This window comes from Microvirga arabica (genome assembly GCF_016811235.1).
Lineage (GTDB): Bacteria > Pseudomonadota > Alphaproteobacteria > Rhizobiales > Beijerinckiaceae > Microvirga > Microvirga arabica.
The window spans coordinates 1-56261 of the sequence record NZ_JAFBID010000003.1; the positions used below are offsets into that span (position 1 = coordinate 1).

56 protein-coding genes (1 of these 56 running past the window's edge) are annotated in these 56261 nt (G+C 64.4%); 34 read left to right on the forward strand and 22 right to left on the reverse strand.

What is annotated here, in order from left to right; translation table 11 throughout:
* Positions 1-12 precede the first annotated feature (12 nt).
* From JQC81_RS02220 to JQC81_RS02240, 5 genes are all read left to right on the forward strand, one after another.
* Positions 13-783: an ABC transporter ATP-binding protein gene (locus tag JQC81_RS02220; protein ID WP_203270089.1), complete on the forward strand. Its 771-nt coding sequence runs from the start codon at positions 13-15 to the stop codon at positions 781-783.
* Between the two features lie 123 nt (positions 784-906).
* Positions 907-1167 (forward strand): PilZ domain-containing protein, encoded by a 261-nt coding sequence (locus JQC81_RS02225; RefSeq protein ID WP_203270090.1) that lies wholly within the window; start codon positions 907-909, stop codon positions 1165-1167.
* Between the two features lie 263 nt (positions 1168-1430).
* Positions 1431-1739, forward strand: a complete 309-nt coding sequence (locus JQC81_RS02230; protein WP_203270091.1) for a LuxR C-terminal-related transcriptional regulator — start codon at positions 1431-1433, stop codon at positions 1737-1739.
* A gap of 477 nt (positions 1740-2216) precedes the next feature.
* Positions 2217-2630: a response regulator gene (locus JQC81_RS02235; protein ID WP_203270092.1), complete on the forward strand. Its 414-nt coding sequence runs from the start codon at positions 2217-2219 to the stop codon at positions 2628-2630.
* A 391-nt stretch (positions 2631-3021) separates the two neighbouring features.
* Entirely contained in the window at positions 3022-3312 is a 291-nt protein-coding gene (locus JQC81_RS02240; protein WP_246520163.1) for a DUF7696 family protein, read from the forward strand.
* Positions 3313-3675: 363 nt separating this feature from the next.
* Here JQC81_RS02240 and JQC81_RS02245 read toward each other — a convergent pair whose 3' ends face one another.
* Together JQC81_RS02245 and JQC81_RS02250 are read right to left on the reverse strand one after the other, a co-directional pair.
* Positions 3676-3966 carry a hypothetical protein gene (locus tag JQC81_RS02245; RefSeq protein ID WP_203270093.1) on the reverse strand — a complete coding sequence of 97 codons (291 nt, stop codon included), beginning with the start codon at positions 3964-3966 and terminating at the stop codon, positions 3676-3678.
* A gap of 117 nt (positions 3967-4083) precedes the next feature.
* Positions 4084-4326, reverse strand: coding sequence for a DUF3297 family protein (locus JQC81_RS02250; protein WP_203270094.1), 243 nt, complete (start codon positions 4324-4326; stop codon positions 4084-4086).
* 242 nt (positions 4327-4568) lie between these two features.
* Between JQC81_RS02250 and kynA the strand changes: the two genes are divergently transcribed.
* Both kynA and JQC81_RS02260 read left to right on the forward strand, forming a co-directional pair.
* Positions 4569-5393, forward strand: coding sequence for a tryptophan 2,3-dioxygenase (gene kynA, locus JQC81_RS02255; RefSeq protein ID WP_203270095.1), 825 nt, complete (start codon positions 4569-4571; stop codon positions 5391-5393).
* Positions 5394-5409: 16 nt separating this feature from the next.
* Positions 5410-6603 carry an aminotransferase class V-fold PLP-dependent enzyme gene (locus JQC81_RS02260; RefSeq protein ID WP_203270096.1) on the forward strand — a complete coding sequence of 398 codons (1194 nt, stop codon included), beginning with the start codon at positions 5410-5412 and terminating at the stop codon, positions 6601-6603.
* Between the two features lie 3 nt (positions 6604-6606).
* Here the strand turns inward: JQC81_RS02260 and JQC81_RS02265 are convergent, their stop codons facing one another.
* From JQC81_RS02265 to JQC81_RS02280, 4 genes are all read right to left on the reverse strand, one after another.
* Positions 6607-7587: an aldo/keto reductase gene (locus JQC81_RS02265; protein WP_203270097.1), complete on the reverse strand. Its 981-nt coding sequence runs from the start codon at positions 7585-7587 to the stop codon at positions 6607-6609.
* Between the two features lie 98 nt (positions 7588-7685).
* The gene (locus JQC81_RS02270) at positions 7686-7931 is read right to left on the reverse strand and encodes a hypothetical protein (protein ID WP_203270098.1); all 246 of its coding nucleotides are present in this window, start codon (positions 7929-7931) and stop codon (positions 7686-7688) included.
* A 206-nt stretch (positions 7932-8137) separates the two neighbouring features.
* Positions 8138-8788, reverse strand: a complete 651-nt coding sequence (locus JQC81_RS02275; protein WP_203270099.1) for an ADYC domain-containing protein — start codon at positions 8786-8788, stop codon at positions 8138-8140.
* 70 nt (positions 8789-8858) lie between these two features.
* Complete coding sequence (locus JQC81_RS02280; RefSeq protein ID WP_203270100.1) at positions 8859-9134, reverse strand: hypothetical protein; 276 nt, start codon at positions 9132-9134, stop codon at positions 8859-8861.
* 202 nt (positions 9135-9336) lie between these two features.
* Here JQC81_RS02280 and JQC81_RS02285 point away from each other — a divergent pair, with 202 nt between their 5' ends.
* Positions 9337-9810 carry an AAC(3)-I family aminoglycoside N-acetyltransferase gene (locus JQC81_RS02285; protein ID WP_203270101.1) on the forward strand — a complete coding sequence of 158 codons (474 nt, stop codon included), beginning with the start codon at positions 9337-9339 and terminating at the stop codon, positions 9808-9810.
* Here the strand turns inward: JQC81_RS02285 and JQC81_RS02290 are convergent, their stop codons facing one another.
* Positions 9811-10989 (reverse strand): BaiN/RdsA family NAD(P)/FAD-dependent oxidoreductase, encoded by a 1179-nt coding sequence (locus JQC81_RS02290; protein ID WP_203270102.1) that lies wholly within the window; start codon positions 10987-10989, stop codon positions 9811-9813.
* A 194-nt stretch (positions 10990-11183) separates the two neighbouring features.
* On the opposite strand from JQC81_RS02290, the gene JQC81_RS02295 reads away from it, so the two are divergent.
* Complete coding sequence (locus JQC81_RS02295; RefSeq protein ID WP_203270103.1) at positions 11184-11621, forward strand: YqaA family protein; 438 nt, start codon at positions 11184-11186, stop codon at positions 11619-11621.
* A gap of 175 nt (positions 11622-11796) precedes the next feature.
* Here JQC81_RS02295 and JQC81_RS02300 read toward each other — a convergent pair whose 3' ends face one another.
* Both JQC81_RS02300 and JQC81_RS02305 read right to left on the reverse strand, forming a co-directional pair.
* Positions 11797-12039 carry a hypothetical protein gene (locus tag JQC81_RS02300; RefSeq protein ID WP_203270104.1) on the reverse strand — a complete coding sequence of 81 codons (243 nt, stop codon included), beginning with the start codon at positions 12037-12039 and terminating at the stop codon, positions 11797-11799.
* Positions 12040-12086: 47 nt separating this feature from the next.
* Positions 12087-12689 (reverse strand): cation efflux transmembrane domain-containing protein, encoded by a 603-nt coding sequence (locus JQC81_RS02305; protein ID WP_203270105.1) that lies wholly within the window; start codon positions 12687-12689, stop codon positions 12087-12089.
* A gap of 170 nt (positions 12690-12859) precedes the next feature.
* On the opposite strand from JQC81_RS02305, the gene ilvD reads away from it, so the two are divergent.
* The 5 genes from ilvD (at position 12860) to JQC81_RS02330 (ending at position 20186) form a co-directional block, all read left to right on the forward strand.
* Positions 12860-14689 (forward strand): dihydroxy-acid dehydratase, encoded by a 1830-nt coding sequence (gene ilvD, locus JQC81_RS02310; RefSeq protein ID WP_203270106.1) that lies wholly within the window; start codon positions 12860-12862, stop codon positions 14687-14689.
* 308 nt (positions 14690-14997) lie between these two features.
* Positions 14998-17793: an autotransporter family protein gene (locus JQC81_RS02315; protein ID WP_203270107.1), complete on the forward strand. Its 2796-nt coding sequence runs from the start codon at positions 14998-15000 to the stop codon at positions 17791-17793.
* 118 nt (positions 17794-17911) lie between these two features.
* Positions 17912-18211: a hypothetical protein gene (locus JQC81_RS02320; protein ID WP_203270108.1), complete on the forward strand. Its 300-nt coding sequence runs from the start codon at positions 17912-17914 to the stop codon at positions 18209-18211.
* A 138-nt stretch (positions 18212-18349) separates the two neighbouring features.
* Positions 18350-18667 (forward strand): quaternary ammonium compound efflux SMR transporter SugE, encoded by a 318-nt coding sequence (gene sugE, locus JQC81_RS02325; protein ID WP_203270244.1) that lies wholly within the window; start codon positions 18350-18352, stop codon positions 18665-18667.
* 25 nt (positions 18668-18692) lie between these two features.
* Positions 18693-20186 carry a sensor domain-containing diguanylate cyclase gene (locus JQC81_RS02330; protein WP_203270109.1) on the forward strand — a complete coding sequence of 498 codons (1494 nt, stop codon included), beginning with the start codon at positions 18693-18695 and terminating at the stop codon, positions 20184-20186.
* Positions 20187-20201: 15 nt separating this feature from the next.
* Here JQC81_RS02330 and JQC81_RS02335 read toward each other — a convergent pair whose 3' ends face one another.
* Positions 20202-21572, reverse strand: coding sequence for a glutamate--cysteine ligase (locus JQC81_RS02335; RefSeq protein WP_203270110.1), 1371 nt, complete (start codon positions 21570-21572; stop codon positions 20202-20204).
* 479 nt (positions 21573-22051) lie between these two features.
* On the opposite strand from JQC81_RS02335, the gene JQC81_RS34105 reads away from it, so the two are divergent.
* Positions 22052-23290: a calcium-binding protein gene (locus tag JQC81_RS34105; protein ID WP_203270111.1), complete on the forward strand. Its 1239-nt coding sequence runs from the start codon at positions 22052-22054 to the stop codon at positions 23288-23290.
* Positions 23291-23662, forward strand: a complete 372-nt coding sequence (locus JQC81_RS02345; protein WP_376772361.1) for a M10 family metallopeptidase C-terminal domain-containing protein — start codon at positions 23291-23293, stop codon at positions 23660-23662. It abuts the gene before it with no gap.
* Positions 23663-23726: 64 nt separating this feature from the next.
* Here the strand turns inward: JQC81_RS02345 and JQC81_RS02350 are convergent, their stop codons facing one another.
* The gene (locus JQC81_RS02350; RefSeq protein ID WP_203270113.1) at positions 23727-24866 is read right to left on the reverse strand and encodes a carboxylate-amine ligase; all 1140 of its coding nucleotides are present in this window, start codon (positions 24864-24866) and stop codon (positions 23727-23729) included.
* Positions 24867-25036: 170 nt separating this feature from the next.
* Positions 25037-25783: a 16S rRNA (uracil(1498)-N(3))-methyltransferase gene (locus JQC81_RS02355; RefSeq protein ID WP_203270114.1), complete on the reverse strand. Its 747-nt coding sequence runs from the start codon at positions 25781-25783 to the stop codon at positions 25037-25039.
* 206 nt (positions 25784-25989) lie between these two features.
* Here JQC81_RS02355 and JQC81_RS02360 point away from each other — a divergent pair, with 206 nt between their 5' ends.
* The 7 genes from JQC81_RS02360 (at position 25990) to lpxK (ending at position 31661) form a co-directional block, all read left to right on the forward strand.
* Positions 25990-26466 carry a hypothetical protein gene (locus JQC81_RS02360; protein ID WP_203270115.1) on the forward strand — a complete coding sequence of 159 codons (477 nt, stop codon included), beginning with the start codon at positions 25990-25992 and terminating at the stop codon, positions 26464-26466.
* Positions 26467-26484: 18 nt separating this feature from the next.
* Positions 26485-27414: a 4-hydroxybenzoate octaprenyltransferase gene (gene ubiA / locus JQC81_RS02365; RefSeq protein ID WP_203270116.1), complete on the forward strand. Its 930-nt coding sequence runs from the start codon at positions 26485-26487 to the stop codon at positions 27412-27414.
* A gap of 106 nt (positions 27415-27520) precedes the next feature.
* Positions 27521-28327, forward strand: a complete 807-nt coding sequence (locus JQC81_RS02370) for an inositol monophosphatase family protein (RefSeq protein ID WP_203270117.1) — start codon at positions 27521-27523, stop codon at positions 28325-28327.
* Between the two features lie 61 nt (positions 28328-28388).
* Positions 28389-28622: a DUF4170 domain-containing protein gene (locus JQC81_RS02375; protein WP_203270118.1), complete on the forward strand. Its 234-nt coding sequence runs from the start codon at positions 28389-28391 to the stop codon at positions 28620-28622.
* A gap of 11 nt (positions 28623-28633) precedes the next feature.
* Positions 28634-29368, forward strand: coding sequence for a lysophospholipid acyltransferase family protein (locus JQC81_RS02380; RefSeq protein ID WP_203270119.1), 735 nt, complete (start codon positions 28634-28636; stop codon positions 29366-29368).
* Positions 29365-30654, forward strand: a complete 1290-nt coding sequence (locus tag JQC81_RS02385) for a 3-deoxy-D-manno-octulosonic acid transferase (protein ID WP_203270120.1) — start codon at positions 29365-29367, stop codon at positions 30652-30654. Before JQC81_RS02380 ends, JQC81_RS02385 begins: the two co-directional genes overlap by 4 nt.
* Positions 30654-31661 carry a tetraacyldisaccharide 4'-kinase gene (gene lpxK / locus JQC81_RS02390; protein WP_203270121.1) on the forward strand — a complete coding sequence of 336 codons (1008 nt, stop codon included), beginning with the start codon at positions 30654-30656 and terminating at the stop codon, positions 31659-31661. Before JQC81_RS02385 ends, lpxK begins: the two co-directional genes overlap by 1 nt.
* A 6-nt stretch (positions 31662-31667) precedes the next feature.
* On the opposite strand, the gene JQC81_RS02395 is transcribed toward lpxK, so the two are convergent.
* Positions 31668-31889, reverse strand: coding sequence for a DUF2093 domain-containing protein (locus JQC81_RS02395; protein ID WP_203270122.1), 222 nt, complete (start codon positions 31887-31889; stop codon positions 31668-31670).
* A gap of 72 nt (positions 31890-31961) precedes the next feature.
* Positions 31962-33536, reverse strand: a complete 1575-nt coding sequence (gene xseA / locus JQC81_RS02400) for an exodeoxyribonuclease VII large subunit (RefSeq protein WP_203270123.1) — start codon at positions 33534-33536, stop codon at positions 31962-31964.
* 163 nt (positions 33537-33699) lie between these two features.
* On the opposite strand from xseA, the gene JQC81_RS02405 reads away from it, so the two are divergent.
* The 5 genes from JQC81_RS02405 to JQC81_RS02425 all read left to right on the forward strand — a co-directional run bounded on the left by JQC81_RS02405 (position 33700) and on the right by JQC81_RS02425 (position 38356).
* The gene (locus JQC81_RS02405) at positions 33700-34131 is read left to right on the forward strand and encodes a hypothetical protein (RefSeq protein ID WP_203270124.1); all 432 of its coding nucleotides are present in this window, start codon (positions 33700-33702) and stop codon (positions 34129-34131) included.
* Between the two features lie 270 nt (positions 34132-34401).
* Positions 34402-35679: a phosphoribosylamine--glycine ligase gene (gene purD / locus JQC81_RS02410; RefSeq protein WP_203270125.1), complete on the forward strand. Its 1278-nt coding sequence runs from the start codon at positions 34402-34404 to the stop codon at positions 35677-35679.
* Between the two features lie 148 nt (positions 35680-35827).
* Entirely contained in the window at positions 35828-36742 is a 915-nt protein-coding gene (locus tag JQC81_RS02415; protein ID WP_203270126.1) for an alpha/beta fold hydrolase, read from the forward strand.
* Between the two features lie 85 nt (positions 36743-36827).
* Positions 36828-37253, forward strand: coding sequence for a YsnF/AvaK domain-containing protein (locus tag JQC81_RS02420; protein ID WP_203270127.1), 426 nt, complete (start codon positions 36828-36830; stop codon positions 37251-37253).
* A 164-nt stretch (positions 37254-37417) separates the two neighbouring features.
* Positions 37418-38356 (forward strand): YsnF/AvaK domain-containing protein, encoded by a 939-nt coding sequence (locus tag JQC81_RS02425; RefSeq protein ID WP_210347051.1) that lies wholly within the window; start codon positions 37418-37420, stop codon positions 38354-38356.
* 62 nt (positions 38357-38418) lie between these two features.
* Here JQC81_RS02425 and JQC81_RS02430 read toward each other — a convergent pair whose 3' ends face one another.
* Positions 38419-38847, reverse strand: a complete 429-nt coding sequence (locus JQC81_RS02430; RefSeq protein ID WP_203270128.1) for a nucleoside deaminase — start codon at positions 38845-38847, stop codon at positions 38419-38421.
* A 106-nt stretch (positions 38848-38953) separates the two neighbouring features.
* Between JQC81_RS02430 and JQC81_RS02435 the strand changes: the two genes are divergently transcribed.
* The 6 genes from JQC81_RS02435 to JQC81_RS02460 all read left to right on the forward strand — a co-directional run bounded on the left by JQC81_RS02435 (position 38954) and on the right by JQC81_RS02460 (position 46964).
* Positions 38954-40981 carry a pseudouridine synthase gene (locus tag JQC81_RS02435; protein ID WP_203270129.1) on the forward strand — a complete coding sequence of 676 codons (2028 nt, stop codon included), beginning with the start codon at positions 38954-38956 and terminating at the stop codon, positions 40979-40981.
* Between the two features lie 13 nt (positions 40982-40994).
* Positions 40995-41552, forward strand: a complete 558-nt coding sequence (gene rsmD, locus JQC81_RS02440; protein ID WP_203270130.1) for a 16S rRNA (guanine(966)-N(2))-methyltransferase RsmD — start codon at positions 40995-40997, stop codon at positions 41550-41552.
* Between the two features lie 116 nt (positions 41553-41668).
* Complete coding sequence (locus JQC81_RS02445; RefSeq protein ID WP_203270131.1) at positions 41669-43996, forward strand: calcium-binding protein; 2328 nt, start codon at positions 41669-41671, stop codon at positions 43994-43996.
* 278 nt (positions 43997-44274) lie between these two features.
* Entirely contained in the window at positions 44275-45321 is a 1047-nt protein-coding gene (locus tag JQC81_RS02450) for a zinc-dependent alcohol dehydrogenase family protein (protein ID WP_203270132.1), read from the forward strand.
* 81 nt (positions 45322-45402) lie between these two features.
* Positions 45403-46446, forward strand: a complete 1044-nt coding sequence (gene mgrA / locus JQC81_RS02455) for an L-glyceraldehyde 3-phosphate reductase (protein WP_203270133.1) — start codon at positions 45403-45405, stop codon at positions 46444-46446.
* A 113-nt stretch (positions 46447-46559) separates the two neighbouring features.
* Positions 46560-46964, forward strand: coding sequence for a PilZ domain-containing protein (locus JQC81_RS02460; protein WP_203270134.1), 405 nt, complete (start codon positions 46560-46562; stop codon positions 46962-46964).
* Between the two features lie 42 nt (positions 46965-47006).
* Here JQC81_RS02460 and mutL read toward each other — a convergent pair whose 3' ends face one another.
* From mutL to ileS, 7 genes are all read right to left on the reverse strand, one after another.
* Positions 47007-48857 (reverse strand): DNA mismatch repair endonuclease MutL, encoded by a 1851-nt coding sequence (gene mutL, locus JQC81_RS02465; protein ID WP_203270135.1) that lies wholly within the window; start codon positions 48855-48857, stop codon positions 47007-47009.
* Between the two features lie 277 nt (positions 48858-49134).
* Entirely contained in the window at positions 49135-50451 is a 1317-nt protein-coding gene (locus tag JQC81_RS02470) for a phosphoglucose isomerase-related protein (protein WP_203270136.1), read from the reverse strand.
* A gap of 152 nt (positions 50452-50603) precedes the next feature.
* Positions 50604-51881 carry a M16 family metallopeptidase gene (locus tag JQC81_RS02475; RefSeq protein ID WP_203270137.1) on the reverse strand — a complete coding sequence of 426 codons (1278 nt, stop codon included), beginning with the start codon at positions 51879-51881 and terminating at the stop codon, positions 50604-50606.
* A 29-nt stretch (positions 51882-51910) separates the two neighbouring features.
* A complete protein-coding gene (locus JQC81_RS02480) occupies positions 51911-53242 on the reverse strand; it encodes a M16 family metallopeptidase (protein ID WP_203270138.1) in 1332 nt (443 codons plus the stop codon).
* A 214-nt stretch (positions 53243-53456) separates the two neighbouring features.
* Complete coding sequence (locus JQC81_RS02485) at positions 53457-54101, reverse strand: hypothetical protein (RefSeq protein ID WP_203270139.1); 645 nt, start codon at positions 54099-54101, stop codon at positions 53457-53459.
* A gap of 85 nt (positions 54102-54186) precedes the next feature.
* Positions 54187-54657 (reverse strand): signal peptidase II, encoded by a 471-nt coding sequence (lspA, locus tag JQC81_RS02490; protein WP_376772362.1) that lies wholly within the window; start codon positions 54655-54657, stop codon positions 54187-54189.
* Positions 54658-54794: 137 nt separating this feature from the next.
* On the reverse strand, positions 54795-56261 hold the 3' portion of the coding sequence (gene ileS / locus JQC81_RS02495) for an isoleucine--tRNA ligase (RefSeq protein WP_203270141.1). The gene runs 1482 nt beyond the window's last position; the window shows 1467 of its 2949 coding nt (coding positions 1483-2949); its start codon lies beyond the right edge, outside the window — the gene reads right to left on this strand; the stop codon is at positions 54795-54797.

Here is a 56261-nt window from a genome sequence, read left to right on the forward strand (position 1 = left end):
CCGGAGGCGCGCATGGTAGCGACCCTGCAACTCACTGATGTCGGCGTCCGCTATGGCAAGCAGGAGGTGCTCTCCGGCGTGACCACGCCGGTGCTGAAGGGCGGCGAGGTCACCGCCGTGATCGGCCCGAACGCCGCCGGCAAGTCGAGCCTGTTCCGGCGCATCGCCGGGCTGCTCGACGGACCCGGCGACATCCGTATCGACGACGTCGCCTTGAGGTCTGGCCCGAGCCCTGTCTGCTACATGCCGCAGGACACCTCAGTGAACACGGTGCTGACCGTCTATGAATCCGTGCTGCTCGCCCGCAAGCAGGGCGCACCGCGCAAAGTCAGCGACGAGGATCTCCAGGAAGTCGACCGCGTGCTCTTCAGCCTGCGGATCGAGACTATTGCCTTCAAGGGTCTCAACGAGCTCAGCGGCGGCCAGCGCCAGCTGGTATCGCTCGCGCAGGTACTCGTGCGCGAGCCCAAGATCCTCCTGCTCGATGAGCCGACAAGCGCCCTCGACCTGCACCGGCAGGTGGAGGTGCTGGCGCTCATCCGCTCGCTCGCCCGGGAACGGGGGATCTGCGTGGTGCTTGCCATCCACGACCTCAACCAGGTCCTGCGCGTGGCCGACCGGGTGATGGTGATCGATGCCGGCACCATGGTGAACTGCGGTCCGGTGGAGACGGTGATCACCCCGACTCTGCTGCAGACCATCTATCGGGTGGATGGACGGATCGAGCGCTGCTCGCGCCTGTGCCCGCACGTGATTATCGATGGGCCGCTCGAGCTTGCCTAAGAAGTGGCGTCATCGTCTCAGCCCTCCGGTCGCCGCGTTCAACACATAAAGGCAGCAACTGGATAGCCTCGCACCATCCCGCCTGCCTATAACGGGACCCTCTCGAATCATGGAAGCCCGTGCATGAGCCTTGGACTGCCTGAACGTCGCTCGGACGAGCGCTTCGCTACCATGCTGGAAGGGTGGATCCGAGATACGGAGAGCAAGGCCCGCATCGGATGCTCCGTGCGGGACCTGTCGCAGTCGGGCGTCCGGCTGGTGATTTCCGGCTCTGCGGACATTCCCGTGGAATTCGTGCTTGAGATTCCTGGTGCCGGTGCAACAGCCATGACACAGCTGGTGTGGACGGACGGAACTCATTACGGGGCGCGCTTTACCAGTTAAGCGGCAGATCCGGTCAACGCTCTACTTATTCCTGCGGTATCAACGCCGCATAGCATCACCATTCACGTCCTGCCCGACATGCCAGCCGGATTAGCGGGTGGCGTTCTCCTGTTTGCGCCCTTTCAGCCATCTGTCACTGGCGCACGGCTTATTCTCACCCGGACCAGACGGAGCTGCTCCCTACCCCCGAAGGGCATTGGCAATTTGCGCGTCCTCAAGAGACAAATGCTAACAGCGGGTTAATCCCGTTGATGGGGGGAGCAGTGATCAAACTCGACATGCGATCTGTGCATATGCGCATGGATGAAATGTTATCAAGGACGGGGCAAACTCAATCTATGAGCCCGCCGCTCTCAGATGAAGAGGCCCAAATTCTTCTCTTGATCGCAGCCGGTCATCAGAATGCGGAAATTGCTGCTGCCGCTGGCACTGATCAGCTTGCGGTGAGGGAGCACATCAAGGCGATCCTGCGCAAGGCCATAGCCGCCGGCAACGCGGCTAGCCGTCCGCGGGCGGTCAATCTTCGACCCGCGGAGTCTCCCTCCGACCTGCCGAGCCCGTTCATCGCCTAGCACGACGCAGGAACCATCTCTTCACAGCTCCCAGTTCTACCGTCTCCGTAACCCGAACACAGAGGCTGACGGCTGGCAGGGGCGCAAGGTATTCACTCTCCTTCAACGCAAAAGGATGTTAGATCTCCACCATGCATGGGGGCGAATGTGAGACAGGTAATCCATAACGACCGAAACTAGAGTTTCTTGGTTTTCATCATCTTTATGGGGATCATTGTCGGCACTGGTATGGGCCTAGCGGCCAAGACCATCACGCCTCTGCTGGCGTGGGCAAAAAGCTCTCCAATCGAAACTGCGAAGACGAAACGCAAAACTCTGCTTCCTGATGGAGCTCTGCAGGGGGCCAATCGGACAGCATGACCTGCTCCCACCACACCACGGCAGCCCTTCGGGAGGATCCCTCAAAAAGGGCTCGTCGATTAAGCCGGCGTTAATCGGATCAGGCGGAGACTCGGGCATCATCTGGAGGAAACCAGAATGGTCTCCACTTCCCGTTCCAAGGCTACGGTCCTTGTTGTCGAAGATGATGCGCTCACCCGCGAGCTTCTGGTCCAGCTTCTTCAGGCCGGTGGCTTCGATGTCATCGCTGTGCCGGCAGGAGATCAGGCCTTGCTGGCCCTTTGCCACCATAGCGAAGAGATCGACTGGCTTGTGAGCAAGGTCGGCCTCCCGGGCCTCATTTGCGGATGGATCCTGGCGGACGAGTACCACGAGCATCACCCCAATCGACCTGCGCTTCTGCTTTCGTCACTCGACCCGGCAGGCAGGGCGTCTGCCCGAGCGGTCTTTATCCCGCCGGCGGCTCCGATGAGGGTCCTTGAGGTGCTGCAGTCTCTCCAGAACCTGGAGCCCTCCCAGGTGCTCCAATTCCCCACTACGAAGGCAGCATGACCTCTTCCTGCCATGCCTCAGTGATCACGATGTGCGCCTTAGCTTGATGCCATTAACATAGGTTACATTATGTGATGGGACTGAGTTGGAACGGCACCCGACGGGAGCCGTTTTCTCGCCAAGCTCTCAAGAGAGCAAATCGGAGGAAGTTAATGCTTGATGAGGCTGTAGGGGACTGGCAAAGCGGCGAGCTTTTCGTGGTTCCGCTCGCCTGGCGGGATGATGGGCTCTGGTCCCAGATCCAGGCGTCCGCTCAAGAGCGTATCACCGCAAATCTTCAGACGATGTACAGCGAGGTTCTTCAGCAGCCTTTATCGCCTCTGCTCCGCGACATAGCCCACGAGGTTGAGCGGCGACTGGATGCCTCCTGACCGGTGGTAACAGGTTTTTCATGCCGGCATGGGATACCCATCCCATGACCTATTCCCGCGACACCCAAGCCATCTCCGAACTCACCGGCCAGCCCGTCAGCACGTGGTCCGAGGAATGGCGCATCGAGACCGAGGCCCGCACCCTCCTGAAAATGTCCAAGGCCGAGCGGGACGCGTTCTTCAACGGCAGGAAGGATGCGGATGGGAAGACGATCGATCGCGGGGTGATCGGGATCCGTGGCCAGAAGGCCGCCGAGGAGATCAAGGCGACGATGGAGCGGCTGCAGGCAATCCGCAGCGAGTCCAAGTAACGGACGCTATTCCTAAGCATAGAAATAAAAAGGGTCGCGCCCAGTCTTGTTGTATGACTGTGTTCGCGACCCTTGTGACCGTATTTTGCCCCTACGGTTAACCTGGGATAAACTATCCCTATTGTCCAAGCAAGACCAAATAGTTCGCAAATAAACGATCATTTGCGTCAGAATAGCGCGCCTATTCTCTTGATACGCTCAATTAACGCCATGAATTGTCACAATTTAGCCAGATTACTCTCCGAATAGAGAGGTTCACGACCCTCATTTTGCCCCTACGGGTCGGACCTTGAAGCGCCCCTCCATGAGCGGGCGCTTCCTTTTTGTGGCTGACCGCTGATTCGCTGCCCCAGGCGCAACCCCTTATGAGGCCCCCTGTGGGGCGAAGAAGCAGATGATGGCCCGGGTCGTCGGCTCCTCGCAGAGGTGGAACTTGGCGTCAGGCGACATCTTGGAATGCTCGCGGCCCACAAGGCGCCCGTCCCAGAGCCGCCAGCCCTCGGCGGTTTCCGTCACCGTCTCGCCCCGGGCCTCGATGAGTTCGCGGCAATCATGCTCGTCACAGCACCAAGCCGGATACCAGTCGTGGGCGTAGGACGTCCCGCTGAGCACGCAAGCCATTGCAACAATAGCCAGAGCCTTCACAGAGGCCATTCAGGACAAGCCTTTCCCGAGGATCTGGCCCCGATTGACGAGCTTGGCCCTCATCTTGGAGCGGGTCCTATGGCACGTCCAGTCCTACCCTAACGGCAGGATCTCTTCGCACTAGGCTTATTCCTGGGTCTTGAGGTAGGGCTCGACCTTGCCCTTGAGCTTGATGGTCATCGGGTTGCCGAAGCGGTCCTTCGCATTCCCGGCTGTGACCCGGACCCAGCCTTCGCTGACGCAATACTCGTCCACGTTGGTCTTCTCGGCACCGTTGAAGCGAATGCCGATCCCCTTCGCCAGCAGTTCCTCGTTGTAGAAGGGGCTGTCCGGGTTCGAAGCCAGGCGGTCGGGAAGCGTATCGGTCATGCGAGGGTCTCTCCAATAGGGTCGTTCAGGGGCGGCAACCTAGCGCATCGTGCGGAAAAGTGGACCCGGTTTTCCGCCTAAACGATGTGCTATTCAATAAATGAGCATCGGCCCCAGAGGCCGAAAGCCAATTCCCACCAGCCCGACGTGACAAGCCCGCCGCAATGTCCTACTTTCGTTGTACGCCCCAACGGCAGGACAATAATCCGCGCGTAAGCGGAAGAGACCAGGGAGAGAAAGACTTGTCGGCAGCGACAGACGGGATCCAAACAGATTTTTCCAACGATATGAGCTATGGAGACTATCTCCGGCTCGACACCCTGCTCTCCGCCCAATCGCCCCTGACATCTGAGCACGACGAGCTTCTCTTCATCACCATTCACCAGGTGATGGAGCTGTGGCTCAAGCTCCTGAACCGGGAGCTCGACACGGCGCTGGCCCATATCCGGGCCGACGAGCTCCAGCCCGCCTTCAAGTGCACCGCCCGCATCAACCGGATTCAGGAGCAGCTGATCCAGGCCTGGACCGTGCTCTCCACCATGACGCCCTCGGACTACCTGAGCTTCCGCCCGGCGCTCGGCAAATCCTCCGGCTTCCAGTCCTGGCAGTATCGCCTCGTCGAGTTCAAGCTCGGGGCCAAGGACGCGGTGAAGATGGCGCCACATCGGCACCGGAGCGATCTCGCCGAGCAGCTCGAGGCGGCCTACCGCGCGCCAGGCCTCTACGACGAGGCTCTGCGCCTCCTGGCCCGGCGTGGCTATGCCGTTCCAGCAGAGGTGCTGGAGCGGGACGTGACGCAAGCTTACACGGCGCATCCCGGTGTCGAGGCGATCTGGGAGGAGATCTACCGCCATTCGGGCGAGCATTTCGATCTCTACGAATTGGCCGAGGAGCTGGTCGATCTGGAGGACGCGTTCCAGCAATGGCGCTTCCGGCACATGAAGACGGTCGAGCGCATCATCGGCATGCGCAGCGGCACCGGCGGCAGCAGCGGTGTCAGCTACCTGCGCAAGGCGCTGGAAAAATACTTCTTTCCTGAACTCTGGTCCGTTCGCGGCAAGCTTTAATCAGGTTGAGTGCATCATGCTTGATCTTCGCTCCCAGTTCTCCCGCTTCCTCAGCTCAGAGCCCGATCGCCTGCATTTCGCAGCCCACAGCCACCACCCGTGGCCGGACGTGACCCGCGAGGCGCAATTGCAGGCTTGGGACGATGCCGCCCATTTGATGGACGACAAATGGGAGCACATTCTGGGGCCCGTGCTCGACGAGTTCCGCGGCCATGTGGCCGGGCATCTCAACCTGCCGGATCCTTCCGCAATCGCCGTGGCGCCAAACACGCATGAATTCCTGAAGCGCATTCTCTCCTGCTTTCCCGCCGACCGCCCGGTGCGCATCCTGACCTCCGACGGGGAGTTCCACTCCTTCACGCGCCAGATCGCCAGGTTGGAAGAGGAGCGGCTCGTGGACGTTACCCGCGTGCCGGCCGAACCCTTCGCAACCTTTGAGGATCGCTTGCACGCGGCCGCGAAGGGGGGCTACGATCTCGTGTTCGTCAGCCAGGTATTCTTCAATTCCGGTTTTGCCCTGGACGGACGCCATCTCGCGGAGTGCGACCGCAACGGCGCCATGATCGTGATCGACGGCTACCACGGCTTCATGGCGCGGCCGACGGATCTCGGCAGCATAGCAGACCGCGTGTTCTACATGGCCGGCGGCTACAAATACGCCATGGCCGGCGAAGGCGCCTGCTTCATGCATTGCCCGCCGGGCTGGGGCCTTCGCCCGCGCGATACCGGCTGGTACGCCGCCTTCGGCAGCCTGATGAGCGCGCAGAGCGGACAGGTGGGCTACAGCGAGGACGGCTGGCGCTTCATGGGCGCCACCTTCGATCCATCCGGCCTCTACCGCTTCAACGCAGTGATGCGCTGGCTTTCAGATGAGGGCATTACGCCAGGCATCATCCACGCGCACGCGAAAGCGCTGCAGCAGCATTTCCTGCGGCGCATCTCCGGTTCCGCCCTGTTCGCGAACGCCACGCCCGTGGTGCCGTCCGACGAGACGCGGCGCGGCAATTTTCTCACCTTCCAGACATCCGCTGCGCAGGCCATCCACAACGACCTCAAGGAGCTGCGCGTGGTGACCGACGTTCGCGGCCAGCGCCTGCGCCTGGGCTTCGGCATCTACCAGACCGAGGAAGAGGTGGACGATCTCGTGCAGCGCATCGACGAAGCGGGCGCGATGGAGTCCCTGCCCGTCGGCACATCGTCGGCTGCGTGAGACTTACAGCCCCACCATCTTCATAGCCGGTTCCGGATAACGCGTGCCGGCAGCGGCGCCCGGCGGGATGATGCGGTCGATGCGTGCGAGATCCTCATCTGTAAGGTTCACGTCAAACGCACCCGCATTCTCCTCGAGATAGCGGCGGCGCTTGGTGCCGGGGATCGGCACGATGTCGTCGCCCTGCGCCAGCACCCAGGCGAGCGCGAGCTGTGACGCCGTGCACCCTTTCTCTCCCGCCATGGCTTCAATCTCGCGCACGAGGTCGAGGTTCTTCTGAAAATTCTCGCCCTGGAAACGCGGCGAGTTGCGGCGGAAATCATCCTCTGCCAGATCGTCCACGCTCTTGATCTGACCGGTGAGAAAGCCGCGCCCGAGCGGCGAGTAGGGCACGAAGCCGATGCCGAGCTCGCGCACGGTGGGTAGGATCTCGTCCTCGGGATCGCGGCTCCAGAGCGAGTATTCCGTCTGCAACGCCGCGATGGGGTGAACCGCATGAGCACGACGGATGGTCTGGGGGCCGGCCTCCGAGAGCCCGAGATAGCGCACCTTGCCCTGGCGCACGAGATCCGCCATCGCGCCGACCGTATCCTCGATGGGTGTCTCGGGATCGACCCGGTGCTGGTAATAAAGATCGATCACATCGACGTTGAGCCGCTTCAGGCTCGCCTCGCAGGCCTGGCGCACGTAATCGGGCTTGCCGCTGATGCCGAGGCGCTCGCCGTTGGGGCCGCGCACATTGCCAAACTTGGTGGCGAGCACCACCTTGTCGCGCCGATCCGCAATGGCGCGGCCGACCAGTTCCTCGTTACGACCAACGCCGTACATGTCGGCCGTGTCGAGGAAAGTCACGCCAAGCTCGATGGCGCGATGGATGGTGGCGACGGACTCCGCCTCGTCGCCGCTGCCGTAGAACTCCGACATGCCCATGCAGCCAAGACCGAGGGCGGACACCTGCAATTGGCCAAGCCGACGCTGCTGCATGGGAGGTCTCCAATTCTGATGTTGAGAATGCCGCCGCGCATGGCTGCGGATGGAGCATCAACTGGACTCGCCCCGGCCGGTTTCAAGTGCGGCGAGCGTCAGACAGCCGCTTCTGCCAGCATCAGGATAATGCCGAGGGCAACGAGCATGATGCTGGGCCAATGGTGCTTGGGATGGAATCCGCGCACCCGCCCCTGCGGCTCGAGGGTCGCGCCCGCGCCCGTGGGACCCGTCCGGTGCGCATCGCTCAAGCGTCCCTTCCAGAGCACCTGGCCTGCCGCCAGCACAATCCCGGCAATGATGAGCAGCGCACCGATCCAGACGAGGACCATGCCCGATTGCATGAAACCCTCCTGATGTAAGCCCCACCGAGCGAAGCATAACACGGCTTCCACCGAAGGCCCAAAATGCGCGGGCTTTCAGCGAGACGCCGAAGCCGAGCGGTTGAAGAGCAATGCGTCTGGATGGTGACGCATCGCGCCTTCCGTGCACGCTTCGGGTCCCAGGGAGGAGCGAAGCTTCGAATAGGTCTTCGCCAGTTCGTCGAGAGTCACATTCTCCGCAATGCGGGGAGGGCGACGCAGACGGCGCCGTCCTTGCTCCACGCGGCCTCGAACGGCAGCGGATTAGCGCTGTCCGGCTTCTGGATGCCGAAGCGGTCGTAGACATCGACAAGGGTTCCGTCGCGCGTTGCAGGACGGTTATCGCCGCCGTAGTCGGCACGCATCATGTGAACGCAGGCGGCATGCAGCTCCTGCATCGGCACATCCGCTCGGTCATCCCAGGGACGATAGCCCATGAGGATGCACTTTCCCTCCGCGCCGCTGGTGCAGGTCAGGTCGACGCCCGTTTCCTTCTGAAGCGGCAGGCCGAGCTGCCGGCCACGCGCGTCGGGCATGCAGGCGTTCTGGAATGTTCGCCCGGCAGGATCTTCGACGAGAAACCGGTAGAGCACGACCGGGCCGCCGGGTACCCCGTCCTGCGTCTCGACAGCGTCAATCAGGACATGGATTGTCTTCTCGCCGCTGTGCATGACGATGCGGGCTCCAATCAGCGCCTCTCGCTCCAGCACCCGTCCCTCATCGAGGTGCAGTCTGAACTCACCCCTGTCCGCCTCCAAGCGGCCGTTCAGGGCCTGGCCCGCGCCGGAAGAGGCCAGGAGCAGAACGGCGCTGACGGCGATTGGCAAAGGCGCATGCATGGCACACCACTCCCCGGCGGATGCCAGGAGAACCCTCGCAGGGAAGCAACGAGGGTTCTCTGGCTCGGGCTTACTTGAGCGTGACGCGAGCACCATCCTTCAGGATGACGCCCGTGGCCTGCACGCCCTGGCCGGCGACGGCGCCCTCACGGGCAGCACCATTGATATTGCGGCCGTTCATGTTGCGGCCGTTGAGCAGGATGCCGTTCAGGTTTCGGCCGTTCTCGGACACGCCGTTGATGTTGCGGCCGTTGAACGACAGGCCAGGCTTCCGTGAATTGGCTTCCGAGGCCACAAGGAGACCTGCCGCCATCGCAGCGGTAAGAACAGTAAGAGACTTGATCATTGTGTTCACCTACAGCCCCTTTGATTGAACATGTCCTTGTCGGCCCGTATTTTGAAACTTTATATCGGAAAGTGACGCGCCGAACTCAATGAACCTTTTGTTGAAAACTTTCCTCACAAAAAGGTTATGTGTCCTAGCGCACATGCTCAGGGGTGAAGCCGCAGGGCCTTACCTGCTATCGCGACCGTGCTATGCTTGAGGGATGCTCTCGCCATCCGTCACCATCCGCCATCTCGGGCCAGGGGACGCTCCGGCTCTTCGCCGGCTGAACGTCTTGTTCGGACAGGCTTTCGCGGACCCGGAGACCTACACAAGGAAACAGCCTGAGGACGCCTACCTGGAGGCGTTGCTTGCCAAGGATCACGTTTTCGCCGTTGTGGCGCTGGCCGGCGAAGAGGTTTTGGGTGGGCTTGTGGCCTATGAGCTCGACAAGTTCGAGCAGGCGCGGCGCGAGGTGTACATCTACGACCTTGCCGTCCACGCGGAGCATCGGCGGCAGGGCATTGCGACGGCTCTCATCGAGCATCTGCGCGGGATCGCTGCGGAGCGTGGCGCCTGGGTGATCTATGTGCAGGCGGATTACGGCGACGACCCGGCCATCGCGCTCTACGAGAAACTTGGGACTCGTGAGGAGGTTCTGCACTTCGACATCGCGACGTCACCCGTGCCGCGCTAGTCAGGCCGCCTGCCCGGCGCACCACCCGGACGACCAGGCCCACTGGAAATTGTAGCCGCCGAGCCAGCCGGTCACGTCCACCACCTCGCCGATGAAGTAGAGGCCCGGAACCGCCTTGGCTTCCATGGTGCGGGAATCGAGTTCGCGGGTATCCACGCCGCCGAGCGTCACCTCGGCGGTGCGGTAGCCCTCCGATCCTGCCGGCTTGAAGCGCCAGCGGTTCACCGCCTCCTCGACGGCCCGAAGCCGCTTGTCGGAATAATCCGCCAGGTTGGCCGGCCCCTTCTCTGTCTCGGCGATGAGCTGCGCCAGACGCTTGGGCAGGAACGCCGAAAGCGCCGTCTGCAGGGCCTGACGCCCGTTCTGCGCCCGCGCCGCGCGCAATTCCTCGAACAGGTTCACGCCCGGCAGCATGGACAGGGTGATCTCGTCGCCCTCGCGCCAATAGGAGGAGATCTGCAGGATGGACGGGCCGCTCAACCCGCGATGGGTGAAGAGCAGCGCCTCGGGGAATTGCGTCTTACCGCAGGCCGCTACCGCATCGACGGCAACGCCCGCGAGAGGCGAGAGGCGCTCCAGTAGGGTCGGCTCCAGGGTCAGCGGCACCAGGGCTGGGCGGGTCTCGACAATTTTCAGCCCGAACTGCTGCGCGAGATCGTAGCCGAAGCCGGTGGCACCCATCTTCGGAATGGACTTGCCCCCGCTCGCCACCACCAGCGACCGGCACTGCACCGCGCCCTGCGAGAGCCTGAGCAAGAACCCCTCAGACGTCTTCTCGGCGGATTGCACGGAGGTGGAGAGCCGAAGCTCCACATGGGCCCGCCGCATCTCTCTGAGCAGCAGATCGACGATCTGCCTCGACGAGCCGTCGCAGAAGAGCTGGCCCAAGGTCTTCTCGTGATAGGCGATGCCGTAGCGCTCCACCAGGGCGATGAAGTCGCGCTGCGTGTAGCGGCGCAGCGCCGAAATGGCGAAGCTCAGGTTCTGCGAGATGAAGTTGGCAGGCCCGGCGTTGAGATTGGTGAAGTTGCAGCGCCCGCCACCGGAGATGCGGATCTTCTCGCCAGGCTTGGCGGCGTGGTCGATGACCAGCACGGAGCGCCCGCGCTTGCCGGCCTCCGCCGCGCACATCATTCCGGCGGCGCCTGCGCCGATCACCACAACGTCGAACTGATCCAAGAGAGGTCTTCCTGAGAGCCATGCAGGCCACAATGAGACGGTTCGGCCGATGGCTTTCGGCCTCACGATGGGCCGTAGGTATTCAGGTCAGGCGGCTGATGCAAGCGGCTCACGATTGCGCCAGCACGGGAAGCATGCCAACGCTCCTGCGTTAGATCCTCACACCGCCTCTTTCTCGCCGGTCATCCTGCCTCATGCCCCATCTTGCCGAATACGGCGCCCTGTTCGCCGCGGCCTTCCTTTCGGCCACGATCTTCCCGTTCCAGTCGGAGGCCGTGCTGTTCGCGATGCTTGTGGCCGAGCACTACACCTGGTGGGTGCTCATTCTCGTGGCGAGCGTGGGCAACATTCTCGGCTCAATCGTGAACTGGTTCCTGGGCCGCTTCTTCGCCCATTTCGAGGATCGGCGCTGGTTTCCGGTGAAGCGCCACCAGATGGCCAAGGCGGAGGTCTGGTATCACAGGTACGGCCGGTGGACCCTGCTGCTGAGCTGGGTGCCGATCATCGGCGATCCGCTCACCATCGTGGCAGGCTTGCTGCGGGAGCCCCTGCGGGTGTTCATCCCGCTCGTGGCGCTCGCCAAGACCGGGCGCTACCTCGCCGTCGGGGCCTTGAGCCTGGGATGGATTTGAACCACCGTTTCTACTGTCATTTCGGGGCGAGCGGTAGCGAGAGCCCGGAATCCATAACCGCCATCGGCGCAGCATAGGACGCAACGGTCCCTGAAGCATTCATTTGATAAGCGTCGTGTTTATGGATTCCGGGCTCGGCCTCCGGCCGCCCCGGAATGACAGAGGGAGCTTAAGATTACGGCCCCTGCAGGCTCGACCAGATCTCTTCCAGGTGGCTTGGCTCGATTACGTCGCCGGATGCGGTGCGGATGACCGCGTGCATTCCGGCGGGCGCCTCGTTGGTCATGGCCCAGTGAACGGCCTCGCGGAGCGTCGCGAATTCCATGATGTCGCTGGGAGCGCCCTGTCTGCCATTCTGCGCGCCCAGGGGCTCGTATTGCAGATGTGCCGGAGCATCCAAATCGGTTTGCATGACCATGTCGCCGTCCCGCTTTCGTTCGAAGGGTTCAGGCAGGACAACGCCGCTCAGGCTTCGGGCGTTTCAGCCCGATGTTCCTCACGGGCCTCCTCCCAGACCTCCCGAGCCGCATCCGCATTGACCGCCGCGATGGCGAGGCCGACGATCAGGTCCGGCCAAGCGGAGAGCGTGGCGGCCGTCACCAGCCCCGCTCCCACGATGGCCACGTTGGCGAACGCATCGTTGCGGGCGGACAGGAACGCCGCCTTGGTGAGGCTGCCGCCGTGATGGCGATGGCGGGCGAGCAGGAGCGCGCAGGCGAGATTGACCGCAAGAGCCCCTGCCCCGGCCAGCGACAGGAGCACCGGCTCGGGCGGGACCGGAGTCCAGAACTTCTCCCAGGCCATCCAGAGGGTGGCGAGGCCCGGCACGAGAATTATGGCGGCGAGCCCCATCCCCACACGCGCCCTCATCCTCAGCGTGAAACCTAAGGCCAGGAGGATGAGGAGGTTGATGGAGGCATCCTCCAGAAAGTCGATGCTGTCGGCAAAGAGCGACACCGACCCGATGGCAAGGGCCACCGCGAACTCGATGCCGAAATAGCCAAGGTTGAGGGCCGCCACGAGGGCGACCACCCGGCGCAAAGACCCATCGGAGGCCGTCTGATCCATTCCTTGTCCTCTTCAGGTCGAGCCTTATCAAGGACGGTTGCCCCTTTCCAGCAAGCTCGACCTTGAGCAATTCCATTGCGGCAAAGCAGGCGCGACCACAAGGAATGGCAAATTTTCTTGCAAATTTCGCAATTTCAGATGAACAAGACCCCATAGAATTAGGGGAAACCATGCCAGCCTATCGTTCTCGCACCACCACCCACGGCCGCAACATGGCGGGCGCTCGCGGCCTCTGGCGGGCCACGGGCATGAAGGATTCCGACTTCGGCAAGCCGATCATCGCCGTGGTGAACTCCTTCACCCAGTTCGTGCCGGGCCATGTCCACCTGAAGGACCTGGGCCAGCTTGTGGCGCGGGAGATCGAGAAGGCCGGCGGTGTCGCCAAGGAGTTCAACACCATCGCGGTGGATGACGGCATCGCCATGGGCCATGACGGCATGCTCTACTCCCTGCCCTCCCGCGAGCTGATCGCGGACTCGGTCGAGTACATGGTCAATGCCCATTGCGCCGACGCGATGGTGTGCATCTCCAACTGCGACAAGATCACCCCCGGCATGCTGATGGCCGCCATGCGCCTCAACATCCCGGTGGTGTTCGTCTCGGGCGGTCCGATGGAAGCCGGCAAGGTCGTGCTCAACGGCGTGACCAAAAAGCTCGACCTCGTGGACGCCATGGTGGCCGCCGCCGACGACAAGATCGCCGACGAGGACATCAAGGCCATCGAGCGCTCCGCCTGCCCCACCTGCGGCTCGTGCTCGGGCATGTTCACGGCCAATTCCATGAACTGCCTCACCGAGGCGCTCGGCCTGTCGCTCCCCGGCAACGGCTCGACGCTCGCCACCCACGCCGACCGCAAGCGCCTCTTCGTGGAGGCCGGCCACCTGATCGTCGATCTCGCCCGCCGCTATTACGAGCAGGACGACGAGACCGTGCTGCCGCGCTCCATCGCGTCTTTCGCGGCTTTCGAGAACGCCATGACGCTGGACATCGCCATGGGCGGGTCGAGCAACACGGTGCTGCACCTGCTGGCCGCCGCCCACGAGGCGGAAGTGAACTTCACCATGGACGACATCGACCGTCTGTCGCGCCGGGTGCCGGTGCTGTGCAAGGTCGCGCCTGCCATCGCCAACGTGCACATGGAAGACGTGCACCGTGCCGGCGGCATCATGGGGATCCTGGGCGAGCTCGACCGCGCAGGCCTTCTCGACACCTCTGTGCCGACCGTTCACGCCGAGACCATGAAGACAGCCCTCGACCGCTGGGACGTGCGGCGCACGAACTCCCATGCGGTGCACGACTTCTTCCGCGCAGCCCCCGGCGGCGTGCCGACGCAGACCGCCTTCAGCCAGGAAAGCCGCTACGACAGCGTCGACACCGACCGCGCCGCCGGCGTGATCCGCGACGCGGAGCATGCCTTCTCGAAGGATGGCGGCCTCGCGGTTCTCTCCGGCAATCTCGCGCTCGACGGCTGCATCGTAAAGACCGCCGGCGTCGACGAGAGCATCCTCGTATTCTCGGGTCCTGCCATCGTGTTCGAGAGCCAGGACGATGCGGTGAGCGGCATTCTCAACGGCAAGGTCAAGGCCGGCGACGTGGTGGTCATCCGCTACGAGGGACCGCGCGGCGGCCCCGGCATGCAGGAGATGCTCTATCCCACGAGCTACCTGAAATCGAAGGGCCTCGGAAAGGCCTGCGCGCTCATCACCGACGGGCGCTTCTCGGGCGGCACATCGGGCCTGTCCATCGGCCACGCCTCGCCGGAAGCCGCCGAGGGCGGCACCATCGGCCTCGTGCAGGACGGCGACCGGATCGAGATCGACATCCCGAACCGCCGCATTCATCTGGCGGTGGACGAGGCCGAGCTCCAGCGCCGCCGCGCCGAGCAGGAGGCCAAGGGCTGGCAGCCGGCCCAGCCGCGCAAACGCAAGGTGTCGGCGGCCCTCAAGGCCTACGCTATGCTCGCCACCAGCGCCGCCAAGGGCGCCGTGCGGCAGATCTGAAGCGAGGGAGCCCGGCAGGACCGGGCTCCTCCCGTGCTCGCCATGTGCGAAAACGCACACGATCTTGGCCATTTTCCTGAGCCAGGACCGTTTTCCTCCCTGAACGAGGAGTACCCCGACCACCCGCACCTCCTAGCTGACGCGTTACACAATAACGCAAGGGAGGAAGTGCCATGTCGGGTCGAGGCGACACAGGTTCGGGTGTTTCAATGCGTGGGAGGCGGTCAGGCACCCATTCGGCCACCGTCACAATCCCATGGATCGGACGCCCCTCCGCCACAAGCATTCTGGCCTTGAGCCTTGCAACGATGGGATCCGTTAGTTCGGCGCAGGCGGCCTGCACACCCAGTGCCGTCAATGGTGTGACACGGGTTATCTGCTCAGGCCCTACCAACAACCATTACTGGGCGCCCGAGAACACGATCTCCACGGTTCAAGTGCAGGCCGGCACCGTAATGGATGTCATCGAGGCGGCGATCCGCGTGAGAGCCGGTAGCACGGTCACCATCGAGAACGGCGCCACCATCACCGTGACCGGCGGCAATGCGGACGACGCCTACAATGCCATCTATGCGGGAGGCAACGACAGCACGATCACCAACAACGGCTCGGTCTCGACCACGCAGAATTCCGTCGACGGCCTGGAGGCGACAGGCAGCAGGAACACCCTCGTCAATGCCGGTCGCGTATCGACTCAAGGCACATCGTCGGAAGCCATCATCGCGCGCGGCCAGAACAACGTTCTGCGCAACAGCGGCACCCTGGAAACATCGGGCTCCTCGGCGCGCGGCATGATCGCGGAAGGCCACAACAACAGCTTCGTCAATTCGGGCACGATCCGCACCACGGGCGCCGGCGGCGAAGGAATTCGCGCGGATGGCGGCGGCACGGCGAACGCGGCCGAGAACGTCACGATCAGCAACAGCGGCACCATCACGACGAGCGGCTACACGGCTGACGGAATCCGGCTGATCGGCAACAACGGCACGATCACGAACGACGGCACGATCACCGCATCGGGGCTCGAGGCGCGCGGCATCAAGGTCGAGGGCAACGGCAACCGGGTCGATAACCGCGGCACCGTGCAGGGTTTGGGCGACGACGGCGAGGGCCTCTACATCATCAGCAGTACCGGGCAGACCAACACGATCGTCAACCATGCAGATGGCAGGATCATCAGCCGTGACGAGGTGGCCGTGCGCGGCCGGCACGGATCGGAGTTGATCGAGAATTTCGGCACGATCCGCACGCAAGCCACGCAGGGCACGGCGATCAATCTGGGCGATGGCAACGATTCGCTCCTCATCGGCGCGAGTTCGACAATTGAGGGCCATGTCCGCGCAGGCGCGGGCACGGACACGTTCAAGCTCGGCGGCCAGACGAACGCCACCTTCGACATGCGCGAAATCGGCGCGAGCGCCAAGTACCGCGAGTTCGAGCGCTTCGAGAAGGTCGACACCTCCACCTGGACCACGGAGAACGACAACAACGCCGCTATGCCCTGGGCTGTGCGCGAGGGCACGCTCCTCGTGACCGGCAGCATGGGCGGATCGGACATGACCGTGCATCGCGGAGCCACCCTCGGCGGCACCGGCACCGTGGGCAGCATCGATGCGCTCTCGGGCAGCATCCTGTCTCCCGGCATCGATGGCGCCACGAGCCGCGCGGGCGTCGGCGACATCCGCACTTTGAACGTCAGGGGCGACGTCAACATCGCGTCCGGCACCACCTACCGGGTCGACCTCAACAACCGCTTCGAGAGCGACCGGATCGTGGCGAACGGGCGCGCCACGATCCAGGGCGGCACGGTCGAGGTCCATGCGGAACGGGCCGCCTATTCGCCGGGCCGCTGGACCATCCTGACGGCGCAGCGGGGCGTGACGGGCCAGTTCAGCGGCGTGGACGACCTGATCTTCTTCCAACCGCTCCTGACCAAGGACGCCAACAACGTCTATCTTGAGCTTAGGCCGAATATCTTCGATCCTGGGACCCCTACCGATCCAGGCAACCCTCAAGAGCCGATCAGTCCTGAAAATCCTCCGGATCCTTCCACTCCCCTGCAGCCCGAGATCACACCACCGATTACGATCCTGCACCACGAGAACCTGTTCCGCGCGGCCATTCTCTGCCGCCTGCGCTGCTCATCCTCCGATGCCATGGGAGCCATGCCGTCCTTCGTGGCGATTGACTCCGTGCCGGTTCGCTACGCGGCGGATCTCCCCGGACGGAACGCCTTGGCGGCCGCTCCGGTCGCCGAGGCTCCGGCCTCGCGGGGAACCGGCTGGGGCGTGTGGGGCAAGGTGCTCGGCTCCTACGGGCGCACCGACGCGACGCCGACCTCCTCCGCCATGGAGCGGAGAACCGGCGGCATCGTAGTCGGCGTGGACGGTGGGCTCGGCACGCCCTACCGCCTCGGCATCGCGGCGGGTTATCTCGCCACGTCGTTCGACATCGACGCGGCCGCCGCCTCAGGGAACGTCGACAGCTTCCACATCGGCGCCTACGGGTCCGCCGCCTTCGGGGACTGGAGGCTGCGCGGGGGCGTGGCTTATGCCCACCACGAAATCGAGCTCGCCCGCGGCGCCGTGGCCGGCCGCTTCCAGGGCGGTGAAACCGACACCTCCGCCGATTCCGTGCAGGTCTTCGGGGAGGTCGGCTACACGTTCCGGCTGTCGGACCGTGTCACCCTGGAGCCTTTCCTGGGACTCGCCCACGTGCACGTGAGCAGCCACGATGTGGTGGAGAACGCCTCGCCCTTCCGGGCGACCGGTGAGGTGGCCTCGTTCGACACCACCTATTCCACCCTCGGGGCGAGGCTGGTCGCGACCATGCCGACCGAGGCCGGAATTGTCACCTTCAAGGGCATGCTCGGCTGGCGCCATGCCTTCGGGGACGTGGCCCCCGAGGCGCGCTTCACCGTCGATGGCTTCCCCACACCGTTCCTTGTGGTCGGTGCGCCCATCGACCGCGACAGCCTCGTGGTGGAGGCCGGCCTGAACTGGCAGGTGAACGAGACGGTCACGCTCGGCGTCATGTACGACGGCGCCATCGGGCAGCGCGACCAGGAGCATACCCTGCGCGGAAGCTTGAGCGTGCGGTTTTGAGATTCGGCAGGCTGCGGTGGCCCTGCCCGCCGCAGCCAAAGGTCTCAGGGCAGCAATCCTGCCTTGACGAAACAGTATCGCCTGGAGTCCAGTGGCCCGATCAGCCTCAGGATTCCCGATGACCCGCCTTCTATGGATCGCCAGCCTCTTCTTGCTCATGGGGCCGGCCGTGGCCCAAACCCCGCCGGAGGACAGGCCCCTCCGGCTCACCGTCCGCCCGTCCGGCGTTGAGCCGGAGGTCAACGAGGCCATCGAGAGGCAGCAGAAGCTCCTCAAGCGCCTGGAGCGCAGCAACCATATGGTGCGCTCGATCTGCATCAATTGCGGCGATGAGTGGAAGCACCAGATCTATGCCCCGTTCGATCCTTATGCTGCCCTGGGCCGTGCCGCTCAACCGTCCGACGACGCCGGTAACTAAGTTTGCTAGCTGACCTTTGGCCGCGCCGGTAACTTGTTGAGAAGGTTTTCCGGAACCTCTATATCCAGGGAGGTCGAGGACGACCTCGATCTCATGACCAACGGTAGGGACGGCCCTGCCTATGACGGAGGTCCTGTCATGGCATGGACTTGGCTGACGCTTGCCGGATTGTTCGAGATCGGCTGGGCCATTGGCTTGAAGTACACCGACGGCTTCACCCGGCCGATTCCTTCGGTTTTGACGGCTCTCAGCATGGTGGTCAGCGTCGTCCTTCTCGGCCTTGCCCTCAAGACCCTGCCGGTCGGAACGGGCTACGCCGTCTGGACCGGGATCGGCACCGTTGGAACCGCCCTGCTTGGCATCCATTTGTTCGGCGAACCGGCAACCGTGATGCGCCTGGTCTGCATCGGCCTCATCGTCTCAGGGATCCTCGGCCTGAAGTTAGCTTCAGGCTAGCCTGGATCTGTATGATGGGGGCGTCATGACCACATTTGCTCAGAAAAGGCCGAGATCCTCGGCGCGAGGCCTCCGGGTCTTCGTGCTCGTGGTCTGCCTTGTGATTCTGGGCTTGGAGGGTTGGCGCTACTGGCACGATCGGGGGCACGAGTTCGAACGGATCCGGGCCGAGACCCTGAATCTCGCCAAATCCCTGACCCAGCATGCCCAGGACACCTTCGAGCTTGCGGACGCGCTCCTGGTGGATGTGGTGGACCGGGTGGAGACGGGCGGCATCCTGCCGGACGCCATCGCGCGTCTGGATGTTTTCCTGGTCGAGCGGGTCCAGCCGCTCCAGCGCATCAAGGCACTGAGCATCTTTGGCGATGACGGCACTCTTCTAAGCAGTTCGCTGCCTGGGCACCGCGGTCGGGTCAATATCGGCACCCTCGCCTTGTTTGAGCATCACAGAACGTCAACCAGCGTCGACTGGTTCGTCGGGCCCCTGATCCGCGATCCGCTCGGCGGCGATTGGATCCTGACCATCTCGCGGCGCTTCAACAAGCCCGACGGGAGCTTCGGCGGCATCGTCCAGGCGAGCATTCCGCCCCGCTATTTCGGAAATTTCTTTGGCCGCTTCGATGTCGGCCAGCAGGGTTCGATCACCCTCCTTCACCAGAACGGAACGATCCTCTCGCGCTACCCCTATATCGAGCGCGGGATCGGATCCAACATCCTGAATGACCCGCAATTCAGGAACGCGAAGGGCTCCGGAAACTACGATTATGCCTCTCCGATCGATGGGCAGATCCGCATCGGCGGCTATCAGCGCAACCACATCTTTCCCGTCGGCGTGATTGCCGCCGTCGGCCGCGACGAGGCTTTCGCGCGTTGGAACGAGGAGTTCGTTTTCCGGAGCATCATCATCGGCCTGCTCATCCTGACGATCGGCTCGCTCGGCTGGATTCTTGCAGGAGCCCTGCGACGACGGGAGCAGGCGGAAGCCGAACTGGCCATCCTGGCCACCACCGACGGCCTGACGGGCCTGGCCAACCGCCGGACCTTCGACAGGCAGCTCGAAGCGGAATGGCTCCGCGCTGCGCGTCAGAAAACCCCCATGTCTCTGCTCCTGATCGACGTGGATCAGTTCAAAGCCTACAACGACATTTATGGGCACCAGGCCGGGGACGAATGCCTGCGGACCATCGCAAAGACTATTGCCGAAGCAGCCCGCCGGCCCGGCGATCTGGCGGCGCGCTACGGCGGCGAGGAGCTCGCCATTCTCCTGCCGGGAGCAGACGAGGCCGATGCGGCGGCGATCGCTGAGAATTTGCGCGCGAAGATCGAGTCCCTTCGCGTGCGCCACGAGGCCAACCCGCCGAGCTGCATCCTCACGATCAGCATCGGCAGCGCCACCCGGATCCCAAGCCTGGATCGCTCCCGCATCCGCCCGGACGACCTGATCACGCTGGCGGATTCCGCCCTCTATCGCGCCAAGCAGAACGGGCGCAACCGCGTCGCCAGCGAGAAGGCCGCCTGATCGGGCGGCCTTTGGTTAGAAAACATACTCGCTGAAGGCAGGCTTCACCGACCCACTCCATGCGCCGTGATAGCGCTCCAGCAGGTGCTCCGCCTGGGTGCGGCCGGATGTGACGATCTCCTCCGCATAGGCCAGATGCCGCGTCTCGTCGCGTCCTGCTTCGTCGAGGCAGGCGCGGCGTGCGAGACCCGCGCGCGAGAGCGCCAGCGCGTCGCGGGCGACATCCTGTGCGGAGCGACCGGCAATGCTCGCCTTGAGGGCCAGCTTCGGCACGTCCGCGCGCAGTTGCTCGCGCTGCTCCGCACTCCAGGCCTTCACCAGCTCCCAGGCGCCATCGAGGGCCGCCTCGTCGTAGAGGATTCCGGTCCAGAAGGCGGACAGCGCAACGATGTGCTCGAGATTGCCCACATCCGCGCCGCGCATTTCGAGATACCGCTTGAGGCGCACTTCCGGGAACAGGGTCGAGACGTGGTTCGCCCAGTCCGAGCGCGTGGCGCGCTCGCCCGGCATCTGCGCGAGCTTGCCGGCGAACAGGTCGCGGAAGGATGCGCCCGCCACATCGTGATAGGTCGCGTCGCGCTTGACGAAATACATTGGCACGTCGAGCGCCCAATCCACATAGCGCTCGTAGCCGAACCCATCCTCGAAGGCGAAGGCCATCATGCCCGTGCGGTTTCTGTCCGTATCGAGCCAGATGTTTGACCGCATGGACAGGTAGCCGTTGGGCCTGCCGTCGGTGAAGGGCGAGTTGGCGAAGATCGCGGTGGCGATCGGCTGCAGCGCCAGGGAGACGCGCAGCTTCTTCACCATGTCGGCCTCGGAGGCGTAGTCCATGTTCACCTGCACCGTGGAGGTGCGGTACATCATGTCGAGCCCGAGGGAGCCCACCTTCGGCATGTAGTTCGTCATGATGCGGTAGCGCGCTTTGGGCATCACGGGCGTCTCGGCCCGTGTCCAGAGCGGGCTCATGCCGAGGGTGAGAAATCCAACCCCGAGCTTCTCGCCCACAGCCTTCACATCCGCGAGATGCTGAGCCGTCTCGCGGGCCGTATCATGAAGATTGGCAAGCGGGGCGCCGGACAGCTCGAACTGACCACCGGGCTCCAGCGAGATCGCACCGCCGTCCCGGTCGTCGGCCAAGCCAATGGGATGGCCGTCCTCCATGATCGGCGCCCAGCCGGTGCGCTCCTGCATGCCTTCCAGCAGGGCCCGAATGCCCTTAGCCCCGTCATAGGGAACGGGCGAGAGATCGGCTTTGTAGAAAGGAACCTTCTCGTGCTCGGTGCCGAGCCGCCACGACTCACGCGGCTTCTCGCCGGAGGCGATCCATTCCACGAGCTCCGACCGCGCACCAATGGGGGTCGTATCGGATACGTCCCGCGCCATGCATCACCTCATCAAAAAGCGCGTTCAAGGCGCGCCGACTCAGGGTCGGGACTCAATAAGGGGCTTAACGCCAAGGTGCAATGAGAGAACGGGTGGGAGCCTGCAGGAATGCATGAGGAGACAACCATGAAGTGAGGCCTGCCCCCGGCTCTGCGACATTAATCCCGAAGGAAGACAGCGCCTCCCCTCCGTTCGAAGAGGAGAAACTAGGATGCCCTTAGGGTAGAAGCAAGCACGGCCTTTCCTGGGTTTTACCTTTCCAAGGCCGAGAGTTTCTGGCTGACCCTGTGGCGTCAGGTGTTTTCGCGCACCTCATGAGTCAAGTCTGTGTGGTTAGTGTTATGTTGTATAGTTTCAAGCAGCGATGGCGCTGGCACTAGGGAGTGATGTTCATGCCTACACCTATTCTGGTTGGACCCGAAATTGAGTTGGTCGCTGGACGTATCCGATCTTTGACAGCCCTTGCGAACGGGAGCTTCGTGACGACCACATCGACGGTCGATGTAGGCGGCGTAGGAAATGTCTACACTCACAAAGCGAACGGCAGCTTCAAGAGCGTGACTCTCTTGAACGACCCCAGCTCAAGCATTAACGAGAGCCGGTGGAGCACTTCTGCTTTGATCGATGGCGGTTTTGCGGTTTCCTGGAGTGAGGAAGTCAGGGACCCCAATACTGATCTCGGCTGGCGGTTCGATATCAAAACAGCTCTCTATAACGCGAATGGAAGCGCCAGGACGGGAGCTATTCTGGTCAGCAGCGAGCTCGCAGAAGCGCAAAACGCCACGATCACGACCCTCAGCAATGGGACCTTCGCCGTATTCTATACAAGCGAAGCCAGCGACTCGAACGATGTTTTCGTCAGGATGTTCGCGTCCAATGGAACACCGTTAGGCGCCTCCGTCCAGGTCAATACGGCGAAAGCAAACGGTCAGGACATGCCGGCCGCTGTGGGGCTCAAGAACGGCTCTCTGGCTGTCGTGTATGAGGACGACAGCAATATAGCTCGCACGACGATCCGTGCGAAAATCATCACGAATGGCAATCAGTCAGCCGAATTCGAGATCTCTGATCTCGCATCCGGAGGTGGTGTAGGCAACCAGAACGACCCTCAAATCGCCGCGCTGGCGGACGGTCGTTTCGTGGTGACATGGACTGACAACACATTTAGCGCGTCGTCCAAGGACGGCAGTGGTGGATCCGTACTCGGCCGCATCTACAACGCTGATGGGTCTGCTGCGACGGGCTCGTTCGTCGTTAACACCACCACAGCTTGGCATCAGGGCTACTCGTCTGTGACCGCTCTCAAGAACGGCGGCTTCGCAGTTGCCTACATGAGCGATCCCGATGCCACGGGTATTCCGGATGAGGACGGCGATATCCACGTGCAGGTCTTCAATGCTGCAGGGCAGAGAGACGGGGCGGAGGTCCGTGTCAACACGACCACCCGCGGCACCCAGACCAACCCCGTGATCACAGAACTGGGTGATGGACGTCTCGTCGTCTCCTGGGATGACCAGCCGCTCAAGACTGCTTATCCCAACGTCCGCTACCAAATTCTGGATCCGAGGGGCTCCAGCGTCTCCCTCGACGGCACGGCCGGAGCCGACGAGTTCATGGGCACTGCCGGCGCGGACCGGCTGAAGGGCCAAGGCGGCAACGACGTGCTCGACGGTGTTGCGGACAACGACACGATCTACGGCGATGCCGGCAACGACTAGCTGTTCGGCGGCCTCGGCAACGACAAGCTCTATGGTGGTTTGAGCAAGGACACCTTCGTGTTCAACACCGCCACGAACAAGCGCACGAACGTGGACAAGATCTACGACTTCAAGTCCAAGGATGACAGCATTTGGCTCGACAACGCCATCTTCACGAAGCTGGGCCGGGGCACCGATGCAGGCGTCAAGTTCAAGTCGAAGATGTTCAAGGAAGGCACGAAGGCCACGGATCGGGACGATCGCATCGTGTATGATAAGAAGTCGGGCTTGCTCTACTACGACCAGGACGGCTCCGGCTCCAAGGCACAGGTGAAGATCGCCACCCTGACCAACAAGACAAAGCTATACTACCACGACTTCTTCGTCATCTGACGGAAGACGCAGGATCGATACCATGCCGCCCGGCTTGCGCCGGGCGGCATTTTTCATGAGGGCATCAATGCCGGAACGCCGGCTCCCCTGTCGTTTCCGCGCTGAGCCAGTCGACCACGCCGGCGAGTGCGTCCCGGTTCGACAGGCCACGGCCGACCGCCTCGGTATAAAGCGTCAGCTGCTGGTCGGCGCTGGTGCCGCGGGCGACGATCCAGCGGGCGAGATCGAGCTCGCGCTGGCAGCCGAGTTCCCGGGCATCCTCGGCCACGAGATCCAGGGTCTCGTCGAGAATCTCGCGAACCGGCCGGGCCGTGCGGGTCTTCTCGTCGACGAAGCTGCCGTGGATGCCGTAGCGCTGGGCGCGCCAGCCGTTCTCGTCGTTGATGGCGCGCGAAGCGCCGGTCTGGCCGGCATTGAGCGTGGTATCGAGGCTGAGCCGGCGCACAAGGCAGCGATAGAGCGCCGCGATCGCGATGGTGTCGTCCACCCGCGTGCAGCTGTCGGCCACGCGCAGCTCCAGGGTCGGGTGCTTGAGCGACGGCCGGATCACCCACCAGACATAGCTGGAATTCTCGATGGCGCGGGCGGCCACCAGCGTGTCGATGTAGCGCTGATAATCCTGCGCGCTCTCGAACAGGTCAGGCAGGCCCGTGCGCGGCAGCTCGCGGTAGGCCGCCAGCCGGTAGCCGAGAAGGCCCGTGCGCTGCGCCTGCCAGAAGGGCGAGGAGGTGGAGAGCGCGAGCAGCAGCGGCAGGTAGGGCTGGATCCGGTTCATGATGTCCACGCGCATGCCGAGATCCGGCACCTCCACGTGGACATGCATGCCGCACAGCACGTTGCGACTCCCGAGCATCTGCAGGTCGTGCATCACCTTGCCGTAGCGTGGCTGCGCCGTGGGGCGCACGCGCGACCAGACGGCGAGCGGATGGGTGCCCGAGGCCATGATGGACAGGTTGAAGTCGCGGGCCACGGCCCCGACCGAGGATCTCAGGCCGGCCAGCTGAGCGCGGGCGTCGGCCAGCTCCAGGGACGGCTTGGTGGCGATCTCAAGCTGCGGCTCCAGCATCTCGGGCTGGATGTCGCCCGAAACCCGATCCCGGCAGGCGGCGAAAAACTCCCTGATCTTGCCTTTGGCGATATCCCGTCTGGGGGCATCGTTGACGAAGTACTCTTCCTCGATGCCGAACTTGAAGTCCCAGCTCATTTCCTCGTGTCCTCTTATTATGCAGAAATGATCTTATCCGTGTGCGGACCGGCCTGCAGCGATCGCCCAAACTCCGGCTCAATGGGGCCGGAATGGGGCGAAGCGGCGTAAAACTGCTAAGCTTTTGAGGCTAGAGGCAGATTGGCTTGAGCCGTCGTCGGACGGTGAGATCAGTTCCAATCGCCGAGCACGGACTGAACGATTGCCAGTGCGGCCACAGCGGCTGTGTCGGCACGCAGGATTCGCGGTCCCAACGATACGCAAACACATCTTTCGCGGGCAGCGACAAGCGCTCTCTCCTGATCGGTGAACCCTCCTTCGGGTCCCACAATAACGACGAGACCATCTTGAATGTTCCCAAGCTTGGCCAGAGCCTCGACCGGGTTCGAAACCGGCGCGTTCTCATCGCAGAAGATCACCAGGCGCTCTTTCTCCAAACCCTTGAGAAAGCGCTCCAAATTCTCTTCCTCGCGCACCTCCGGAATCGCCAGGATTCCGCATTGCTCGGCGGCCTCGATGGCGTTGCTGCGCATCCGGTCAAGGTTGACCCGCGAGCTCTGGGTCCGCTGCGTTAGGATCGGCTGGAGAACGCCTGCCCCCATCTCCACGGCCTTCTGGACCATGTAGTCGAGGCGGGCGTGCTTGAGGGGGGCGAAGGCATAGACGATGTCGGGCGCCGGGCTCTGCTCGCGGGTCCGCTCCACGCAGACGAGGTCGGCAGCCTTGCGGCCCTCCACCGAAACCTCGGCACGCCACTCCCCGTCCCGCCCGTTGAAGATCAGGACGGAATCCCCGTCCTTGAGGCGCAGGACGTTCACAAGATAGTTGGCCTGCCCCCGGTCGAGAGCGATCCTGGCATCGACCTGAAGGGGCGCATCGACGAAGAGGCGGGGAGCGTTGAAATCGTATCCGGCCATGACAACCTTGCGCTGAGCAGCCCTTGCTGTATCAATTTCCTCCGCCCCGAGGGAGAGGGGCGGCCGGTTTGGTCACGGGAAATTCAGGTGCTGTATGGCACAGCTTGAGGCCGAGGCGACCATTCGCCTCTTGGCCTGACGGCCCTTCACCTGATAACAGAACGCAAGCATGCGAGACGTCGCACGCTTTTTAAGGGAATTTTGGCATGACGCATATCCGTTCGCATCTTCTGGCTGCGTTGGCCGTCGCTGGCTTCTTCATGAGCGCTCCTGCCTTTGCGCAGTCGAGCGCCTGCCAGGAAGGGCAGAAGATCCTGCAGGAACGCCAGGGCCTCATTCAGCAGATCAACAAGCTGACCGAAGGCGGCAAGAAGAAGCAGATCGACCCGCGCTCCGCCTGCTCCATTTTCACGAAGCTCGTGGCGAATGGCAGCGCCGGCGAGAAGTGGATGACCGAGAACAAGGATTGGTGCCAGATCCCCGACCAGGTGGTCGAGGGCTTCAGCAAGGACCACAAGCAGAGCCAGACCATCAAGGGAAATGCCTGCCAGGCCGCGGCCAAGATGGCCGAGATGGAAAAGCGCGCCAAGCAACAGGCGCAGCAAGCCCAGCAGGGCGGCATGGCAGGCAAGATGGGCGGCGGCCTGACCGGCACCCTGTCGATCCCGAAGGGCGCGCTCTAATCTGACCCCTCAGCCGTGATGGAGCGCCCTGCAGCGCCTTCCCTGCCCGATGCCGTGCGGGGCCATTGGGCCGAGCGGTGGGCGCCATCGAGGCTCAAACCCTACCTGCGCCTCGCCCGGATCGAGCGCCCCATCGGATGGTGGCTGCTGCTTCTGCCCTGCTGGTGGTCGGCGGCGCTTGCGGCGCTTCACGCAGGCCGGCCTTGGCCCGATCCGCTCCACTGCGTGCTCTTCCTGATCGGGGCTGTGGCTATGCGGGGCGCCGGCTGCACCTACAACGACATCGTCGACCGAGACCTCGACACCAAGGTCGAACGGACCCGCCAGCGCCCCCTGCCCTCGGGACAGGTCACGCTCAGGGGCGCCCTGGCCTTCCTGGCCCTCCAAGGTCTCGTGGGCCTCATCGCCCTGCTCCAGTTCAACGGCTTCGCCATCGCTACCGGCTTCGCCTCACTGGGCGTGGTGGCTCTCTACCCGTTCATGAAGCGCTTCTTCTGGATGCCGCAGATTGTGCTGGGGCTCGCCTTTGCCTGGGGAGCCCTCATGGGCTGGGCGGCCGCGTTCGGCTCTCTGAGCGTGGCGCCGGTCCTGCTCTACCTCGGCAGCATCGCCTGGGTGGTAGGCTACGACACCATCTACGCCCTGCAGGACATCGAGGACGACGAGGTCGTCGGGATCAAGTCCTCCGCCCGCTTCTTCGGCGAGCAGGTGAAGCAGGGCGTCGGCATCTGCTATGCGCTGACGGTGATCTTCATCACCCTGGCTCTCGTGCAGGCTAGCGCGGGGGCAATCTCGTTCGCCGGTCTTGCCCTGTTCGCCCTTCACCTGGGCTGGCAGGTGGCGCGGATCGACCGGGGCGACGGCGCCGGGGCGCTGCGGCTCTTCCGCTCGAACCGGGATGCGGGCCTGATCCTGTTCGCGGCGATCACCCTCGACTGCCTGATCTAGGCCCCGCAAGATCATTTTAAGGCCTTGCCTTTATCGCTTCCGAAAAGGCGGGGATCGGTGCGGTGGGATATGGTATCCCCTCCCGGGAAGCCCCATCTCAGGTTCGATGCTGACCCCCTCACCCCAAACCCTGACCGCCCTGGCCCCGGCCGTGCGCGAGGCCGCCCGCCGGGCGGGAGACCTGGCCCTGTCCTATTTCCGTGCCGGCGGGCAGACGGCCGCGAAGCTCTGGTACAAGGGCGGGAGTTCCCCGGTCACGGAGGCGGATATCGCCCTCGACACGTTTCTGAAGACCCATCTTGGCGAGCTTCTGCCCCAGGCTGCCTGGCTGTCCGAGGAGACCGCCGACGATCCGGTGCGGCTCGGGCATAGCCTTGTCTGGATCGTCGATCCCATCGACGGCACGCGGGCCTTTGCCTCGGGCCACCCGGACTGGGCGGTGTCGATCGCCTTGGTCAGGGACGGAAAACCCATTCTCGGAGTCCTGCATGCCCCCGGGCATGACCGCCTCTACGAGGCCCGGTTCGGAGAAGGAGCCTGGAGCAACGGCGAGAAATTGCGGCTACCCGAGGCGGAGATCCTTTCCGGACCGGCCCGCGTGGCAGGTCCCAAGCCCCTCGTGGACCGTCTCGAGCAGCACATCAACCCGCTCGAGCGCCTGCCCAAGGTGCCCTCGCTCGCCCTCAGGCTCGCCCGGGTGGCGGACGGCTCCATCGACATCGGGCTCGTGTCGGCCCATGCCCAGGACTGGGACATCGCCGCCGCCGATCTCATCCTGCAGGAGGCAGGCGGCCGCCTGACCGGGCTCGACGGAACGATCCCGGTCTATAACAAGCCCGCCCCTTCACACGATGAGATGATTGCCGTTGCGTCACGGTTGCATCCTCGTGCTATTGGGGCCATGAGAGCCTGAAGAATGATGGCTCCAATATAGCCTCTGTTTCACCAACCCTCGTCAGAAGAGCCCTATCACCATGACCGACACGCCTGGCAAGCAGCTCCTGCATCTGGTTTTCGGCGGCGAGCTCACCAGCCTCGAAACCACCGAATTCAAGGACTTGTCCAACCTCGACATCGTCGGCGTCTTCCCGAACTACGCCTCGGCCCATGCGGCGTGGAAAGCCCGGGCACAGGCGACCGTGGACAATGCGCAGATGCGCTATTTCATCGTTCATCTCCACCGTCTGCTGGATCCGCAGAACGGCTGATCCGGGGCACGATGGGTCTCGTCAAGCGCATCACCCGCTCCCGTGCGGTGCAGGAAGCCCTGGGCTTCCTCGTCGCTGGCTATCTCAAGCTCGTGCAACGCACGAACCGGTTCGTCATGGAACCGGCGGATGCCTATGACCGGATCGAGATGCCCGTGATCGCCGCCATGTGGCACGGGCAGCATTTCATGATCCATTTCGCCAAGCGGCCGCAGGACCGGGCGGCGAGCCTCGTCTCCCGCTCGGGCGACGGCGAGTTCAACGCCATCGCCTTGCGCCATCTCGGGGTCCGGGCCATCCGCGGCTCCGGCGCGCGCGGCCGCGACATCCGCAAGAAGGGCGGCGCCCAGGCCCTGCGCGCCATGCTGCGCGCCTTGAGCGAAGGCGAGATGGTGGTGATGACTGCCGACATCCCGAAGATCTCCCGCGTGTGCGGCTTAGGCATCGTCACCCTGGCGCAGCTGTCCGGCCGGCCGATCGTGCCGGTCGCCGTGGTCACGAGCCGCCGCATCGACTTCAACAGCTGGGACCGGGCCAGCATCGGCCTGCCCTTCGGCCGCGGCGCCATCGTGCTGGGCGAGCCCGTCCCGGTGCCGCGGGATGCGGACGAGCAGGCCCTCGAGCGCCTGCGCCAGAGCGTCGAGCGGGAACTGGACCGGGTGCACGAGCGGGCCTATGCACTGGTCGGCTCCAGGGATCCGGGGGCCAAGGCCAGCCCCATGCTTGCGGGAGGCTCCCGGGCATGAGGCTGCCCTTCACCTTCAGAACCTACCGAACGGTCGTGTCCATCCTGGAGCCCGCCGTCCTGGGCCTCCTCTACTGGCGCCAGCGCAAGGGCCGCGAGGACAAGACTCGTCTCGGCGAACGCCAGGGCCATCCCAGCAGGCAACGGCCCAAAGGCCACCTGATCTGGGTCCATGGCGCGAGCATCGGCGAGACCCTGTCCCTCCTGCCGGTGGTGGAGCGCATGACGCAGCGCGGTCTCGCGGTCCTGGTGACCTCGGGAACCAAGACCTCGGCTGGCCTCATTGCCCGGCGTCTCCCGCCCGGCGCCGTGCATCAGTTTGTGCCGCTCGACGTGCCACGTTATATAAGGCGCTTCCTGGAGCACTGGCAGCCGGACTTGGCCCTCATCGCTGAATCGGAAATCTGGCCCAACACGATCATGGCGCTCTCGGAGCGGGACATCCCGCTCGTCATGGTCAATGGCCGAATGTCGGACCGCTCGTACCACCGTTGGCAGAAGATGCCGGGCATCATCAGGGGCCTGCTCGAGCGTTTCGCCCTGTGCCTGACCCAGACCGCTGAAGATGCGGAGCGGTTGGCGCGGCTCGGCGCCCCGCGCGTGGTCGTGACCGGCAACATCAAGTTCGACGCGGCCCCGCCGCCGGCCGATCCGCGGGTGGTGGCGCAGCTCTCGGGGCTGATCGCGGGACGGCCGGTCTGGCTTGCCGCCAGCACCCACCAGGGTGAGGAAAGCGCCATCATTGCCGTTCACCGCGCACTGGCGAAACGTCACCCCCATCTTCTCACCATCATCGCCCCGCGCCATCCGCACAGGGGACACGAGGTTGCCGCCCTCGCGAGCCAAGCGGGCCTGCGGGCGGGCCGCCGGTCGCAAGGAATCCATCCCGACCGGGCCACGGACGTCTACGTGGTCGATACCGTGGGCGAGATGGGTCTGTTCTACCGCCTCTCGCCTATCGTGCTCATGGGCGGAACCCTCGTGCCGGTCGGCGGGCACAACCCCATCGAGCCTGCCAAGCTGGGAGCCGCCATCCTGCACGGTCCCCATATCCATGCGGCCGTCGAGATCTACGAAGCGCTCGACCGCTCCCGCGGGGCCCTGATGGTGAAGGACAGCAACGGCCTGGCGCGGGCGGTGAGCGAAATGCTCGGCAACGCCGCGCTCACCCGGGATATGGCCCGGGCCGCCGGAGACGCGGTTCAGGCGCTTGGCGGCGCGGTGGACCGCACCATGCAATCCGTCGAGCCCTTTATCGTGCAGGCCAAGTTGGGAGCCCGCCGCTGATGCGCGCGCCACGCTTCTGGTGGCAACCCTCTCCCTCATTGCAGGCGAACCTGCTGCGCCCGGTCGGCCTGGTCTATGGTTCCGTTGCGGCACGTCGGATGAAGCGGCGCGGCGAGCAGGTGGAACTGCCTGTCATCTGCATCGGCAACTTCACGGCGGGCGGCGCCGGCAAGACCCCGACCGCCATTGCAATTGCCACGATCCTGGATGCGGCCGGCGAAAATCCGGTCTTCCTGTCCCGGGGCTACGGCGGTAGCCTTGCGGGTCCCGTCAGGGTCCAGCCGCAGCACGGGGCTGGGGATGTGGGCGACGAGCCTGTTCTTCTGTCCCGCACCGCCAGAGCTATCGTGTCCCGCTCCCGCCCCGCCGGCGCGCGGCTCGCCTATGAGATCGGCGCAACAGTCGTCGTCATGGATGACGGGCTTCAGAACCCTTCGCTGATTAAGGATTGCGCCATCGCGGTGGTCGACGGCGCCACGGGCATCGGCAACGGACTGCCCCTGCCGGCCGGGCCGCTGCGGGCCCCGATGGACGCGCAATGGCCCCTGGTCGATGCCGTTGTGGTGATCGGGAATGGTGAGCCGGGGCGGCTGGTCGCCCTGGAGGCGGACGAGCACGGCAAGCGCGTCTTCACCGCATCGCTCGAGCCTGCGCCGGAGGCAGCCGAGGCGCTCAGGGGCCGGAGGGTGATGGCCTTTGCCGGCATCGGACGGCCGGAGAAGTTCTTCGACACCCTGCATGCCTGCGGGGCCATCGTGGACGTGACTCATGCTTTTCCGGACCACCACTCCTTCAAGGCGGAGGAGGTAGCGGCCTTGCGGCAGGAGGCCGAAAAACACGGGCTCCTGCCGGTTACGACGGAAAAGGATCTTGTGCGGATTGCCGATGCTTCGGCAGCGTGGCCCGAACTGATGGCACTGCCGGTGCGGCTGCGGATCGAGAACGAGACCGGGCTTCGCAACCTTCTCATGCGGCGCATCAACGAGCGGCGCCTGCGCGTGACCTGAAGCCGCCTATCCCTTAGCTGCGGCTTGCCCTGTGATGCGCATCATCACCGCCTCGGGCGAGGCATAGGCTTCCTGACGCTCGACGCTCCAGTACTTCAGCTCGTCCAGGGGGATCTCGGCCCCCGTTACCGCGCAACGCACATAGGCCCCGGGCTTCACCACCCGAAGATTGCTGTCCAGATATTGCACGACGGCCTCGCCGCCGCTGCGTTCGAACTTGTTCAACATGAAAGACATCGAAGGATTGCGTTGCGCTTATCCCTCACATAGGGGCTGCGCCGGGGGATTGCCAATCTTTCCTCAGAAGAGAGCGCCCTGCTCCTCCGCGGCCACGATCCTGGGCTTCGCAGGCCTCGGCCGCGAACCGATGCGCCCGCCGGTGGCGTCAGCCTTGCCGTCGGCGAATTCGAGCATCAGCGCCTGTCCGTCATGCACAGCCTCGGCAGAATTGAGCGGCCGCCCGTCCGCATCACGCACGAGGGCGAAGCCGCGCTTGAGCACCGACTTGTAGCTCAGGCTGTCGAAGAGCTTGGATACCGCCTCCAGCCGGTCGGACTTGCGGGCGATCTGGCCTTGCAATGCAGGGACAAGCCGCTCGGCCACCCGCTGGGCCGTCTCGGAGGCCTGCGCCAGGCGCGTCCTCTCGGCTCGAAGAAGAGTCTGGCGGGAAACGGCAAGCCTTTCTCCCGTCTGCTTCAGCGTTTCACCCTTCAGCAGAATGGAGCGGCAGACCGCATTGTGGGGGCGCGGCCCCACCGCATCGAGGCGGGCGCGCATGCGGGCCACGTTCGCCACCGGGGACACATGGGCGAGCTGGCGCGCCAGCTTGAGCAGCCGCTCCTCGTGCCCGCGGGCATTGCGGGAGAGCGCCGGATAGAGCTTGGTGGCGGCAAGATCGAGCCGCTGGCGCTTGGGCGAGAACAGCGCCTCCGCGCTCGGCATAGCCCGGGTCGTGGCGCGCAGGTCCGAGCGTCGCCGCTCGACGAGCCGCAGCGCCGCCTCCACATGGCGGCGGGACAGGTCGTTGACGGCGGCGATCAGCTCGACGCGCACCGGCACCACCATCTCGGCCGCCCCTGTGGGCGTCGGCGCGCGCACGTCGGCGGCATGATCGATCAGGGTCGTGTCGGTCTCGTGGCCGACCGCCGAGACGAGCGGAATGTCGCTCTCGGCCGCGGCACGAACCACGACCTCCTCGTTGAAGCCCCACAGATCCTCAATGGACCCGCCGCCGCGGGCGACGATCAGCACATCGGGACGCGGGATCCGCCCACCGGGCTCAAGAGCGTTGAAGCCCCGGATGGCGGCGGCGACCTCGGCCGCGCAGGTCTCGCCCTGCACCCGCACCGGCCACACCAGCACCCGGCGCGGGAAGCGGTCCTCCAGCCGGTGGAGGATGTCGCGGATCACCGCGCCCGTCGGCGAAGTGACGACGCCGACCATCTGCGGCAGAAACGGCAGGCGCCGCTTGCGCTCGGGAGCGAAAAGCCCCTCCGCGTTGAGCTTGCGGCGGCGCTCTTCCAAAAGCGCCATGAGCGCCCCGATGCCGGCGGGCTCAAGGCTTTCGACGACGATCTGGTACTTGGACGAGCCCGGGAACGTGGTGATGCGCCCGGTGGCGATGACCTCCATCCCCTCCTCGGGCCGGATCCTGAGCTTGGAGAAGGCGCCCTTCCAGATCACCGCATCGATGCGGGCATTCTGGTCCTTGATGCAGAAATAGGCGTGCCCCGACGAATGCGGACCGCGATAGCCCGACACCTCGCCGCGCAGGCGCACATGGCCGAACGCATCCTCCAGGGTGCGCTTGAGGGCGCCCGCGAGATCGGAGACCGACCATTCCTGGGCATTCGAGGGGGCTTTGTCTGCGAACATGCCGTGAACCTAATCCGCCCCCAGGGGGTCTGCCAAGGGCGCGGGCGCAACAGGCGGCGACAACGGCAACCTATCCCCTGAGGATTTCGCCGCGCCTCGAGGCCACTTGTTATCTGCCATCCGATATGAAACTTTGTTCTATAGTTCACATCGGCGGTTTTTGATGCTGCGTCACCTGTCTACCCTGATTGTTTCATTGGGCCTTTCTGCTTGCACCACGAGCGGATCTCAAAAACCTGAGATTGACGGGCATCAAGAGAGTCTCCGCACGGCAATAGCCCGTCTCACTCTGCAGACACCTGAATTTGGCTCGATCTCTGTCATCAAAGCCAAAATCATCAATGCCCGCATCAGCGCACCTTTGGAGAAGCGCGAGGCCTTTTCGGGCGAGGCATACACCTCCTATTGCATACACGGCGCCATCGAAAACCCGCTCTTCCCAATTCACCAGCAGGCCTACGCGGAAGCTCAGATCAAGGAACGTGGCGGTCAGCGCAAAATTCAAATCCACGCGAGCAGGCTGGCCTGTGGAGGCTCTGGCTTCGAGCCTTTTCCGGAAATCGAAGAGCTAAGTATCGCACGCTATCGTTCTTGAGACCCTCGGCTTCCAGGCTAAACCGGGGATAGCCAATTACGCTGTCTCTTGATCAGACCACAGGCCTTAGGAATCGTATTGGCTATGGTTTACATCCTGCTGGTCTATCTCCCGCTCCCTGGGCTTTTGACTCAGTGTTTGTGTGACCGTCTTCGGCTTCTGCAAGTGAAGCGCTCAGCGAACCTTTCCAACAACTCGCTTGAGGATTCAATTTGCGCCTGAGCTTCGGACCCCTTAATGCCTGCTGCCGCAGCATAGGGAGGCAAGCCCATGAACATTCTTCTCATCGGTTCCGGCGGACGGGAGCATGCCCTGGCCCGCGGCCTCCAGGCGAGCCCTCTCTGCGATAAGCTCCTGATCGCTCCCGGCAATCCCGGCACGGCGCAGCACGGCACCAACGTGGTCCTGGATGTCACCGACCATCGGGCGGTGATCGATTTCTGCCGGGTGATGAAGATCGATTTCGTCGTAGTCGGGCCGGAGGCGCCCCTCGTGGCCGGGCTCGTGGACGACTTGCAGGCCGCCGGCATCAAGGCCTTCGGACCGAGCAAGGCCGCCGCCCAGCTTGAAGGCTCCAAGGCCTTCACCAAGGATCTCTGCGCCGAGTTCAACATCCCCACCGCTGCCTACAGGCGCTTCACCAATGCAGAGACGGCGAAAACCTATGTGCGCAGCTACGGCGTGCCGATCGTGGTGAAGGCGGACGGCCTGGCTGCCGGAAAGGGCGTGGTGGTGGCCATGTCCTTCGAGGAAGCGGAGGCCGCCATCGACATGATGATCGGCGGCGGCCTGGGTGCTGCCGGGGCCGAGGTGGTGATCGAAGCCTTTCTCGAGGGCGAGGAGGCGAGCTTCTTTGCGCTCTGCGACGGCACCCGCGCCATTCCCTTCGGCACGGCTCAGGACCACAAGCGCGTGTTCGACGGCGACAAAGGCCCGAACACGGGCGGCATGGGCGCCTATTCGCCTGCCGCCGTGCTGACGCCGGACCTGCAGGCGCGCGTCATGCGGGAGATCATCGAGCCGACCCTTGCGGGCATGAAGGCACGGGGTACGCCCTATACGGGCATTCTCTATGCCGGCCTCATGCTTACCCAGAATGGGCCGCAGCTCATCGAATACAATGCCCGTCTCGGCGATCCCGAAACCCAGGTGCTGCTGCCGCGCCTGAGATCCGACCTTGTCGCCGCGCTGCTCGCCGCCTGCGACGGCATGCTGAACAGCATCTCGCTGCAATGGTCGGATGCGGCAGCGCTCACCGTCGTGATGGCGGCCAAGGGTTATCCCGGCACCGTCGAGAAAGGCTCGCAGATCAGTGACATCGATCGGGCCGAGGAACTCAACGACGTGATCGTCTTCCATGCCGGCACGAAGCAGGACGGCGACCGGATCGTCGCCTATGGAGGGCGGGTGCTCAACGTGACCGCCCTCGGCGCCACCATCACCGAGGCTCAGCGAAAGGCCTACGAGGCCGTGGACAGGATCGACTGGCCCGAGGGCTTCTGCCGCCGCGACATCGGCTGGCGGGCAGTGGAGCGTGAGCAGGGTTGATACGCACCTACCCCTATTGACTGATAACGTTAGGTAAGTTTTCTCTCGTCCGAGTTGCGCCTCTTTTTCCAGGGCCGCTGAATCAACTTTGGGGATTGGCGCTCTAGCTTATTATGGAGGTCATTTCATAACGCTGAGCGGCTGCCCCATGAGCGATGATCTCTTCCCCGGTTTCGAGAGCCACTGGATCGACACCGAAGTTGGGCGCATCTTCGCGCGCAGCAAGGGCAGCGGGAAGCCGCTGGTGCTGCTGCACGGTTTTCCACAGACGCATGCCATGTGGCACCACCTGGCACCGACGCTCGCCGAGACCCACACGGTCGTCTGCATGGACCTGCGCGGCTATGGCTGGTCCACGGCGCCCAGAGGGGATGCAAAGCACGAGGCCTATTGCAAGCGCACCATGGGCCGCGACGTGATCGACGTCATGGAAGCCTTAGGGCATGTGCACTTCGCCGTCGTCGGGCATGATCGCGGCGCACGTGTCGGCTACCGGCTCGCGCTGGATTATCCGGGCCGTGTCGAGCGCCTCGCGCTGCTCGATATCCTGCCCACCTATCACGTCTGGGAGCAGATGCGGGCCGGCGCGATCCCGGAAGCGCACTGGGGCTATCTCTCTCAACCTTATCCCAGGCCGGAGGAGGAGATCGGACGCGATCCGATTCCGTATTTCGAAGGATTGATGCGGCAATGGTCCGCCGCCGGCGACCTCAGCGCTTTCGATCATCGGGCGCTGGAAGCCTACTGGCAGAGCTGCAACGAACCCACCCGCATCCACGCATTCTGTGAGGATTATCGCGCCGGCGCCACGCAGGACGTCGAAGCCGATGAGGCCGACCTTGCCGCCGGCAAGACGATCGCCTGCCCGACATACCTGATCTGGAGTGATTTCTATCTCGTCAGCGGCCCGATGGGCCACGCGCAGAAGCCGATCGATATCTGGCGCCGCAGCTTTGCGCCCAAGGCGAATGGCATCGGCGTGACATCGGGGCACTTCGTGGCGGAAGAAAACCCAAGCGCAACCCTGGAGGCACTGCAGACCTTCCTCTCAGCTGAACCCTGACGATCTGCATCGGCTCACGCATCCGTAGAGAGAGGAACCTGTGATGCAAGCGGCACGTTCCACCGCTGCAGACAGGATCCCTTTCATGGCCAAGCATATTTCAGACCAGCCGAACGCGCAGGACTCATTGTCCGACACTGAAGTCATTCCCATCACGGAAGAAGAACTGCGCCTCGACAAGCGAGAGGTCATAACGGGCAAGGTTCGTGTCCGGACCAGCGTCGATGTCGAGACGGAGCTGGTCAAGGCCACGCTCGAAGGCGAGACCATCGAGGTGACCCGTGTTCCCGTCGACCGGATCGTCGAGCGCGCTCCCGAGGTTCGCACCGAGAACGATGTGACGATCATTCCCATCCTCGAGGAAGTTCTTGTCGTCGAGAAGCGCCTTGTCCTGAAAGAAGAACTGCACCTTCACAGGCGCAGGACCACTGAGAACGTCGAAGCTCCGGTGGAGCTTCGCAAGCAACGCGCCGTGATCGAGCGTGTGCCTTCCGACGATACGAACACATGAAAGCACGCGTGAGCAGCTTATCCGTAGGAACGAAGTCGACGAGCAGCAATTGACAGAGCAATGCGTCTGGCGCCGCGATTTTCAGTGATGCGGCACAAGCATTCTGAAGCACCGACATGTTTAGCAACCAAGCTGCCTTTGACAGCCTAGGGAGATTTTGCGCAATGGCCAAGACTGTAACCTGCCTCTTCGGCAGCGACTCTCAAGCTTCTTCCATCGTCCGTGAGCTGGAGCAATCGGGCATTTCGCAAGGCAAGATCTGCCTGTTCACCGCCTCCGGCAACAACCGTACTTGGGATGGCACCAGCGGCTTCGATGAGAGCTCCAGCGGATCGCATCATGACCGTGTCGAGAACTACCTGACCGCGAACGGCGTGCCGCACGACGATGCCCGCGCCTATGCGGAAGGCGTACGCCGCGGCCATGCTCTTATTGCCGTGCGCTGCGACGATGACGAGGTTGATCGCGTGGTCGATATTCTCGATGACGACGATGTTCTCGATCTCGACGAGCGGCAGGATGCCTGGCGGTCGGAAGGCTGGAACCACCAGGGTTCGGGCGTTGCGGATCTGGGTGCCACGGCGACGACGTCGGCCGGCATGATGGGCAGCGGCATGACAGGCGGCAGCGCCATGCGCGATCGCGACAACCTTCAGGATGATGGCCTTTACGCTCAGGGTAGCAGCTCGGATCGCGATGAGGTGATCCCGGTTGCCGAGGAAGAACTGCATGTGGGCAAGCGCGAGGTCAGCCACGGCCGCGTCCGCATCCGCTCCCACGTGACCGAGCGCCCCGTCGAGGAGCAGGTTTCTCTGAGAGAGGAACACGTGTCCGTCGAGCGCCGTCCGGCCGAGGGCACGCTGCGCACCGGCTCGATGAACGATGGCGACCTCTTCCGCGAGCGCTCCATCGAGATGGAGGAGCGTGCCGAAGAAGCCGTTGTCTCGAAGGAAGCCCGCGTGGTCGAGGAAGTGGTGGTGCGTAAGGACGCCGACCAGCGCACGCAAACGGTCTCCGACACGGTGCGCAAGACCGAGGTGGAGGTCGACGACGAGCGCAGCGCCGGCATCTCGCGCACCGGCACCACCGACAAGAACCGCTAGCTCGGCTTCATAAGGTGAGAGAAAGCCCGGGGCGCATCGCTCCGGGCTTTTTCATGCCGTTGTCACCGCCGTCCCTCAAAGAACTCCCGCAGCAAGGCAGCCGCCTCGCCTTCCCTGATGCCGCCATAGACCTCAGGGGCGTGGTGGCAGGTGGGCTGGTCGAAGAAGCGCACGCCGTTGTCGACCGCCCCGCCCTTCGGATCATGGGCTGCGTAATAGACCCGGCGGATGCGGGCGAAGGAGATCGCCCCGGCGCACATGGTGCAGGGCTCGAGCGTCACGTAGAGATCGCAGCCGGAGAGACGCTCGTCGTCGAGGGCCTCGCAGGCCCGGCGGATGGCGAGCATCTCGGCATGGGCGGAAGGGTCGCGCAGCTCCCGCGGCCGATTGCCGGCGGAGGCGACGATGCGGCCGTCCCTGACAATTGCGGCCCCCACGGGCACCTCCCCGCGTGCGGCCGCGGCGCGGGCCTCGGCGAAGGCCACGCTCATGGAGTCTTGTCCATGGGGATCAATGGGGTTTGAACCGGCGTTGTCCGTCACGTGCGTTTGCCCCTTACCTCTCGCTTCTCTACCGCTCCTCTGCTATCAGGCTCTCATGACCGACAGCAACGACGATAATCGCAGGGGCCGTCCGCCGGGACGCTCCGACCGCAGCCGCACCTCCGGTGACAGGCCCCGCAAACCTCGCGAAGGTGGCGAGCGCCCCTTCCGCGCCCGTGGCGACGATGACCGCCCGCGCAAGCCCCGCGACGCCGGAGACAAACCTTTCCGCAGCCGCGATGGGGACAAGCCTTTCCGCCCACGCCCTGCGGGAGACAAGCCGTTCCGCAGCCGGGACAATGACGAGCGTCCCCGCCGCTCCGAGGGCGGCGACAAGCCGTTCCGCCCTCGCGGCGAAGGCGGCGACAAGCCCTTCCGTCCGCGTCGTGAGGAGGGCGACCGTCCCTTCCGGGGCCGTGGCGGCGACGAGCGCCCGCGCCGGTTTGATCGCGCGAGCGAGGATCGCCCGCGCCGCGCCCGTGAGGAGCAGCCTGCGGTGCAGGCCGAGCCGCAGGAGCCGGTGGAGGACCGTATCGCCAAGGTGATTGCCCGCGCGGGCGTTGCCTCGCGCCGCGACGCGGAGGTTCTGATCGCGGAAGGCCGCGTGACTCTCAACGGCAAGGTGCTGGAGAGCCCCGCCGTCAACGTGACCGCCGCCGATACGATCACCGTGGACGGCGAGCCCCTGCCCGCCAAGGAGCGCACGCGCCTGTGGCTCTTCCACAAGCCGCGCGGTCTCGTGACCACGGCCAAGGACCCGGAGGGACGCCCCACCGTGTTCGACAACCTGCCCGAGGATCTGCCCCGCGTGGTGGCGGTGGGCCGGCTCGACATCAACACGGAAGGGCTGCTGCTGCTCACCAATGACGGTGGCCTCGCCCGCGTCATCGCCCATCCGGACACCGGCTGGCTGCGCCGCTACAAGGTGCGCGCCCACGGCGAAGTGAACCAGGCCGATCTGGACGGCCTTCGCGACGGCATCACCATCGACGGCATCGACTACGGGCCCATCGAGGCGCGCCTCGACCGCATCCAGGGCGACAACGCCTGGATCACCATGGGCCTGCGCGAGGGCAAGAACCGCGAGATCAAGCGCATCCTGGAGCATATGGGCCTGCAGGTGAATCGCCTGATCCGCATGTCCTTCGGCCCGTTCCAACTCGGCGACCTCGAGGTCGGCTTGGTGGAAGAGGTGCGCACCAAGGTGCTCAAGGATCAGCTCGGGGCCGCGCTTGCGGTGGAAGCAGGCGTCGATTTCGAAAGCCCCGTGCGCGAGCCTATCGCGCCCTTCGGCTCGTCGAAGAAGGAACGCCCGGAGCGTGACGAGCGCCCGGCCCGCGCCTCCCGTGGGCGCGACGAGGAGCGTCCGCGCCGCCGTCGTGACGATGACGAACGGCCGTTCCGTGCCCGTGACGGCGAACGCCGCGGCCGCGACGAGGAGGAGCCCGCAAAGCGTCCCTCGCGCCTCGACCCGAAGCGCAGCGTGTGGCGCGCCGGCGAGACCGACGAGGATGCGCCGAGCAGGAAGGTGCCGCGCCGCGGCGCCGATCCGCGCGAGGCCCGTGCTGCGTCCGGGGAGCGCCAGCGCGAACGCATGGGCGCGATTACCTCCAAGGAAGGCCGCAAGGTCCGGGTGGAGCGCCTGGTGCGCCAGCCCGAGGCGGAGGAAGCGCCCGCTCCGCGCAGGGGCCGCGGAACCTCGGCATCCCGCGATTGGGATCCGGTCGGCCGCACAGGCCGCGGCGGAGAGTCGGCAGGGCGTGCCCGCGAGGGTGGCGAACGCCCGCGCCGTCCCGGCGGCAACCGCCCCTTCGGAGCCCGCGAAGGCGGCGAGAACAGCGTGTTCAAGCCGCGGGGCGAGCGTCCGTTCCGCTCCCGCGAGGGTGGCGACGACCGCCCCCGCCGCACCGAGGGAGACCGCCCGTTCCGCGCCCGCGGCGATGATGACCGTCCCCGCCGCGGCCCTCCGCGAGGCGGTGCCGGCGGTGGCTTCAAAGGCGGACCCAGGGGTGCGTCCAAGGGAGGCGCCTCGAAGGGCGGCTTCAAAGGTGGTTCCAAGGGCGGGCCGCGCGGCCGCCGCTGATAGGGGTTAAGCCATGAGAATCGTGGGCGGGCGCTGGCGCGGCCGCTCGCTCAAGGGGCCGAGCTCGGACGCCATCCGCCCGACCTCGGACCGCCTGCGCGAGACACTCTTCAACATCCTCCAGCATTCCTACGACGACCCGGTCGAGGGCGCACGCGTGCTCGACCTCTTCGCCGGCACCGGCGCCCTCGGGCTGGAGGCCCTCTCGCGCGGCGCCGCCTTCGCGCTCTTCGTCGACGACGGCGCGCAGGCCCGCGGTATCATCCGCGAGAACGTGGAAGCTTTAGGCGCCGGCGGCGCCACCCGCCTCTTCCGCCGCGACGCCACCCGCATGGGCGAGGCCGCACCCAACACCCCCTTCTCCCTGGTGTTCTGCGACCCGCCTTACGGCAAGGACCTCGCACCCAAGGCGCTCCGCTCCTGCGCGGAAGGCGGCTGGCTAGTGCCGGATGCGCTCGTGATCGTGGAAGAGGCGCAAGGCGTCGAGGTCTCTCTGCCGGAACGCTTCGAGGAGATCGAGCGGCGGGACTACGGGGAGACCAAGGTGGTGTTCGGGCGGTTCAGGGGGTAATCGCTCCGTCCAACCTCCACATCCTCTCACAAGACGGTTGTCCTAGGGTTGATTCTGCATAACATTGCGTCACCGCGCCGTTAGGCGCCATTGTTGTGACTGCGATGGGGATCGTCATGGCCGAACCGTTTCTCTGGGGATCTCCGTTCTCGCTTCCCACAACGGTCCCGTGGGATACTCCTCATGTGATGGCGCTCAGGAACGGCACTTTCCTGGTTCTCGGCGTGACAGGAGCAGATTGGGATGATCGCGCATTCAAAGCCTGGATTTACAATGCGGATGGCTCGCTCAAGGAGGAGAAGAGCCTTGAAATACCCAATGCCTACCGGGTCGAGGCGAACGCCTATGATTTTGAGAAGTATGTTCTGACTCCCGTTGCGGCGGAACTCCCGGACGGTCGCATCGGCATTACGTGGTCCATGTCACAAAACAACGGTGCGCACTATCGTGTTGCATGGTTGAGTCTCTACGGAGCCGATCTGCAGCCTCTGGGTCCGGCTCAATCGATCGCCGGCCTCAAGCGCAGCATCCCATATTCAGATGGGACTTACGCCTCAGACGATGTCATTAGCCTCAGTGACGGCCGTCTCGCCGTTGCCTACCGGAGCTATGCCGGCGAGGCCTTTCTGCGCATTTTAGGAACGGATGGCACTCTCTCGAATCCCATAAGCGTAGGTACCACATTTGGGGCCGATATCTCCACGTTCGCCAGTCTTGGTTCCGTAATCGATCTGACAGTCCTTTCAAACGGCAAGATGGTCGTTGGTGTTCGCGCGAGCGAAACAGCGAACCATTTTTACATTGTAGACCCTTCAGATGCTGCAAATCCCACCCTGTCAGACTGCTTCACCGTTCCGGTGAATACCCCCTCAGGCCTGAACTCAATTGAAGTGACTGCCCTTGAAGTTGGCGGATTCGTTGTGACATGGGTCGAGATGGGGAAGACCATTCCCACTTCGGAACCGACAGTCACGGTTAAATTCCAAGTCTTTGACGCTGCAGGCGGCAAGATCACCGGAGAACCGCTGGCAGTTTATGCGAGCGCCGAGGAGGCCAGCTCAGTCGGCACCCCCTACATCCTGTCGCTTCCGGGAGGCGGCTTTGCCCTTGCGGCCCAAGTTGTCCCAAGTGATTTCCCCATGAACTCGGAAGTTCGCCTTGAGATCTTTGACGCAACGGGCGCACGTGTGAGTGACAGGTTGCTCGTGAGCAGGCCCGCCGCAGAAGGCCTGTTCTCCCTTAAAGGGTTGTCCCTTCTGGCCGATGGTCGCATCGCTGTGCATCTCTCAAGTGGCATCCAGATCGTCGATCCGCGAGACAAGGCAATCTCACTCAAAGGCACTGCGCAGAACGACTACTACATCGGCACGGCGTTCAACGACACCTTCGAGAGCAGCGCGGGAGCGGACAGGCTCGAAGGCGCAGGCGGCAACGACACCTATCAGGTGGACAATGCCGGCGACCGGGTTGTTGAGAAGGCCAACGAAGGCATCGACACAATCGAGACGAGCGTCAGCTATGCCTTGAGCGCCCATGTCGAGCACCTCACCGCCACAGGCTCCGCCTCCGTCGCCCTCACGGGCAACGAATTGTCGAACACGATCACCGGCAATGCAGGCAACAATACGCTCGACGGCGGCGCGGGAGCCGACGTGCTCAACGGCGGGGCCGGCTTCGACTTTGCATCCTTTGCCTCGTCGGCAACAGGCGTCGCAGCAAGCCTCGGCGGGGGCGCAGGAGACAGCTTTGTCGCCATCGAAGGCATCATCGGCTCAGGCTTTGCTGATACCCTCATCGGCAATGGCACCGCCGAATTGCGCGGAGCAACCGGTGGCGACACCTATCGGGTGCGCGCCGGCGACGTGGTGGTGGAAGCACTCGGCCAAGGCAGAGATACGGTGCTCGCCTCCACCTCCTATGCGCTCTCCGCAGGAGCCGAGATCGAGGTGCTGAAACTCACGGGCGTGTTATCGCGCGCGTCCGCCAGCCTGACCGGCTCCAACACCGCCAACGAGATTGTCGGCCATGTAGGCCGGACCACGATCAAGGCGGGATCCGGCAACGATAAGATCTACGGTGGTCTGGGCAACGATAGCCTGTGGGGCCAGAGCGGTCGCGACATCTTCGTGTTTGACACGCGGCCGAACAAGAGCACGAACGTCGACCGGGTCTATGACTTTAGGTCCAAGGATGACAGCATCTACCTGGACAACAAATACTTCACGAACCTCGGTTCAGGCACAGCCACCAAGCCGAAGAAGTTCAAGGCTGACATGTTCGTGGCGGGCAAGACGGCGCAGGATGCGGAGGACCGGATCGTCTACGACAGGAAGACCGGCGCGCTCTACTACGATCAGGACGGCACTGGCTCCAAGGCGCAGGTGAAGATCGCCACCATCGGCAACAAGGCCAAACTCTCCTACCACGACTTCTTCGTCGTCTGAGCACCATAGAGCGCGGGGACTCGCATTTCTCTCTGTCATCCCGGGGCCGCTTCAGCGGAGCCCGGGATCGATAATCGCTGACGGTCCAAATACGCGGGACGCAGTTCGCCCTCTATTGAGCTGCGGTGGTTATGGATCCCCGCCTGCACGGGGATGACAGTGGAGGCGTAAGAGCCCAAGGAATGGGCGGCGAGAGTCGACGGCCTGCAACATTTGCCCTCCCCTCCAGCGACCGCTATACCGCCTTGTCGTCATTCGTCGCGGAGGAAAGGCTCATCATGAAAGCGGTTCTCTTCGAGCAGTTCGGCCAGCCGCCCCGCGTGCAGAACGTGCCGGATCCCACGCCTTCCATGGAAGGCGTTGTGATCAAGGTGGAGGCAACGGGCCTGTGCCGCAGCGACTGGCATGGCTGGATGGGGCATGATCCCGACGTGGTGCTGCCGCACGTGCCAGGACATGAACTCGCCGGCACGGTACTCGCCACCGGCAAGCAGGTCACGCGCTGGAAGAAGGGTGATCGCGTCACGGTGCCGTTCGTGGGTGGATGCGGGCATTGCCATGAATGCAACTCCGGCAATCACCAGGTCTGCGAACAGCAGTTCCAGCCGGGCTTCACCGCTTGGGGCTCGTTCGCGGAGTACGTGGCCGTCGACTATGCAGACACGAATCTCGTTGCGCTGCCGGACGAGCTCAATTTTGCCACCGCTGCCAGCCTCGGCTGCCGCTTTGTCACATCATTCCGCGCGATCGTCGACCAGGGCCGCGTGAAGCCCGGCGAGTGGGTGGCGGTTCACGGCTGCGGCGGCGTCGGGCTGTCGGCCATCATGATCGCAAGCGCCATGGGGGCGAATGTGATCGCCATCGATGTGACCGACGAGAAGCTTGCCTTCGCGCGGGAGATGGGCGCGGTAGCGACCGTGAATGCACGAGAGAATGCAGATGTGATTGGCGCGGTGAAGGAGATCACCAGGGGCGGAGCGCATCTGTCCATAGATGCCCTGGGCAGTCCCGTGACCTGCTACAACTCCATCGCCAACCTGCGCCGTCGCGGCCGTCACGTGCAGGTCGGGCTGATGCTGGGCGATCATGCCCGCGCGTCCGTGCCCATGGCGCAGGTCATCGCCCATGAACTGGAGATCTACGGCAGCCACGGCATGCAGGCCTTCCGCTATCAGGACATGATGGCGATGATCCGCACTGGCAAGCTCGCGCCGCAGAAACTGGTCGGCAAGCACCTGAGCCTGGAGGAAGCGCCCGCCGCCCTCATGGCCATGGACCGGTTCGAAGGGCTCGGCATCAGCGTCGTCACGCGCTTCTCGTCATAAGGGGCGCGACGCTCGCATTGTTGAACACGCACGAAGAGCGCTATGTAAGTCGTCTGCTGCATTGCCGCGCTGGAGAGTTCCATGACCTATCTTCCCGCCGAAAACCGCTACGACTCGATGATCTACAACCGGTGCGGCCACAGCGGCCTTCTGCTGCCGGCGATCTCGCTCGGGCTCTGGCACAATTTCGGCGAGGACAAGTCGGCCGCGACCGCGCGGGAGATCTGCCGGACCGCTTTCGATCTCGGCATCACGCATTTCGACCTCGCCAACAACTACGGCCCACCTCCGGGCTCGGCCGAAACCCTGTTCGGCGAGATCCTGCGCCATGACTTCCACGGACTGCGCGACGAGATGGTGATCTCCACCAAGGCCGGCTACCGCATGTGGCCCGGTCCTTATGGCGAGTGGGGCAGCCGCAAGTACCTCCTCTCCAGCCTCGACCAGAGCCTCAAGCGCATGGGGCTCGATTATGTGGACATCTTCTATTCCCACCGCTTCGACCCGAACACGCCCCTGGAGGAAACCATGCTGGCGCTGGATGCCGCGGTGCGGCAGGGCAAGGCGCTTTATGTGGGCCTGTCGTCCTACAACAGCCAGCGCACCCGCGAGGCCGTTGCGATTTTGCGCGAGTTGAAGGCGCCCTGCATCATCCACCAGCCGAGCTATTCCATGCTCAACCGCTGGATCGAGGAGGATGGGCTCCTCGACACCCTCGACGATCTCGGCATGGGCTCCATCGTGTTCTCGCCGCTGGCCCAGGGCATGCTGACGACGAAGTATCTGAACGGCATTCCCGAAGAGAGCCGCGCAGCCCAAGGCAAGTCCCTGCGCACCACCTTCCTGAGCGAAGACAATCTCTCCCGCATCCGCGGCCTCAACGGTATTGCCGAGCGGCGCGGGCAGACGCTGGCCCAGATGGCGCTCGCCTGGGTGCTGCGCGGGGAGCGCGTGACCTCGGCGCTCATCGGCGCGAGCCGTCCCGAGCAGGTGGTCGACTGCGTGGGCGCGCTCAAGAACCTGTCGTTCACATCCGAGGAGCTTTCTGAGATCGACCACTTCGCCGGCGAGGGCAACCTGAACATCTGGGCGGCTTCCGCGGAGCGAAAGGGTCCTTCGCGATAAAGCGGGCCACAATCCCCAATCCCTTCGGGGATACCCCTTTCGAGGGACTTGAGAAGGCGGTTAACAAATGGTTAATGCAAAGCTTCATTGGCCATTTGTCCCAGGTCGCTTCCATGGTCCCCGTCACTGCTTCCGACAACCGCCGGCTCGCCAGGCGCTTTCCTGCCCATCACCCGGCGCAGATCATGCTGGGGCCCGACGCGATGATCCCCTGCACGGTGCGGGATATCTCGACCGGTGGCGCCAGGATCGCCCTGAAGCCCCAGATGGACCTGCCAGAGACCTTCGAGCTGTTCATTGCAGCCCATGACCTGCAGGTCCGCCGGGCGCGCGTGTGCTGGCGCAAGGGCGGTTTCGCCGGAATTGCGTTCAGCGCCGACGAGGCCGATGCCGCGATGACCGCAGAGACGCCTCGGACGCTCACCTTCGAGGATTGCCTGGATCAGGCCGCCATGCCGGCCCACCTCGCAGCCAAACCGGCGCGCAAGAACCTCAAGCTCTGGCAGACCGGCATCTGACCGTCACGAATGTCTCAAAGGAAGAGCTTCGTCAGAAGCGCGTCAGCGCCGTCCGAACAGGCGCTCGATGTCGCTCAGCTTGAGCTCGACATAAGTCGGCCGCCCATGGTTGCATTGACCGGACAGCGGCGTCGCTTCCATCTCGCGCAACAAAGCATTCATCTCCTCCGGCCGCAGGCGCCGCCCGGCGCGGATGGAGCCGTGGCAGGACATGCGCGAGAGAACCGCATCGAGCCGCTCCTCCAGTGGGTGCGACGCGCCCTGTCCCCATTCGGCGAGCGCATCGGCCACGTCCTGCACCAGCGCCTTGATGCGCCCACCGGACAAGGCCGACGGCACTTCGCGCACGAGGAGCGCGCCGTGGCCGAAGGGCTCAACCACGAGGCCCAGCCCCTCCAGCGCGGTGGCTTCCGCCAGCACCCGGTCCGCATCCACGGGGTCGAGATCGACCACTTCGGGGATCAGCAGCAATTGCCGCCCAATCCCCGACGAGGCGCGCTCGCGCTTCAGCCGCTCGTAGACGAGGCGCTCGTGTGCAGCATGCTGGTCGACGATGACGATGCCGTCCTGCGTCTGCGCGACGATATAGGTGCCGTGCAATTGCGCACGCGCGGCACCAAGCGGCGATTCCTCAGTTTGAGGCTCCATCTCATGCAGTGTTGCGCGGCTGTCAGCGGAGGGCGCGGCGAGATCCGGCAGGCTCGCCTGCCTTTCGCCAAGACCATGACCCGGTATGTAGGATTGCTCCGGCGCATCGAGCGGGACCTGCCAGTTCGCGAAAGCGCTCGTGGGGCGGATCGCATGGGTGCGATGCGGGTACGCCGGGCGCAGGGGCACCGCGCCTTGCGGGCGCAGGCTTTCCAGCGTGCGCGTGCCGCCGGTGGACGAGGCGCGGAAGGCATGGCGGGTGATGGCTTCCTTCAGGGCTGCCACCACGAAGCCGCGCACGAAAGCGGGATCGCGAAAGCGCACCTCCGTCTTGGCCGGATGCACGTTCACGTCCACTGCGCGCGGATCGAGGTCGATCATGACGGCGAGAACCGGGTGCCGGTCGGAGGCCATCACGTCCGCATAGGCGCCGCGCACGGCGCCGAGCAGCAGCTTGTCGCGCACGGGCCGTCCGTTGACGACGAAATGAATCGCCGTGCCGGTGCCGCGATGATACGTCGGCAGGCTCGCAAAACCTGTGAGCTGCACGCCCTCCCGCTCGACGCCGATGCTCATGGCGTTCTCGTGGAACTCAGGTCCCAACACCCGCGACAGGCGACGCAGGAAGCCATGCTCGCCGGGCTCCTCCGGCGGATAGGTGAAGGCCGTGATGTGCTCGCCCGACAGGGTGAAGCGGATCGTCGGATGCGCGATGGCGAGCCGCTTGACGATCTCGGCCACCGCCTGCGCCTCCGAGCGGTCGCTCTTCAGGAATTTCAGGCGCGCGGGCGTGGCGGAAAACAGATCCGTCACCTCGACGCGGGTGCCCTTCGGCGCGGGTGCAGGCCGCACCGGGCTCTTGATGCCCGCTTCCACCACGATGGCCGAGCCGGTCTCGGCCTCCGCCGTGCGGGAGGTAATGGACAGCCGCGCCACTGCACCGATGGACGGCAGGGCCTCGCCGCGAAACCCGAGAGTGCTGATGGCGAACAGGTCGCCATCCGGCAGCTTGGACGTGGCGTGGCGTTCGACCGCGAGTTCCAGATCCTCGGGCGTCATGCCCCGACCGTCGTCGACGATGCGGATCAGGCGGCGCCCGCCCGCCTCCACGGTGATCTCAACGGAGGTGGCGCCCGCGTCGATGGCGTTCTCGACCAGCTCCTTCACGGCCGCCGCCGGACGCTCGACAACCTCGCCCGCAGCGATGCGGTCGACGAGGATGGGATCGAGGCGGCGGACGTGCATGAGGATTGCGGGTCTCAAGGATTCGGATGAAGGGAAGATAGGCGTTGAAGGCGGCGGAAACCAGAACGCGCGATGTTATTCCCCTGCTGACTTGGAGCGTCATCCCGGACGGCAAAGCCGATCCGGGATCGCGTGCAGGATAGGGTGCTCTTTCCCCTCCCCCCTTGTGGGGAGGAGGGCTCTTGCGCCACTCTCGTCATACGATCCCGGGCTCCGCTACGCGGCCCCGGGATGACCATCTCTCGGCGATGACCGTCTCTCAGACCTGCGCCAACTTTCACCCCTGCGCCAAATACTGCTTCGCCAGGATCTTGCCCTCCTCCACGGCAGGCTGGTCGAATGGATCGACACCCAGCGCATAGCCGGCCAGGATCGTCTCCAGCATGAAATGCATGAGCAGTTCGCCCACAGCGCGCTCGTCGAGCTTCTCGATATGGATCTGGCGGGTCGGGCGGCCGTTGCGGGCCAGGGTGTCGGCCGTAGCGCGTCCCTGCGCGGCCACAAGATCGCCGATATGCTTGCCGCCGAAGCCGGGCTCACCGGCCCGCTTGGCGAGCTTCTCGTCCATAAGCGGTCCCTTGCCGGCCACGCCCGTGGTCATGACCGTGAAGAGCTTGTCGTTGGGGCCTGCGAGATAGAGCTGGAGTTGGCTGTGCTGGTCCACCGGGCCGATAGCCGCCACCGGCTGGGTGCCGTGGCCGTCCTTACCGACGCTCTCGGCCCAGAGCTGCACCCACCAGCGGGTGAAGCGCTCCATCCGATCCGCATAGGCCATGGCCACTGTGATGCCCTTGCCGTCGCGGGCCATGGCCACGTTGAGGGCGGCACCGAGCGCCGCCGGCGCGTCCTTGGCCGCAGCGCCGTTGCGGAACGGCTCATACGCGTCCGCGGCACCCTGGCGGATGGCCGCGATGTCGAGGCCGAGCACGGCTGCGGGCAGCAGGCCCACATTGGTAAGCACCGAGTAGCGCCCGCCGATGCCTGTGTGGTGTTCGAGAAACCGTACGCCCTCGGGCTCCAGCAGATCGCGCAGCGCATTGCGGCTGCCGTCCTTGCGCGGCTCGGACAGCCCGAGGAACACGTCCTTGGGGTGCGCGCTCAAGCCCGCCTTGTCGAGAGCCGTGAGCACGGCAATCGTCTGCATCAGGGTCTCGCCCGTGCCGCCGGATTTCGAGATCGACACGAACTTGGTCGAGGAGAGCGGCAGCTTGTGCAGCACCCGATCAAAGGTGATGGGGTCGAGATTGTCGAGGAAGTGCACCCGGGGGCTCTCGGTAAAACGCCCGGCTCCCGGCACGGCATAGTCCCTCAGCTGGGCCAGCGTCTGGCCGCCGAGGCTCGATCCCCCCGTGCCGAGGAAAACCACATCGGTGGCATCGTCGCGCAGGAAGGTGGCCGCCTCGCGGATGCTCGCCAGGTCGTCGGTGGTGCGGGGCATGTGGAGCAGCGGCAGGCGGCCTGAAGAATCGTCCTCTGCCAGCCGCTTCATGGCCTGGTCTACCAGACCTAGAGCCTCGTCCAGCGCCGCCTGCGGCAGACCGCCCTCCCCGATACTGGCATCCAGGGCAAGATCGATCGATTGCTGCAGGGGCATAGGCGTACTCCGACTCGTTGCAAGTTGGAGCGCAAGATTAGGGCACGGAGGGGGGCACGGCTAGGGCTAAGCAGGGAACCCGCCGCTCAGGCGCCCGCCATCCTCAGCAATCGCACCCGATGACCAGGATTATCTCATGGTTATCGGGCCGCTCACACGCCGGTTGGCCGCCCCGCGATTACCGTGAGCATCCGGCCGTCGCCGAAGATGCGCTCGGCAGCCTGGCGGATGTCGGCCTGGGTTACCGCACCAACAAGCGCGTTGCGGCGCGCGATGTAGTCGATGCCGAGCCCCTCGAAGGCGATTTGCGCCAGGGTGTGGGCGATCTTGGTCGAGGTATCGAAGCCGAGCGCATAGGAGCCGACAAGATAGTCCTTCGCCTTCTGAAGCTCCTCGTCGGAGGGGCCTTCGCTCGTCAGCTTCGCCATCTCATTGGTGATGACGTCGAGAGCCTCGACCACTCGCTCGTTCTTGGTGGCCGTATAGCCCCAGGTCATGGCAGCGGAGCGGTAGCTTACGAGCGACGTGCCGACGCTGTAGGCAAGGCCGCGCTTCTCGCGCACTTCCTGGAACAGGCGCGACGTGAAGGCGCCGCCGCCCAGAATGTGGTTGAGCACATAGGCCGGGATGAAGCTCGGATCGCGCCAGGCGATGCCGTTCATGCCGAAGCGGATGACCGATTGCGGCACGTCGAGATCGACCACGATGCGCGAGCCGATCTTCTGCAGCGTCGCGGGCTCGATGATGCCCAGCGGCTTCGCTTCTGGCAGGGAGGCGAACACCCTGTCGAGCAGCGCCGACAGATTGTCGGCTCCGATGGCGCCAACCACCGCGACCTTGACGCGGCCGCGGGCGATGATCGCCCGGTGCATGGCCACGAGATCGTCCCGCGTGATCGCCGCGACGCTCTCCGGTGTGCCGGAGGTCGGGCGGCCATAGGGATGACCAGCAAAACCTTCCTCGAAGAAACGGCGGGTGGCCATGACGCCGGGATCGTTCTGCTGGTATTTCAGGCCGGCAATCGTCTGGGCGCGCACGCGCTCAATGGAATCCTGATCGAAGCGCGGCTCGGCGAGCGCGAGACGCAGCAGCTCGAAGGCTTCGTCCGCATGCTTGACCAGCGTCTTCAGGGAGCCGCCGAGCGCGTCGTTGCCGGCATTGAAGGACAGCTCGATGGCGCGTGCAGCCAGGCGCTCCTGGAAGGCGTCGGAATCGTATTCGCCCGCACCCTCGTCGAGCAGCCGCGCGAGCATCTGCGCAACGCCCGGCTTGTCCGCAGGGTCGTGGGCCGAGCCGCCCTCGAAGATGAACGAGACGGCGATGAGCGGCACCACGTCGGACTCGACGTGCCAGACCTCGACACCGCCCGGCGAGGTCAGCGCCTTCACCTGGGTGGGAGACGAGGACAGGGTTTCGACAGAAGCTGTCATTGTGACCTCAAATTCTGGGGCAGGCAGCTTCAAGAAGCCGACTTCTGCAGGTAGCCCGTCACGGACCGGCGGGGGACAAGATAGCGCTCGGCCGCAGAGGCCAGATCGTCCTTGAGAACGGTCTCGATCTCCACCGGCCAGCGGCGCACCTCCTCGATGGTCTCGCCGATGGCGAGCGCCGATCCATAGATGCGCGCGAGAGAGGACTGGCTGTCGGTGGAATAGATCGTTTCGGCCACGAGACGCGTCTTGGCGCGCTCGATGGAATCCGCGTCCAGCGCCTCGGACGGGATCGTCTTGAGCACCTGATCGACGGCCTCTTCCAGGGCCTGCAGCGACACGCCCTCGGATGGAACCGCATAGACGCAGAAGCGCGTATCCTCCATGGCGGATGACATGTACCAGGCACCCGCATTCACCGCGATGCCGCGCTCCATGACGAGCTTGCGGTAGAGATACGAGGTCGGGCCGCCGCCGATGACTTCGGCGAGAAGCTCGAGCGAGTAGCAGTCGCGCTGCGAGGCCGTGCGGCAGGACGGCACGAGGTAGAGCCGCTGCATGGTGGGCTGCTCGACCTTGGGATCCGCCACGGTGATGTGACGGGCCGCCACCGGCTCGGGCTCGCGCGGACGCACGCGGATCGGCCGCTTGCCCTGCGGCGAGACACGGCCATAGGTGGTGTCGGCGAGGCGCCGCACCTCGTCCTCGGTCACGTCGCCGGCAACCACGAGGATGCCGTTCTCGGGCGTGTAGAATCGACGGTAGTAGTCGAGCGCGTGATCGCGGTTGAGGGTTTCGATCTCGTGCATCCAGCCGATGATCGGAATGCCGTAGGGGTGATGCACGAAGAGCGAGGCGGCCATGGCTTCGGACAGCTGCGCCGAAGGGTCGGTCTCGACCCGCATGCGGCGCTCTTCCAGCACCACGTCCCGCTCCGGAGCGATGACGGATTCCTCCAGGAGGAGGTTCGTCATGCGATCGGCCTCGAACTCCATCATAGTCTTGAGGTTCTCGCGGGCGACGCGCTGGAAATAGGCCGTGTAGTCGAAGGACGTGAAAGCATTCTCCTGACCGCCGAGGCCCGATACGACCTTGGAGAACTCGCCGGCCGGGTGCCTCTCGGTGCCCTTGAACATCAGGTGCTCGAGGAAGTGCGCGATGCCCGATTGACCGATCGGATCATCGGCCGATCCGTTGCGGTACCAGATCATATGCGTGACGACGGGAACGCGATGATCGGGAATAACCACCACGTCGAGGCCGTTGTCGAGGGTGAAGGAGGACAGGTTCGGGCCGCTGCCTTCCGTCCGCCCGAAGGAGGCGGCGTCCGCGCGAAGAATGGGCTTAGAGGCAGTGTCCATGACGTTTCAACCTTGGCGACATCAAATCGTTTCGCAGGATCAGACCTACGGGAATAGTCGAATTGGGGGGGTACGCAAGCGAGGCCGAGAAACTTTCCGGTGGGGAGACGGTTCGCGCAGCAGGTGAACCGAACTTGGCCTTTCAGGACCCCCATAACGTTTTCAGGCGAAGCGGGGGAACCCGTTCGCCTGAAAAAGAGAGAAGAGTTGGTGGTTACTGCCGGCGGCGCTCTTGCTGCTGGCGGATGAAGGCCTGCGGGCTGTCGGGATCGCCGTTGACCACCGGATCCGCAGAAGCTTTGAGTTTGCCGCCGCCCTGGGCCTTGAGCAGCGTCCCCGGAGGATCGCTGAGGTAGCGCCGCTCCAGGCCGTCGCCGGCCAGCTCGACCTTGTCATCCTTCGCGTATGACCGCAGCTCGTCCGGCGTCAGGCGGCTCATCTCGGCCTGCGAGCCGGAGCGCACGGGGGCCGTGGTGACGATGTTGTTCGGGTTGCGGCCGGCGCGCATCTCCTCGATGGAGAGCCGCTTTCCCTCGTTCAGCTTGTAGCTGTTGGTCTCGGTGAAGGGGGTCCGGGCCTCGACGGCCGCCTTGCGTCGGGCTGCCACATCGGGGTCCTTGGGCCAGTTGCCGTTGCGCGCTTCGGCACCGCCGCCCGGCACGGGCGCGGGCAGGTTCATGCTGGGCGGGAGCACGAGCGGAGCACGCTCGTTATAGACGATGGGGTCCTTCTCCTTGGGAATGATGCCGATGCTGCCGAGCAGGCTCTTGACGGCCTCGCCCTCCTGCGCCGAAGCGCCGGTAGCGGCAACCAGAAGCGCCAAAGCCCCTGCGCACCCTACGATTTTCATTCCCTTCATGGCACCCACCATTAATTTCTCGTTGTGGCCGGAAGGCCTGATCGCTTATTCTGGCGAACATATGGCAGCCGGACGCTGTGCAATATCATTTCTTTGCCCGACGCCCTTCCAGCACGAAGGAGTCATAAAGCAAACCGACCACCCCCGCAACGATGGCCGCATCCGCCACGTTGAACACGTACCAGGACCATGAGCCGATATGGAACTGGATGAAGTCGAACACGGCCCCATAGGCGATCCGGTCGATGACATTGCCGACGGCGCCGCCGACGATGAGGCCCAGGGATATCGCCAGGAGCTTGGCCGAGGTGCGGCGAATCCAGACAGACAGGCCGATGGCGGCCAGGATCGAGATCACGATCAAGGCCCAGCGGCCGAGATCGGAGTTCTGCTGGAACAGCCCGTAGGAGATGCCCCGGTTCCAGACCACGATCAGGTTGATGAAGGGGGCGAACTCCACCGGCTCCTTCACCGGCAGGTCGAACACGAACAGGGTGTAGAGCTTGGTCGCTTGGTCGAGGACGAGCGTGATCAGCGCGGCGGAAAAGCCGAGGATCGCAGCCGCCGAGAGGCCTTTGCGAGCCGTGCGGCTCTTGCCGGAACTCCGCGGGCTGCGCGGACGCGTCGCAGCACCGGGGCGCTGCGGGGCAGCCCCTGCTTCCGGAATCGGCGCGCCGGTCTCGTTCGCCTTGCTCATTCCGCCGCCGCCTTCAGCTGATCCCACTCCCGCAGGGCCGCCGCGTCACGGGGCGTCACGTCCGGATAGTCTGGATCCGTGCCCACCTCCTGAGTGACCTTCCACGAGCGGGCGCATTTGCGGCCCTCGGCGAGGGCCGGCACGACGGCCACGTCCTTCACGTCGTCAAGACGGAAGGCGTCCGTTGGCCCTTCGCCCTGCACCACCTGGATGCCGGAGGTGATGCAGATCTCCGCGAGGTCGAGGCCCTGCACGGCCTTGAACAGGCTCTCATCCGCGATGTGCACCACAGGCGCAGCCTCAAGGCTCGCGCCGATGCGCTTCTGCGCACGCTCGATCTCCAGCGCGCCCGTGACGACACGGCGCACACGGCGCACCTTCGCCCAACGCTCGGCCAGCGCATCGTCACGCCATTCCGCCGGTGCTTCGGCAAAGGTCTCGAGATGCACCGACTCGGCCTCCGGATAGCGCTCGAGCCAGGCCTCCTCGGCCGTGAAGGCCAGGATCGGCGCGATCCAGGTCGCCACGCAGCGGAAGGTCTCGTCAATCACGGTGAGAGCGCTCTTGCGCACCTTGCTCGAGATCGGATCGCAATAGAGCGCGTCCTTGCGGATGTCGAAATAGAAGGCCGACAGATCCGTGGTCATGAACGAGGTCAGCAGGGCGACGACACGCTTGTAGTCATAATTGGAGTAAGCCTCCCGCACCTCGCCGCCGAGTTCCACCAGGCGGTGGAGCACGAAGCGCTCCAGCTCCGGCATCTCGTTGAAGGCCACCTTGTCGGCCTCGCGGAAATGCGCCAGCGAGCCCAGCATCCAGCGGATCGTGTTGCGCAGCTTGCGATAGGTTTCGGCCGTGGTCTTGATGATCTCCGGGCCGATGCGCTGATCGTCCCAGTAATCCACCGATGCGGTCCAGAGGCGCAGGATGTCGGCGCCGTAATCCTTGATGATAGTCTGAGGCGCCACCGTATTACCGAGCGACTTGGACATCTTGCGGCCCTGCTCGTCGAGCGTGAAGCCGTGCGTGACGACGATGTCGTACGGCGCGCGGCCGCGCGTGCCGCAGCTCTCCAGCAGCGACGAGTGGAACCAGCCGCGATGCTGGTCCGAGCCTTCGAGGTACATGACCTGATCGGGACCGCCATCGACCTTGCGCGTCACCTTCAGGTCCTCGCGCCTTTCCAGCGCGAAGGCGTGCGTACAACCGGAGTCGAACCACACGTCGAGGATGTCGTTCACCTTGTCGAAGTCGTTCAGATCGTAGCCGCCGGCCTTCAGGAAGCGTGAACCGTCATCGGCATACCATGCATCGGCGCCCTCCTTCTCGAAAGCTTCGGCGATGGCATTGTTGACGCGCTCGTCCTTGAGGATCTCGTTGCTGCCCTTCCTCACGAAGACCGCGATCGGCACACCCCAGGCGCGTTGGCGCGACACCACCCAATCGGGACGGTTGGCGATCAT

Coding starts and splice junctions, on each gene's coding strand:
- JQC81_RS02220 (WP_203270089.1), top strand. CDS start 13: ATGGTAGCGACCCTGCAACTCACTGATGTCGGCGTCCGCTATGGCAAG.
- JQC81_RS02225 (WP_203270090.1), top strand. CDS start 907: ATGAGCCTTGGACTGCCTGAACGTCGCTCGGACGAGCGCTTCGCTACC.
- JQC81_RS02235 (WP_203270092.1), top strand. CDS start 2,217: ATGGTCTCCACTTCCCGTTCCAAGGCTACGGTCCTTGTTGTCGAAGAT.
- JQC81_RS02240 (WP_246520163.1), top strand. CDS start 3,022: ATGCCGGCATGGGATACCCATCCCATGACCTATTCCCGCGACACCCAA.
- JQC81_RS02245 (WP_203270093.1), bottom strand. CDS start 3,966: ATGGCCTCTGTGAAGGCTCTGGCTATTGTTGCAATGGCTTGCGTGCTC.
- JQC81_RS02250 (WP_203270094.1), bottom strand. CDS start 4,326: ATGACCGATACGCTTCCCGACCGCCTGGCTTCGAACCCGGACAGCCCC.
- JQC81_RS02260 (WP_203270096.1), top strand. CDS start 5,410: ATGCTTGATCTTCGCTCCCAGTTCTCCCGCTTCCTCAGCTCAGAGCCC.
- JQC81_RS02265 (WP_203270097.1), bottom strand. CDS start 7,587: ATGCAGCAGCGTCGGCTTGGCCAATTGCAGGTGTCCGCCCTCGGTCTT.
- JQC81_RS02270 (WP_203270098.1), bottom strand. CDS start 7,931: ATGCAATCGGGCATGGTCCTCGTCTGGATCGGTGCGCTGCTCATCATT.
- JQC81_RS02275 (WP_203270099.1), bottom strand. CDS start 8,788: ATGCATGCGCCTTTGCCAATCGCCGTCAGCGCCGTTCTGCTCCTGGCC.
- JQC81_RS02280 (WP_203270100.1), bottom strand. CDS start 9,134: ATGATCAAGTCTCTTACTGTTCTTACCGCTGCGATGGCGGCAGGTCTC.
- JQC81_RS02285 (WP_203270101.1), top strand. CDS start 9,337: ATGCTCTCGCCATCCGTCACCATCCGCCATCTCGGGCCAGGGGACGCT.
- JQC81_RS02295 (WP_203270103.1), top strand. CDS start 11,184: ATGCCCCATCTTGCCGAATACGGCGCCCTGTTCGCCGCGGCCTTCCTT.
- JQC81_RS02300 (WP_203270104.1), bottom strand. CDS start 12,039: ATGGTCATGCAAACCGATTTGGATGCTCCGGCACATCTGCAATACGAG.
- JQC81_RS02305 (WP_203270105.1), bottom strand. CDS start 12,689: ATGGATCAGACGGCCTCCGATGGGTCTTTGCGCCGGGTGGTCGCCCTC.
- ilvD (WP_203270106.1), top strand. CDS start 12,860: ATGCCAGCCTATCGTTCTCGCACCACCACCCACGGCCGCAACATGGCG.
- JQC81_RS02315 (WP_203270107.1), top strand. CDS start 14,998: ATGGGATCCGTTAGTTCGGCGCAGGCGGCCTGCACACCCAGTGCCGTC.
- JQC81_RS02320 (WP_203270108.1), top strand. CDS start 17,912: ATGACCCGCCTTCTATGGATCGCCAGCCTCTTCTTGCTCATGGGGCCG.
- sugE (WP_203270244.1), top strand. CDS start 18,350: ATGGCATGGACTTGGCTGACGCTTGCCGGATTGTTCGAGATCGGCTGG.
- JQC81_RS02330 (WP_203270109.1), top strand. CDS start 18,693: ATGACCACATTTGCTCAGAAAAGGCCGAGATCCTCGGCGCGAGGCCTC.
- JQC81_RS02335 (WP_203270110.1), bottom strand. CDS start 21,572: ATGGCGCGGGACGTATCCGATACGACCCCCATTGGTGCGCGGTCGGAG.
- JQC81_RS02350 (WP_203270113.1), bottom strand. CDS start 24,866: ATGAGCTGGGACTTCAAGTTCGGCATCGAGGAAGAGTACTTCGTCAAC.
- JQC81_RS02355 (WP_203270114.1), bottom strand. CDS start 25,783: ATGGCCGGATACGATTTCAACGCTCCCCGCCTCTTCGTCGATGCGCCC.
- JQC81_RS02360 (WP_203270115.1), top strand. CDS start 25,990: ATGACGCATATCCGTTCGCATCTTCTGGCTGCGTTGGCCGTCGCTGGC.
- ubiA (WP_203270116.1), top strand. CDS start 26,485: ATGGAGCGCCCTGCAGCGCCTTCCCTGCCCGATGCCGTGCGGGGCCAT.
- JQC81_RS02370 (WP_203270117.1), top strand. CDS start 27,521: ATGCTGACCCCCTCACCCCAAACCCTGACCGCCCTGGCCCCGGCCGTG.
- JQC81_RS02375 (WP_203270118.1), top strand. CDS start 28,389: ATGACCGACACGCCTGGCAAGCAGCTCCTGCATCTGGTTTTCGGCGGC.
- JQC81_RS02380 (WP_203270119.1), top strand. CDS start 28,634: ATGGGTCTCGTCAAGCGCATCACCCGCTCCCGTGCGGTGCAGGAAGCC.
- JQC81_RS02385 (WP_203270120.1), top strand. CDS start 29,365: ATGAGGCTGCCCTTCACCTTCAGAACCTACCGAACGGTCGTGTCCATC.
- lpxK (WP_203270121.1), top strand. CDS start 30,654: ATGCGCGCGCCACGCTTCTGGTGGCAACCCTCTCCCTCATTGCAGGCG.
- JQC81_RS02395 (WP_203270122.1), bottom strand. CDS start 31,889: ATGTTGAACAAGTTCGAACGCAGCGGCGGCGAGGCCGTCGTGCAATAT.
- xseA (WP_203270123.1), bottom strand. CDS start 33,536: ATGTTCGCAGACAAAGCCCCCTCGAATGCCCAGGAATGGTCGGTCTCC.
- JQC81_RS02405 (WP_203270124.1), top strand. CDS start 33,700: ATGCTGCGTCACCTGTCTACCCTGATTGTTTCATTGGGCCTTTCTGCT.
- purD (WP_203270125.1), top strand. CDS start 34,402: ATGAACATTCTTCTCATCGGTTCCGGCGGACGGGAGCATGCCCTGGCC.
- JQC81_RS02415 (WP_203270126.1), top strand. CDS start 35,828: ATGAGCGATGATCTCTTCCCCGGTTTCGAGAGCCACTGGATCGACACC.
- JQC81_RS02420 (WP_203270127.1), top strand. CDS start 36,828: ATGGCCAAGCATATTTCAGACCAGCCGAACGCGCAGGACTCATTGTCC.
- JQC81_RS02425 (WP_210347051.1), top strand. CDS start 37,418: ATGGCCAAGACTGTAACCTGCCTCTTCGGCAGCGACTCTCAAGCTTCT.
- JQC81_RS02430 (WP_203270128.1), bottom strand. CDS start 38,847: ATGAGCGTGGCCTTCGCCGAGGCCCGCGCCGCGGCCGCACGCGGGGAG.
- JQC81_RS02435 (WP_203270129.1), top strand. CDS start 38,954: ATGACCGACAGCAACGACGATAATCGCAGGGGCCGTCCGCCGGGACGC.
- rsmD (WP_203270130.1), top strand. CDS start 40,995: ATGAGAATCGTGGGCGGGCGCTGGCGCGGCCGCTCGCTCAAGGGGCCG.
- JQC81_RS02445 (WP_203270131.1), top strand. CDS start 41,669: ATGGCCGAACCGTTTCTCTGGGGATCTCCGTTCTCGCTTCCCACAACG.
- JQC81_RS02450 (WP_203270132.1), top strand. CDS start 44,275: ATGAAAGCGGTTCTCTTCGAGCAGTTCGGCCAGCCGCCCCGCGTGCAG.
- mgrA (WP_203270133.1), top strand. CDS start 45,403: ATGACCTATCTTCCCGCCGAAAACCGCTACGACTCGATGATCTACAAC.
- JQC81_RS02460 (WP_203270134.1), top strand. CDS start 46,560: ATGGTCCCCGTCACTGCTTCCGACAACCGCCGGCTCGCCAGGCGCTTT.
- mutL (WP_203270135.1), bottom strand. CDS start 48,857: ATGCACGTCCGCCGCCTCGATCCCATCCTCGTCGACCGCATCGCTGCG.
- JQC81_RS02470 (WP_203270136.1), bottom strand. CDS start 50,451: ATGCCCCTGCAGCAATCGATCGATCTTGCCCTGGATGCCAGTATCGGG.
- JQC81_RS02475 (WP_203270137.1), bottom strand. CDS start 51,881: ATGACAGCTTCTGTCGAAACCCTGTCCTCGTCTCCCACCCAGGTGAAG.
- JQC81_RS02480 (WP_203270138.1), bottom strand. CDS start 53,242: ATGGACACTGCCTCTAAGCCCATTCTTCGCGCGGACGCCGCCTCCTTC.
- JQC81_RS02485 (WP_203270139.1), bottom strand. CDS start 54,101: ATGAAGGGAATGAAAATCGTAGGGTGCGCAGGGGCTTTGGCGCTTCTG.